The 57671-nt window shown below is 33.5% G+C and carries 46 protein-coding genes and 1 pseudogene (2 of these 47 cut by a window edge); 29 read left to right on the top strand and 18 right to left on the bottom strand.

Annotation, left to right across the window (positions count from 1 at the left end):
- The 9 genes from aspT to GQR94_RS22070 form a co-directional block, all read left to right on the top strand.
- A protein-coding gene (gene aspT, locus GQR94_RS22110) for an aspartate-alanine antiporter (RefSeq protein WP_158979311.1) crosses the window boundary here: on the top strand, positions 1–1644 show its 3' portion. 54 nt of this gene lie to the left of the window's left edge; 1644 of the gene's 1698 nt are visible here — the last part of the coding sequence; its start codon lies off the left edge, out of view; the stop codon is at positions 1642–1644.
- Between the two features lie 19 nt (positions 1645–1663).
- Positions 1664–3259, top strand: coding sequence for a bifunctional aspartate transaminase/aspartate 4-decarboxylase (locus tag GQR94_RS22105; RefSeq protein WP_158979309.1), 1596 nt, complete (start codon positions 1664–1666; stop codon positions 3257–3259).
- A gap of 518 nt (positions 3260–3777) precedes the next feature.
- Positions 3778–7827 (top strand): hybrid sensor histidine kinase/response regulator transcription factor, encoded by a 4050-nt coding sequence (locus GQR94_RS22100; protein WP_158979307.1) that lies wholly within the window; start codon positions 3778–3780, stop codon positions 7825–7827.
- A 165-nt stretch (positions 7828–7992) separates the two neighbouring features.
- Entirely contained in the window at positions 7993–8610 is a 618-nt protein-coding gene (locus GQR94_RS22095; protein ID WP_158979305.1) for a hypothetical protein, read from the top strand.
- A gap of 224 nt (positions 8611–8834) precedes the next feature.
- On the top strand, positions 8835–9878 hold the full coding sequence (locus GQR94_RS22090; RefSeq protein WP_233268552.1) for a c-type cytochrome: 1044 nt from the start codon (positions 8835–8837) through the stop codon (positions 9876–9878).
- A gap of 53 nt (positions 9879–9931) precedes the next feature.
- On the top strand, positions 9932–10576 hold the full coding sequence (locus GQR94_RS22085) for a Tat (twin-arginine translocation) pathway signal sequence containing protein (RefSeq protein ID WP_158979303.1): 645 nt from the start codon (positions 9932–9934) through the stop codon (positions 10574–10576).
- 19 nt (positions 10577–10595) lie between these two features.
- Positions 10596–11009 (top strand): DsrE family protein, encoded by a 414-nt coding sequence (locus GQR94_RS22080; RefSeq protein ID WP_158979301.1) that lies wholly within the window; start codon positions 10596–10598, stop codon positions 11007–11009.
- Positions 11010–11036: 27 nt separating this feature from the next.
- On the top strand, positions 11037–11840 hold the full coding sequence (locus tag GQR94_RS22075) for a sulfite exporter TauE/SafE family protein (RefSeq protein WP_158979299.1): 804 nt from the start codon (positions 11037–11039) through the stop codon (positions 11838–11840).
- Between the two features lie 414 nt (positions 11841–12254).
- Positions 12255–12407 (top strand): hypothetical protein, encoded by a 153-nt coding sequence (locus tag GQR94_RS22070; protein ID WP_158979297.1) that lies wholly within the window; start codon positions 12255–12257, stop codon positions 12405–12407.
- 352 nt (positions 12408–12759) lie between these two features.
- On the opposite strand, the gene cydB is transcribed toward GQR94_RS22070, so the two are convergent.
- Complete coding sequence (gene cydB, locus GQR94_RS22065; RefSeq protein ID WP_158979295.1) at positions 12760–13836, bottom strand: cytochrome d ubiquinol oxidase subunit II; 1077 nt, start codon at positions 13834–13836, stop codon at positions 12760–12762.
- A gap of 2 nt (positions 13837–13838) precedes the next feature.
- Complete coding sequence (locus tag GQR94_RS22060; RefSeq protein WP_158979293.1) at positions 13839–15170, bottom strand: cytochrome ubiquinol oxidase subunit I; 1332 nt, start codon at positions 15168–15170, stop codon at positions 13839–13841.
- Between the two features lie 189 nt (positions 15171–15359).
- Between GQR94_RS22060 and GQR94_RS22055 the strand changes: the two genes are divergently transcribed.
- From GQR94_RS22055 to GQR94_RS22045, 3 genes are read left to right on the top strand one after another with little or no spacing between them, the layout of a single operon-like run.
- Entirely contained in the window at positions 15360–16580 is a 1221-nt protein-coding gene (locus GQR94_RS22055) for a sulfite oxidase (protein WP_158979291.1), read from the top strand.
- The gene (locus tag GQR94_RS22050) at positions 16581–17063 is read left to right on the top strand and encodes a monoheme cytochrome C (RefSeq protein ID WP_158979289.1); all 483 of its coding nucleotides are present in this window, start codon (positions 16581–16583) and stop codon (positions 17061–17063) included.
- 10 nt (positions 17064–17073) lie between these two features.
- Positions 17074–17952 (top strand): sterol desaturase family protein, encoded by an 879-nt coding sequence (locus tag GQR94_RS22045; RefSeq protein ID WP_158979287.1) that lies wholly within the window; start codon positions 17074–17076, stop codon positions 17950–17952.
- Between the two features lie 55 nt (positions 17953–18007).
- Here the strand turns inward: GQR94_RS22045 and GQR94_RS22040 are convergent, their stop codons facing one another.
- The 4 genes from GQR94_RS22040 to GQR94_RS22025 all read right to left on the bottom strand — a co-directional run bounded on the left by GQR94_RS22040 (position 18008) and on the right by GQR94_RS22025 (position 20031).
- Positions 18008–18625 (bottom strand): DUF3365 domain-containing protein, encoded by a 618-nt coding sequence (locus GQR94_RS22040; protein ID WP_158979285.1) that lies wholly within the window; start codon positions 18623–18625, stop codon positions 18008–18010.
- Complete coding sequence (locus GQR94_RS22035) at positions 18625–18894, bottom strand: heavy metal-associated domain-containing protein (RefSeq protein ID WP_158979283.1); 270 nt, start codon at positions 18892–18894, stop codon at positions 18625–18627. Before GQR94_RS22035 ends, GQR94_RS22040 begins: the two co-directional genes overlap by 1 nt.
- Before the next feature lie 6 nt (positions 18895–18900).
- Positions 18901–19239 (bottom strand): rhodanese-like domain-containing protein, encoded by a 339-nt coding sequence (locus tag GQR94_RS22030; RefSeq protein ID WP_158979281.1) that lies wholly within the window; start codon positions 19237–19239, stop codon positions 18901–18903.
- Positions 19240–19398: 159 nt separating this feature from the next.
- A complete protein-coding gene (locus GQR94_RS22025) occupies positions 19399–20031 on the bottom strand; it encodes a Crp/Fnr family transcriptional regulator (RefSeq protein ID WP_158979279.1) in 633 nt (210 codons plus the stop codon).
- Between the two features lie 244 nt (positions 20032–20275).
- Between GQR94_RS22025 and GQR94_RS22020 the strand changes: the two genes are divergently transcribed.
- Genes GQR94_RS22020 through GQR94_RS22010 form a run of 3 tightly spaced genes read left to right on the top strand, consistent with a single transcriptional unit; the run spans position 20276 to position 25290 of the window.
- Positions 20276–22609, top strand: coding sequence for a chondroitinase-B domain-containing protein (locus GQR94_RS22020; RefSeq protein ID WP_158979276.1), 2334 nt, complete (start codon positions 20276–20278; stop codon positions 22607–22609).
- A 2-nt stretch (positions 22610–22611) separates the two neighbouring features.
- Entirely contained in the window at positions 22612–24894 is a 2283-nt protein-coding gene (locus GQR94_RS22015; RefSeq protein WP_158979274.1) for an alginate lyase family protein, read from the top strand.
- Positions 24895–24915: 21 nt separating this feature from the next.
- A complete protein-coding gene (locus GQR94_RS22010; RefSeq protein WP_024481290.1) occupies positions 24916–25290 on the top strand; it encodes a cupin domain-containing protein in 375 nt (124 codons plus the stop codon).
- A gap of 227 nt (positions 25291–25517) precedes the next feature.
- Here the strand turns inward: GQR94_RS22010 and GQR94_RS22865 are convergent, their stop codons facing one another.
- Positions 25518–25844, bottom strand: coding sequence for a transposase (locus GQR94_RS22865; protein WP_158979272.1), 327 nt, complete (start codon positions 25842–25844; stop codon positions 25518–25520).
- 26 nt (positions 25845–25870) lie between these two features.
- A pseudogene (locus GQR94_RS23015) lies at positions 25871–26194 on the bottom strand (transposase).
- Positions 26195–26916: 722 nt separating this feature from the next.
- On the opposite strand from GQR94_RS23015, the gene GQR94_RS22795 reads away from it, so the two are divergent.
- From GQR94_RS22795 to GQR94_RS21945, 11 genes are all read left to right on the top strand, one after another.
- Positions 26917–27114, top strand: a complete 198-nt coding sequence (locus GQR94_RS22795; protein WP_233268550.1) for a carboxypeptidase-like regulatory domain-containing protein — start codon at positions 26917–26919, stop codon at positions 27112–27114.
- The gene (locus GQR94_RS21990) at positions 27111–30011 is read left to right on the top strand and encodes a SusC/RagA family TonB-linked outer membrane protein (RefSeq protein WP_370458302.1); all 2901 of its coding nucleotides are present in this window, start codon (positions 27111–27113) and stop codon (positions 30009–30011) included. The genes GQR94_RS22795 and GQR94_RS21990 overlap by 4 nt, the downstream gene beginning before the upstream one ends.
- Positions 30012–30027: 16 nt before the next feature.
- Positions 30028–31572, top strand: a complete 1545-nt coding sequence (locus GQR94_RS21985) for a RagB/SusD family nutrient uptake outer membrane protein (RefSeq protein ID WP_158979266.1) — start codon at positions 30028–30030, stop codon at positions 31570–31572.
- Positions 31573–31591: 19 nt separating this feature from the next.
- On the top strand, positions 31592–32566 hold the full coding sequence (locus GQR94_RS21980; RefSeq protein WP_158979264.1) for a hypothetical protein: 975 nt from the start codon (positions 31592–31594) through the stop codon (positions 32564–32566).
- A 28-nt stretch (positions 32567–32594) separates the two neighbouring features.
- Entirely contained in the window at positions 32595–34346 is a 1752-nt protein-coding gene (locus GQR94_RS21975; protein WP_158979262.1) for a PKD domain-containing protein, read from the top strand.
- A gap of 13 nt (positions 34347–34359) precedes the next feature.
- Positions 34360–35277, top strand: coding sequence for a polysaccharide lyase family 7 protein (locus GQR94_RS21970; protein ID WP_158979260.1), 918 nt, complete (start codon positions 34360–34362; stop codon positions 35275–35277).
- A gap of 729 nt (positions 35278–36006) precedes the next feature.
- Complete coding sequence (locus tag GQR94_RS21965; RefSeq protein WP_158979258.1) at positions 36007–39189, top strand: TonB-dependent receptor; 3183 nt, start codon at positions 36007–36009, stop codon at positions 39187–39189.
- 10 nt (positions 39190–39199) lie between these two features.
- Entirely contained in the window at positions 39200–40546 is a 1347-nt protein-coding gene (locus tag GQR94_RS21960; protein ID WP_199271509.1) for a RagB/SusD family nutrient uptake outer membrane protein, read from the top strand.
- Positions 40547–41014: 468 nt separating this feature from the next.
- Positions 41015–41734: a FadR/GntR family transcriptional regulator gene (locus tag GQR94_RS21955; protein ID WP_158979256.1), complete on the top strand. Its 720-nt coding sequence runs from the start codon at positions 41015–41017 to the stop codon at positions 41732–41734.
- Between the two features lie 193 nt (positions 41735–41927).
- Positions 41928–43235, top strand: coding sequence for an MFS transporter (locus tag GQR94_RS21950; protein ID WP_158979254.1), 1308 nt, complete (start codon positions 41928–41930; stop codon positions 43233–43235).
- Positions 43236–43284: 49 nt separating this feature from the next.
- On the top strand, positions 43285–44049 hold the full coding sequence (locus GQR94_RS21945) for an SDR family NAD(P)-dependent oxidoreductase (protein WP_013552902.1): 765 nt from the start codon (positions 43285–43287) through the stop codon (positions 44047–44049).
- Between the two features lie 92 nt (positions 44050–44141).
- Here the strand turns inward: GQR94_RS21945 and GQR94_RS21940 are convergent, their stop codons facing one another.
- Positions 44142–45164 carry a LacI family DNA-binding transcriptional regulator gene (locus GQR94_RS21940; RefSeq protein WP_158979252.1) on the bottom strand — a complete coding sequence of 341 codons (1023 nt, stop codon included), beginning with the start codon at positions 45162–45164 and terminating at the stop codon, positions 44142–44144.
- Between the two features lie 155 nt (positions 45165–45319).
- Between GQR94_RS21940 and GQR94_RS21935 the strand changes: the two genes are divergently transcribed.
- Positions 45320–46366: a sugar kinase gene (locus GQR94_RS21935; protein WP_158979250.1), complete on the top strand. Its 1047-nt coding sequence runs from the start codon at positions 45320–45322 to the stop codon at positions 46364–46366.
- A gap of 17 nt (positions 46367–46383) precedes the next feature.
- Positions 46384–47604 (top strand): 6-phosphofructokinase, encoded by a 1221-nt coding sequence (locus GQR94_RS21930; protein WP_158979248.1) that lies wholly within the window; start codon positions 46384–46386, stop codon positions 47602–47604.
- 164 nt (positions 47605–47768) lie between these two features.
- Here the strand turns inward: GQR94_RS21930 and GQR94_RS21925 are convergent, their stop codons facing one another.
- The 8 genes from GQR94_RS21925 to GQR94_RS21890 form a co-directional block, all read right to left on the bottom strand.
- Positions 47769–49988 carry a TonB-dependent receptor gene (locus tag GQR94_RS21925; RefSeq protein ID WP_158979246.1) on the bottom strand — a complete coding sequence of 740 codons (2220 nt, stop codon included), beginning with the start codon at positions 49986–49988 and terminating at the stop codon, positions 47769–47771.
- A gap of 44 nt (positions 49989–50032) precedes the next feature.
- Positions 50033–50365, bottom strand: a complete 333-nt coding sequence (locus tag GQR94_RS21920) for a hypothetical protein (protein ID WP_158979244.1) — start codon at positions 50363–50365, stop codon at positions 50033–50035.
- Positions 50366–50418: 53 nt separating this feature from the next.
- A complete protein-coding gene (locus GQR94_RS21915; RefSeq protein WP_158979242.1) occupies positions 50419–50736 on the bottom strand; it encodes a DUF6787 family protein in 318 nt (105 codons plus the stop codon).
- A 30-nt stretch (positions 50737–50766) separates the two neighbouring features.
- Complete coding sequence (locus tag GQR94_RS21910) at positions 50767–51225, bottom strand: DUF6146 family protein (protein ID WP_158979240.1); 459 nt, start codon at positions 51223–51225, stop codon at positions 50767–50769.
- Positions 51226–51293: 68 nt separating this feature from the next.
- Positions 51294–51929: a DUF937 domain-containing protein gene (locus GQR94_RS21905; protein ID WP_158979237.1), complete on the bottom strand. Its 636-nt coding sequence runs from the start codon at positions 51927–51929 to the stop codon at positions 51294–51296.
- Positions 51930–52008: 79 nt separating this feature from the next.
- Complete coding sequence (locus GQR94_RS21900; protein WP_158979235.1) at positions 52009–52959, bottom strand: D-2-hydroxyacid dehydrogenase; 951 nt, start codon at positions 52957–52959, stop codon at positions 52009–52011.
- Between the two features lie 63 nt (positions 52960–53022).
- Complete coding sequence (gene serC, locus GQR94_RS21895; protein ID WP_158979233.1) at positions 53023–54087, bottom strand: 3-phosphoserine/phosphohydroxythreonine transaminase; 1065 nt, start codon at positions 54085–54087, stop codon at positions 53023–53025.
- A 134-nt stretch (positions 54088–54221) separates the two neighbouring features.
- Positions 54222–55289 carry an acyl-CoA reductase gene (locus GQR94_RS21890; RefSeq protein WP_158979232.1) on the bottom strand — a complete coding sequence of 356 codons (1068 nt, stop codon included), beginning with the start codon at positions 55287–55289 and terminating at the stop codon, positions 54222–54224.
- Between the two features lie 106 nt (positions 55290–55395).
- Between GQR94_RS21890 and GQR94_RS21885 the strand changes: the two genes are divergently transcribed.
- Positions 55396–55749 carry a 4Fe-4S dicluster domain-containing protein gene (locus tag GQR94_RS21885; protein WP_158979230.1) on the top strand — a complete coding sequence of 118 codons (354 nt, stop codon included), beginning with the start codon at positions 55396–55398 and terminating at the stop codon, positions 55747–55749.
- A gap of 135 nt (positions 55750–55884) precedes the next feature.
- Here the strand turns inward: GQR94_RS21885 and GQR94_RS21880 are convergent, their stop codons facing one another.
- Positions 55885–57671, bottom strand: the 3' portion of a protein-coding gene (locus GQR94_RS21880; RefSeq protein ID WP_158979228.1) for a TonB-dependent receptor. Its footprint extends 1114 nt past the window's final position; 1787 of the gene's 2901 nt are visible here — the last part of the coding sequence; its start codon lies beyond the right edge, outside the window; it ends in the stop codon at positions 55885–55887.

The raw sequence follows: 57671 nt of genomic DNA, 5'->3' as shown, positions 1-57671 counted from the left end.
GCGATTGCAATAGGCTTTTTTGTAGGAAAATTCAAAATTGGAAAATTCTCACTTGGTGGTGTTGGAGGTACGTTAATTGCCGCAGTAATTCTCGGCCAAGTCGGTGGAATTGAAATTAGCGATGAAGTAAAAAGTCTTTTTTTCGCTTTATTTATTTTTATGGTAGGGTATTTAGGTGGTCCGCAATTCTTCGCTTCCTTAAAAATATCATCCCTTAAATATTTATTAGCAGCATTCTTAATGACCGCTATGGGACTTCTTGCCGTTCTAGGACTGGCTATTTGGTTTGGCTTAGATAAAGGCATGGCCGCCGGTTTAGCTGCTGGAGGTTTAACACAATCTGCAATAATTGGTACGGCAGGAGAAGCCATAGATAAATTAGGGTTAGCAGTAGATGTATCCAAAAATTTAAAAATGAATGTTGCCGTTGGTTACTCCATCACTTATATTTTTGGTTCTATTGGGCCCATATTAATGGTTTCCATTATTCCAATCGTCATGAAATGGGATATTAGGGCTGAAGCAAAAAAATTAGCTATAAAGTTAGGTGGTAGTAAAGAATTGGAAGAAGGTGAATTTGATCCTATTAAAAGAATTGATACTCGGGTATATAAAATTTTAAAAACGTCTAAATTTTTAAACAAAAGTGTTCTTGAATTTGAAACAGAATTCAATTCTAACTTAACGGTTGAACTTATTATAAATAATAAAAAGAATACGGAACCTAGTGCCAGTACAATAATTAATGAAGACGACATTTTATTCGTTACGGGTTTAATTACCGCATTTTCAAAAGTAGGATTCAACATCGGAGAAGAAATCTCAGAATTTGGGCCAAATATTGACTTAACAGAAGAAGTAAGACACGTAATCGCAACCAATAAAAAACTAACAGGTTTAACGCTAGAACAGGTCTTGAAGAAATTGGATATAGATAAAAGACATGGAGTTTATATTAAATCCATTACTAGAATGTCTCACCAATTGCCAGTTTTAGATAAAACGGAAATCCATAAAGGGGATGAAATTGAATTGGTTGGTAAGAAAAAGGACTTGGATAGAATTGAGAAAGAAATTGGATACAAGCCACCATCAATTAAAACCACAGATTTTGTTGTCCTTGGATTGGGAATGGTAGTGGGGTATTTAATTGGCCAAATTGGTTTCGAAATAAATGGGACATCACTTGCATTGGGTGCGGGTCTGGGCTGTTTGGTTTCAGGTTTGCTAATTGGGTTTTTAAAAACCAAATATCCAAAACTAGGTGGAATAAATGTGGGAGCGGCCAATTTTATTCAAACAATTGGTTTGGCCGTATTTGTGGGTATTGTAGGTTTAAATGCAGGAGCACCTGCATTTCAAGCCATCTTGAAAAGTGGCGTAACCTTGTTTCTTTTAGGGATTTTGGTAACTATGCTACCTATGATCGTGCAATTCGTAATTAATTATTATGTACTTAAAATCAAAAACCCTGTCGAAGCATTGGGAGTACTTACGGGTAGTAGAAGTTCTAATCCAGGATTTTCTGCTCTATTGGACAAAACCAAAAATGCAACACCTGTGCCCACATTTACCATGACCTATGCTGTTGCAAATATATTTTTAACATTATGGGGTCCAGTTATTATAGCGTTAATTCCGTAGAACATTCAAAAATAAGAATATGAAAAAACAAGAAGAAGTAGAATTAAACACGTTGAGTCCTTTTGAAGTAAAAGATACATTAATAAAATTAGCAAAATCAAATCACCAGCATTCAATGATTAATGCAGGTAGAGGTAACCCTAACTGGATCGCTACAAAACCTAGAGATGCCTTTTTTCAACTAGGTCTCTTTGGCTTAGAAGAAAGTAAAAGACAATTTCAGAATTTAGATGGTTTTGGAGGTATTACAGATAAAGACGGTATTACCAAAAGGTTTCAAGCCTATTTAGCCTTAAACAAGAATGTAATAGGGTTGCGTTATCTGAACGATTTATTTCAGTTTGCAGTAGAAAATTATAGTGAGGATTCAGACGATTTAATGTTTGAATGGGTCAATGGTATTATAGGAAACAATTATCCTGAACCAGGAAGAATGTTAAAGAATGCTGAAACGATCACTCATGCTTATTTAATGAAGGAAATGAGTGCTGGAAATACAACTCCAGAATCAAAATACGATATTTTTGCAACAGAAGGAGGCACAGCTGCCATGGTATACATTTTCAATTCATTGAAAGAAAACAAGTTCTTAAAAGCTGGAGATACCATTGCAATTGGTACACCAATATTTACGCCGTATTTCGAAATGCCCGTATTAAATGATTATAAATTAAATCTGGTTCTTATCAATGCTGACGAGAACAATAATTGGCAGATTCCAGACGCTGAAATCGATAAACTAAAAGATCCCAATATAAAGGCATTCTTTTTAGTTAACCCGAGTAATCCTCCTTCAGTTAAATTGAGTGATGAAACCTTGGATAAAATTGCAAAAATTGCAAAAGATAGAAAAGACTTAATCTTGCTAACAGATGATGTTTACGGCTCTTTTACAGAGAACTTTACATCATTAGCAATCAAAGCACCAGAGAACACGATTTTGGTGTATTCCTTTTCAAAATATTTTGGTGCTACAGGTTGGAGACTTGGAGTAATAGCGCTTAATGAAAATAATATTTTTGATAAAATGCTTGCCAAGCTACCAGAGGAAGATAAAATAGAATTGCGAGCGCGTTATGAAACAATTTCTTTAAATCCTGATGGTATAAAAATGATAGATCGTTTTATTGCAGACAGTCGTAGTGTTGCTTTAAATCACACAGCTGGTTTATCTACGCCTCAACAAATTCAAATGACGCTATTTTCTTTAGCGACTTTGATAGATACAGAAGGCAAGTATAAAACAGCTGTAAAAAAATTGGTTAGAAATAGATATGACAAGTTATATAAAGATTTACCTGGCACCCCATTAATTTCTGCTGATAATAAAAACGCTGCATATTATTACTCTTTAGTTGATTTCTTAAATTTAGCAAAAGATAAATACAGTGAAGAATTTAGTACATGGGTTGGTGAAAATTACAATGCTTTAGATCCAGTAATACGTTTGGCTGAAGAAGAATCTATTGTAGCCATGCCAGGAGGTGGTTTTGATGGGCCTGATTGGACTATAAGATTCTCACTTGCCAATTCTTATGCTGAAGACTTTGAGAAAATTAGCATCCTCATAAATGATATCCTTGATGAATATTATTACGCTTATCAAGGAAAATAGGCGTATTTTAATTGTAATGGCATAAAACATTATGGGAAAGTACTATTTTATAAATTATTTAAAAACTAGAGTTTAGGGCGGTTTAATGGATTATTGTATGTAATTTTTTTAAAGCTGTGCATTGGTTGGTTGTCCCAAAAGAACCAAGCGAATATCCGTTCAAAGCATTGGATTTATAATAGAAAAGTATAGTTTGTTTGTTAACCTGCATGTTGTGGTTGGTGTAAAAATCAATTGCAACATGCAGGTTTTTTATTTTTAATTAGTTTTCAAACCAAAGTGAATTTTGGTTAAGTATTATTTATTTGACGTTTGATACTTGATTTTGTGCATTCTACACAAAATGAGGACAAGTCTAAAATGAATTATAGTATCTTTTAAAGATGTTTTCAACCAAAAAAACACGATATAAAGATTTTACCCATTTAAAGTTCTTTCTTGTTTTTATTTTAAATTTAATAGTTTATTTAAACTCTCTAAACACAAATTTTTCCTTAATAAAATCACCTAAAAAGTTTTTGTCTCAAATAGTGAACTTGCTATTGTTTGTGATTCCTTTTAATACTATTTTTTCACAAGAAAGAGATCCTATCATTAAATATTACACTTTAGAAGATGGTCTTTCACAAGTTTCATCGAATGATCTTCTGTTAGACAACTCAGGTTTTATTTGGATAGCCACTCAAGATGGGTTAAACAAATTTGATGGAAATAAATTTGAACATTACAAATACAGCGAACAAGATTCATTAACGCTTTCTGGCAACCTTATTAATAAACTACTTGAAGATGTATCAGGCAAAATTTGGGTAGGAACAATTGGTAATGGATTAAATTATTATGACCCTGTTTTAGAAGTTTTTCATCGCATTAAATTAAAGGAATCTTCTGAAGAAAATGAGATCATTTCCGGTATTGCAGAGGACAAAGAAAATGCTATTTGGATAGCTTCACGATTAACGGGACTTTACAAATTAAGTTCAACTCATAACAAGGATTTTTTGCAAGAGCGATACTTAGAAGGGAAATCGGTGTCAGGTATCTTTATTGATACTACAAATATGTTATGGGTAGGAGAAAATAATGGAAACGTTTATTGTCTAGATCCAACGGAAGCAAAAATAGCTGATCCTATACCTATTTTTGAAATTCAAGGAAATGTTCAAGCATTTTATAAAACTAAAAATCAGGTATTAGTTGGTGGCGACTTTGGTTTTTATAGTTATGATATTGAAAATAAAAAGCTCAAATTAATAGCACTTAACAAAGCTGATGAATTACCTACGAAACATGTTTTGTCTTTTTTAAAAAATGACGAAAGTAGTGTGTGGATAGGGAGCGGTAATGGAATTTATCTTTTTGATTGGGTGCATCATAAAATTCTCAAAAGAATTTTATATTCTGAAGATAAAAAAAATGGTCTCAGTAATGGGACTGTTCAAACCTTATTGAAAATATCAGAAAATCAAATGTTAGTGGGTACAGCCAATTATCCAAATCTAATTGATTTAGGAGAACCTTATTTTAAAAATATTTCAAAAAACCTTAAAGGAGACCATTTACTAAATGACAATGTTATTTTTTCCATATTTAAGGATCAGGAAGATTTATGGATAGGTACCTCTGATGGTGGTTTAAATTTAATAAGAAAAGGAAAAACATATTACTTTAAGTATACTCAAAATAAACCCAATGGGTTTTCCGGTACCGTTGTCAGGGCTATTGTAAAAGATAGTATTCATCAGCGGTTATGGTTGGCAACCACACGAGGACTAAATATGATTAACCTTAAAAATTTTGATCCAGACAATCCAAAATTTTCAGTTTTTCATCATGATCCTTTAGATGATAATTCCATCAATGGAGATTTTCTAAAAGATATAGCTCTTGACAAGAATAATAATCTTTGGGGAGCAACCTATGGACATGGTGTTTTTCGTTTGGAATTTAATAATGAAAACGAGTATAAAATCATCAGATATAAAAATACTCCTTCAACTAAAAATTCTCTAAATAATGACTTTGCGGATTGTATTCAAGTAGATAAAAAGAATACGGTTTGGATTGGCACGCAATCTGGGTTATCTGAGCTTAGTTTTAGCAGCCCAGCCTACGAAAAACCAGTATTTAATAATTTTTCTAAAATAGAGAATGACGAAAATTCTTTGGTACACAATTCAGTCTACGACATTCTAATTGATAAAAAGGAGCGTATTTGGTTGGGTACAAGAAATGGATTTAGTCAATACTTGGGAAATCGAAAGTTCAAATCATGGACGCAACAAAAACAATTTAGTAATGGCGTTGTATACAGCATTCAAGACGATGGTTATGGAAGACTATGGATGGGAACTAATGATGGGTTGGTGCGCTATGATCCTGAAAAAAATAATTTTAAACAGTTTGGAATAGAAGATGGAATTCAGAGTAAAGAATTTGATATACATGCAAGATTCGCTGATTCGGAGGGCTTAATTTACCTAGGAGGAATTGGAGGAGTAACTTATTTTCATCCTGATGACCTAGAACAAATTGATACCCCTCAATACTTGTATTTCTCGGAGTTACAGGTAAAAGGGAGTAAGGTGAAGGTGAGTAAAGATGATAAATCAATTTTAAAGCAATCATTGCAGAAAACCAAAAACCTAGAATTCAAACACAACCAATTTCCTTTTTTTCTTCGATTCTCGTCTATTGATTACCGGCTTAATAAAAATGTGGAATATGGATATAAATTATTACCAACGGATACGGAATGGATCTTTTTAAAAGAACCCGAAATTCAGTTTTTAAATCTTCCAACGGGTAGTTATACTATAGAAATAACTGGTTTTTCTCGGGGGGAAGAATGGGACCAGGAGCCACTAAAAATGAACTTAACTATTTTACCTCCTTGGTGGGCAACATGGTGGTCCTATATGGTATACATAATCACAGCGGCAACATTGGGTTATTATTTTTATCGTTTTAAGCTTTCAAGAAAATTAGCTGTAGCAGAAAGTATTAGATTAAAAGAAGTTAGCAGTTTAAAAAGTAGTCTGTATACGAGTATTACGCATGAATTTAGAACACCACTTACCGTAATTTTAGGAATGACCCAAAATTTAAAAAAGAATACCAAAAATAAGATTTCAGTCTCTGATGAATATTCATTGTCAATGATAGAAAGAAATGGAGAAAGTTTATTAAAAATGGTGAATGAAATGTTAGACTTGGCAAAACTAGAAAATGGTGCAATGGAGCTTAATTTAGTACAGATTGATAGTATTCCGTTTATTAAATACCTCTGTGAAAGCTTTCATTCACTTGCAGCCTCAAAAGAAATAAGTTTAATAGTGTATGCTGAGATTGATGCCCTAGAAATGGATATTGATGTGAATAAAGTAGCTTCAATTGTTTCCAATCTTCTTTCAAATGCTATAAAGTTTACAAATACTACGGGTAAAGTTATTGTTCATCTTAACAGAATAATTCAAAAAGAGACTGCCTATCTAGTTCTGAAAATACAAGATAATGGACTTGGTTTGGCAGAAGCCGATATCGTTCATTTGTTTGATCGATTCTACCAAGTAGGAGGTTCTTCTGTTGGTCAACAAAAAGGAACAGGAATAGGACTTTCTTTGTGTAAAGAATTTATTATACTCATGAAAGGTACTATCCGAGTAGAAAGTAGTTTAGGAAAAGGAAGCACATTTATCGTACATATTCCTGTGACCAATAACGCAGTAAAAACAGAAGAAACGGTACTATCTTCAAACCTTACTTTAAAAACAACACCTCCTGAAGTTAAAAAAGAACTTACATATAAAGCTGCCCCTTCTAAATTACCTCTTGTGCTCATTATTGAAGATAATGTGGATGTAGCCCATTACCTAAAAACTTGTCTTGTTGAAAAATATCAAACGATACATGCATTGGATGGTGTTGAGGGTATTAAAATGGCTTTTGAGAATATTCCAGACATTATAATATCAGATGTGATGATGCCTAGCAAAGATGGTTATGAAGTTTGTACTACATTAAAAGCTGACGAGCGTACAGATCATATCCCCATTATACTGCTAACAGCTAAAGTAACTACCGAGGATCGATTAGCGGGTCTTTCGTATGGCGCAGATGCCTATTTGGCGAAACCCTTTAGCGAGAAAGAATTATTCATCCGATTAGATCAATTGGTTTTAGTACGCAAGAAATTAATTGATAAAATTCAAAAAGACGGACTTATCAATGTTTTAGGACGTCGTGAAAGCCCAGAAACAAAATTTCTTCAGAAGGTCATACAATTTATACAGGACGATATTAGTAACTCTGCTTTCGGTTCGGCAGAACTTGCCCATAAATTACATTTAAGCGAGTCACAGATTTACAGAAAATTAAAAGCTATTACCGATAAATCTACAGCGGTATTTATCCGTTCCGTTCGTTTGCAAAGAGCCAAAGAACTAATTAAAACTACAGATAAAACTATTTCAGAGATTGCATATGATACTGGTTTTAACGATCCTTCTTGGTTTAGCAGGGCTTTTAAGGAGGAATTTGGATTTGCACCTAGTGATTTTTGTAAGTAACTGTTATTTAGTTATTTGATTAAATGTAAAGCAATTCTTTGCAAGAATAGTGAACGTTTTTTATTTTCAATTCATAATTACTTCTAGGAATGGAGAAAATGGTGAAAATCGTTTTTAGGTAAACGTAATATCATTGTATCATAATCATTATAAAACAATATAATTATGAAAACTACAATGAAATTTTTTACTTATGGCTTCTTATTTTTCGCACTAATAGCAAGCTCTTGCTCCAAAGATGGAGATACAGGTCTCACGGGTCCACAAGGTACTTCTGGAACGGATGGTATAGACGGGTTAAATGGAACCGATGGTATAGATGGTTCGGATGGAGTGGATGGAGTGGATGGGAATGCCAATGTTCAGTTACTTGAATTTGAGGCAAGAACCTTCACAGGAACAACATCATTTCTTATGCCAGGCATTACCGGAAATGATTTAGATAACAATTTGTTCTTAGGTTATTATGCTAGAATATTTTTTCAGACGAGTGAAAGCGGTGGACTTCTTGAAGTTACACAGTGGATTCCTGTTCCGGGATTAAGTCATAACGGAGATTTTGAAACAAATGTGGTTATCGAAGGCGCTTCAACTTCATTTGATTCTAATTATATGGTAAGTGTTTACGATCTTGATGGTAATCTTCGTACGACAACTACTACGTTTACTAAGTTCAAAATTTTCATAGTACCACCCTCTTCTATATCAGGAAAAAACAGTAGATCTCAGCTTTCTGGAATGTCATATAAAGCGTTAATGGATCATCTCGGGTTATTAGATTAGTAGTCTTATCTGGTAATTACAACATTACTTTAGAACTAAAATAATATTCTGGAAGGCATATATTTTTCCAGAATACTATTTATTTAAATACCATTTTTTACCCATTCACAAATACTGCTAATAATTGCACATATAGTGAAAGTGCTTAGAACGAAAAGTACCTAAAATTGTAGTATTCCTCCCTAACAAAATATAAAACAATAATTAGAAACAATCCTTTGCGTATGAATGATGTAACCTCATACCTATTTAAAAAATTAAAGCTTCAAGTTACATTTTGCTGTAGTTTGATGGCTATTGTACTGATAATTGCTCTTGTATTTTATTTTGATACAGAGGTGCATGCAAAAGCTCCAAAAGAGAGATTGGAAATAAAACTTCATCCTATTGAAACAATATATGATGTATCACAATTAGCAAATACAGTTGAGAATGATGCTGTAAAATACGGGTATGAACTTTTTATAAATACACCCAAATTTATAGGGCCAAACAATGGAAACCAAAATAATGTATATGCGGGTAATCGCTTAGCCTGTAATAATTGTCATTTACAAGCGGGCACGAAATTATATGCAGCGCCTTTAATTGGTATACTAAATAGATTTCCCCAGTATAGAGGAAGAGAAGATAAGATCGGTACTATTGAAGAACGGATTAATGGCTGTATGGAGCGCAGCATGAATGGCAAAGTGTTGCCGATTAAAGGGAATGAAATGAAGGCTTTTGTTTCCTATTTAGAATGGCTAAGTAGATTAGCTCCTGAAGATGGAAATATTAAAGGACAAGGATTTGTATCTATTCATATACCTAACCGAAAAGTTGATTTACAAAACGGAAAGCAAATTTTTAAGTCTACCTGCGTTACATGTCACGGTATAAATGGAGAAGGAGAAATGAAGTCAGATCTTCTTACCTATAAATACCCGCCATTATGGGGAGCAGATTCTTATAATAATGGAGCAGGCATGAATCGAGTGATTACTGCTGCTCAATTCATAAAAGCAAACATGCCTTTTGGGACAACCTATGAAGCTCCTGTACTTACAGACGAGGAGGCATATGATGTAGCAGGCTTTATCAATCAACAAAAAAGGCCTTTTAAACTTAATAGTGAGAAAGATTTTCCCGATCTAATAAGAAAACCGGTATCTACCCCTTATCCACCCTATGCAGATTCCTTTCCAATTCATCAACATCAACTGGGACCATTTCTACCTATACTGGAATTTTATAAACGAGAATACAACATAATTAAATCTAAATAAATAATGTAATATGGAAACACAAAACACAAAACACAAAATCAAGAAGAAGTTTTATGGGTGCAATGATGCTTGGTGCTACGGCAAGCACGCTATCATTATTTACCAATACGATGTATGCCAAACTACCTTCTTTTGATGAAGAAAAAATGGAAGAAGCAGACGAGTGGTTTAAAAAAATTAAAGGAACACACCGTATTGTCTATGATGGCTCTAAACCACATGCAGGATTCCCTGTTATTTGGAACTGGGCTTTTTATTTATCTAACAATGAGACAGGCTCTACCGACGATGACATTACGGCGATGACCGTATTGAGACATGATGCGATCCCATTTGCGCTAAATTCTGCATTATGGAAAAAGTATAAGCTAGGGGAGGTATTTAATATAACGGATAATTCCACTAAAAAACCGGCATTACGAAATCTATATTATGAACCTCAAGAAGGCGATTTTCCAATGCCGGTAATACAAGGTATAAAAGATTTGCAGGGACGTGGTGCATTATTTTGCGTATGTAATCTTGCCATATCTGTATATAGCGGAGTTTTGGCTCAAAAAATGAGTTTAGATGCTTCTGAAGTTTATAAGGAATGGATTGCTGCTGTTCAGCCAGGAATACAAATAGTACCTTCTGGTGTATGGGCATTAGGCAGAGCACAAGAAAATGGCTGCGGATATATTTTTGCAGGAGAATAATAATTTAGATACAATACTTATGAAAACAATTATAATATTTTTAATGGCGTGCCTATTTTGCACCCTAACTTTTGCTCAAGAACAACCTGTGAAAATTGTTTTTGATATTACAAGTAGCGATGCCAATGTTCAAGAAGCAGCAGTTAAACATGTTAAGATGATGGCAACTGCTTATCCAGACTCCATGTTTGAGCTGGTTATGTATAGTGGTGCCTATGATATGGTAGTTGCCAATACCTCTTTAGTTTTTGAACAAATGACAGCGTTAGCAACAATTAAGAATGTAGATTTAGTCGTATGCCAGGCATCTTTAAACCGGCATAAAATAATTGCTGCCGATATAATTTCAGGAGTTAGGGCAGTCCCAGATGGAATCCTGGAAATTATTGAGAAGCAAAATAGTGGATGGGGTTACATCAAAGAAGCTAACTAATTACTATTTTAAGCTATAGCACACGAAATGGATATCACTCATTTTTTCGGTTATTTAGGCGCTTTATTGGTTGGTTTAATATTAGGGGCAATGGGGGGTGGTGGTTCTATTTTCACGATCCCTATTTTAACCTATTTGTTTCATATAAGTCCTACTATAACAACTGCGTATTCTTTATTTGTGGTAGGTATTTCTGCTTCTGTCGGTGTCTTAAAAAATTTAAAAAGAGGACTTGTGGCGTATAAAACAGCGGTTGTATTTGCTATCCCAGCTATTGTAGCGGTATATTTTGCTCGTAAATATATTTTAGCAATAATTCCGGTAGAGGTAGTTACGCTTCATGAGATTGTTGTGACCAAAGATATGGCCCTTATGCTATTTTTTGCTGTGGTTATGCTTTTATCGTCTGTTTTAATGTTACAAAGAAATACGGTAATACTTCACGATAAAAAACCTCGAGACAATAATTATATAAAAATAGTAGTAACGGGTTTTTCTATTGGTTTGGTCACAGGTATCATTGGTATAGGAGGTGGCTTTTTAATCATTCCCGTATTGGTTTTTTTATTAAAAATACCAATGAAAAAAGCCGTAGCAACTTCTTTATTTATCATAGCCATAAAATCATTGATTGGATTTTTAGGAGATGTAAGTAATTTAAACATAAACTGGACTTTTCTTATACCATTTACAACGGTATCAATTTTAGGAATATTCTTAGGGATTTATCTATCCAGTTTTGTGAAAGGTGAAAAACTTAAAAGATATTTTGGATGGATGGTATTAGTAATGTCTGTTGGTGTACTATGGAAAGAGTTTTATCGTTCATAAATCTAATTTAGTAACCATGGCTAATTTTACAGAATTTTTGGCAGTGAGAACAACCAAAAGCCCTGCAAAGATTAAAGAAAAGGGACTTACCAGTCAATCAAAGTTGAAGACTTATTGTTTTAAATCAACGCATACATGAGTCAAAAAAGCCGCCATACTTTTTGCTCATGGTTCCAAATCTGAAGGATGTATCCCTACTGATTCCAATAATAAAATGAATATTGAAATTTTTAAACCAAATCATTCTTGATGAGCTAAAACAAATCGCCATAGCACAAACGCATGATCTTTGGTTTCATAGTGATGGTGCCTATGGTACTTCTGTCGCGATAGTACCTAAATTGAAAAATCTTTTAGGGGGGACTCGAAGAAGCAGATTCCATTGTAGTAGGTGCTCTTGCAGGTTATGGTACGATGTCTGCCTGTGCGGCAGGAGAACTTTGTGCGCAATACATCACGAAACAAGATGCGTTGCCAAGCTATGCTTCGTACTTTCATCCACTACGATATGAAAGCACTAAAATGTTAGCAAAAATTGAAGAATTACAAGTAGACGGACAATTATAATTATCAGCCAAAATTAAGGATGATTATACATTAAGGATTCGAAGAAATTTAAAAAAGCATAATACACGTTGAGGTATGGTTTAAAACGGATTGTATTCAAGATTACGTTTAATTCAGGAAGTACGCCGATTGGTATGATTTTTTAATGAAATCAAAAAAAGATAGCTTTTATAGTTGCTGAAAAATCTAAAAAAGTAGCCTACGAATAATTAAACTTATGGCTATTCTGAAGACTAGAAACCCGCTTCAAAAGGTTTTATTTATAATTATTAGGACCTACGAACGAAACCCCCGATAATGAATTTAGATCGGGGCGTTTAAATAACAATTTTAAGACATTTTTTTTAGCTCCTTAATGCTCCCCGTAACCCACATCATCCATTTTACCTTTAAAAACTTTGTATTGGATCACCATATAGATGGCTACAAGCACGATTGCAATAACAAACCAATAAACACCTACCGAAAGACCATATTCGTGCGCAGCGACGTTGTAAATGGTTAAACTAGGGTTTATATCATTCGTTGATGGCAATACTTTTGGGAAAATTGAAGCTACCGTTGTGGTTAATCCTCCAAATAAGAATATGGTAGAAAATAAAAATCCTAATCCATCTTTTTTAAATTTTTTGACATTAAATAGCCCAAACAATCCAACAAAAGTGAGCAGAGGGAAAATCCATAGCCAAGGAATTTTTAAGAAATTTTGAAAAGGTTTTGGTTCTATAACATGCCAAACAGATAAGGAGATAATGACCAAAGCAAGCAATACAAAATTCAGCCTAAAAATAACCGTTTTTAATTTTTCATTAAGATCAGAATTCGTTTTGAAAACGATCCAATTTGCCCCGTGAATGGTTAAGGAAACTACACCGATTATACCTAATAAGACTGTAAACCAATCAAGGATTCCTAAATGCTCTGCTTGTGGGCTAAATGTAGGATTCCATAGCGGCAGAAAAAAGTAATGTGCTTCTTGTGTTGAAACACCTTCCGTAACAATACCCAAGTTAACACCACGAACAATATTTCCTAGAGCAACCCCAAAAAATAAAGCTAAAAGTAGACTAGCTATTCCAAAGGCTTTATCCCAAATAGCTTCCCACATGGCATTATGTACCTGTCCTCTGAGTTCTAATCCTATTGCTCTAAAAATTAATAACCATAAAATCATAATTAGCGGCAAGTAAAATCCGCTAAAAGAAGAGGCGTATAGCGTAGGGAAGGCAAAGAATAAAACACCTCCAGTGGCAATTAGCCACACTTCATTAGCATCCCAAAAAGGACCAATAGAATTTGTAATTGCTTTTTTGTCTTTCTCTGTTTTAGCAAAGAACAAATGGACAATACCAGCTCCAAAATCATATCCATCTAGGATAACATAAACAGCAAGCATGGTCATTAAAACGATATACCAAAATAATTCCATAATTAGTGTTTTATAAGTTGAGGTCCTTTATTAATTATTTTACCAGCCAAAATTAAAAATAGTAGTCCAAGTAATAGATATAGGCCTACAAATCCTAAAAGTGTAAAGAGTGTGTTTCCTGCAGAGACGGTTGGAGAAGCTCCAGCGCTTGTTCTAAGTAAGTTAAACACCAACCACGGTTGTCTCCCTAATTCTGCGGTATACCAACCCATAGTATTGGCAATATAGGGGAACGGTAGAAGAAAGACCAAGGACCAGAGAATCCATTTTGTTTTGTATAATCTCTTTCTAATTAATTGAACAATAGCAAAAAACAATAATCCAATAAAAATTGTACCTAAACCTACCATGATATGATAGGCATAATAAAGACCCGGTATGTTGGTTGGGTGTACAGATTCATCAAATTCATTTAACCCTTTTATTTGCGCATCCCACTTTTGGTAGGTAAGAAAACTCAAGATGTTAGGTACTGCAATTTTGTTGTCTAATTTTTTCTCCACAATATTAGGTTGACCAATTAAAACAATTTCAGAGCCTCCTTCTTCGGTTTCAAAAATACCTTCCATTGCAGCGAAAGTTGCAGGTTGATATTTCACCACATTTTTTGCAGCTAAATCTCCTGTAGGTACAGCAACTAAAACACTAGAAATAAAACCGAAAATTACTCCAGTTTTGACAAATAGCTTACCAAAAGCATGATGTTTATCATTTAATAAATAAAAGGCACCAATAGCCGCAACTACAAATGAAGCGGTAACTAGAGAAGCTAATTGATTGTGAAAATAGGAAGGGAGCAACCACGGGTTGGAAAATAATGCACCAAAATTAGTCAACACAAATTTTCCGTTTTCTAAAATTTCAAAACCAACGGGGTGTTGCATCCATGAATGTGTAGCGATAATTAGATATCCACTGGCCCAAGAGCCCAAGAACACTAGAAATCCTGTTACAAAATGTAGTTTGTGACCTAATAATTTTTCTCCAAAAATAAATAAGCCTAAGAATGAAGATTCTAAAAAGAAAGAGAACATTCCTTCCATGGCAAGTGTTTGCCCAATAATACCTCCGGTAAGTTCAGAGAATTTAGCCCAATTGGTTCCAAATTGAAACTCCATAGGTATTCCGGTAACCACTCCCATTGCAAAATTTAAGGCAAAGATCTTCATCCAAAATTTAGCAGCATCATTATACATTTCTATCTTGTTATATAGAAATTTTCCTTTGTAATACACAATAAGGAGTGATAATCCCATGGTTAATTGTGGGAATAAATAATGAAAAGTAATTGTAAAGGCAAATTGAATTCTATCGTAGAAAAGCATGTCTTCCATAAACTATAATTTTAAAGATGGCGTATGATGCTACAAAAATAACCATGAAAGTGTTTTTATAAGGTAACATTAGTTACATAATTATTTTATTTAACGTATTTATAGATTCTATTATCTTCTGTAACTTTTGTTACCAAATTCTTCCTTAGAATTCAGTATTTTTAGAAGCTTAAAGTTTGATGTGTTACCATGGAAAGAAGAAAGTTTATTAGTAGGTCATCTTTAGCAACCTTGACAGGGATTTTAGGAATGGATATTGTCTTTGGAAATTTGCTTCCAGATAATTACACCCCTTTAGAAATACAAGAAACAGATCCTTTTAAGTTGTTTAAATTAAATAAGGATATGCTTGTGCTAAATGATAAACCATGGAACATAGAAGCACAGGCGCATGTATTAGATGATAAGGTTACACCGAACACTGCGATGTTTATTCGGAATAATGGAAAAATTCCGGAAGCCATAGATGTAAATACATGGACATTAACTTTTGATGGAGAATCCATCAACCAAAAGAAAACATATACCTTAAGTGAGCTCAAAACTAAATTTAAGCACTATACCTATCAGCTTACCTTAGAGTGTGGAGGAAATGGGAGAAGCGAGTTTAACCCGCCAGCGAAAGGCAATCAGTGGACTATCGGAGCAGTTTCTTCTGCGAAATGGACGGGAATTCGTTTAAAAGATATTTTGGCTGAGGTAGGTGTAAAATCTGACGCAGTATATATTGGATACCATGCCGCAGATACCCATTTGAGTGGTGACCCTAGTAAAGAACCTATTTCACGTGGAGTGCCCATCGCAAAAGCTTTACAAGAGGAAACTATCTTGGCTTTTCAAATGAATGGTGAAGATATTCCGGTAGCTCATGGATATCCTTTGCGACTTATAGCTGGTGGATATCCTGCTTCTGCTTCGGGAAAATGGTTGAATAGAATTAGTGTTCGGAATATAATACATGACGGAGAGAAAATGACAGGAATGTCATATAAAGTGCCAAAAAATCCTGTGGCACCAGGAGTGGAGGTAAAAGAAGAAGATATGCGTATTATAGAATCTATGCCCGTAAAATCTTTGGTAACTTATCCTAAATCTGGAGCTACTTTTGGCATAGCTAAAAGTTTAGAAATTAGAGGTCATGCTTGGGCGGGTGAATTAAATGTTTCTAAAGTTGAATATTCTATCGATTTTGGAAGTACATGGAACACGTCTTCCTTAGAAAAGGAAGTAAACCGATTTGCATGGCAGCATTTTTCCGCTAAAATAAAATTTCCGAAAAAAGGATATTATGAAGTTTGGGCAAAAGCAACCGATAGTAATGGTCACTCACAACCCATGCTTGTTCCAGGGTGGAATCCGAAAGGCTATTTAAATAATGCATGTCATAGAATTGCCGTAAAAGTTGTTTAAATGGGAGTAGAGGAAAAATTTAAACAAAGTGTTAAGGGTATTCATAAAGTATTAGCAATTCTACTGATAGGTTTTATAGGCGTACTTGTAATTCTGTTTTTTACAATTAAGGATGCGGCTACAACTACGACCAATGCTCCAGTTATATCTCCTGATTATGTTGAGATACCCGTCAATGAAGAAGATTTAGACAAGATAGAAAATGGCATTCATGTGCGAACAGGTTTTGTAGAAGGTGAAGGTTTGATGTTGGTAGTGCAAAATTGTACCAGTTGTCATTCGGCTAAATTAGTGACACAAAATAGAATGTCGAAAGAAAAATGGTTGGCAACAATTCGATGGATGCAAGAAACTCAGAATTTATGGGATTTAGGAGTAAATGAAGAACCTATTTTAAATTATTTAAGTACCAACTATGCGCCTAATCAAATAGGACGTAGAGCTAATTTAACAAATATAGATTGGTATAAACTAGAAGAATAGAGCGATTAGAATGAAAGAATATGTTGATGTTTTTATAAATGCGTTTATGGGCGCCGTGAATTGGACTTGGAAATCCATCATTTTTGAAGTGCCTTGGTATACTAATTATTTTTGGGGGTTAATTTTGATTTCCTTAATAGTATGGGGTTTAGAAATTGCATTTCCTTGGCGAAAAAATCAGTCTATTTTCAGAAAAGATTTTTGGTTAGATGGTTTCTATATGTTTTTCAATTTCTTTCTTTTTGTTATTGCAATAAGTGGTTTTTATAAATTATTAGAAAAGTTTTTTTCCCAATTAGGAATTAGTGAATCTAGTCTTACACTAATCGATTTTTCTTCTTGGCCTTCTTGGGCGCAATTGGTAATTTTCTTTATCATCTTAGACTTTGTCCAGTGGTTTACGCATACATTGCTTCATAAATATGAATTTTTATGGAATTTTCATAAAGTTCACCATAGTGTAAAAGAGATGGGTTTTGCTGCGCATTTAAGATATCATTGGATGGAAAATATAGTATACAAACCTTTAAAAACGTTTGGAGTGATGATCTTGGGTGGCTTTGAGCCAGAACAAGCTTATATTGTGCATTTTATAGCAATAACAATAGGGCACTTTAATCATTCTAATATAAAAATAACTTGGGGTCCTTTGAAGTATATTTTAAACAATCCAGTAATGCATTTATATCATCATGCATATGATTTACCCAAAGGTACCTATGGCGTAAACTTTGGTATAAGCTTAAGCATTTGGGATTATATCTTTAGAACAAATTATATCCCAGAAGATAGTGGTACAATTGAATTAGGATTTCATGGAGATGATAAGTTTCCAAAGGATTTTATACATCAGAATATGGAAGGTTTTAGAGGTTCTAAAAAACAATAAAAAATCCTTTGGTTTTAAAACCAAAGGATTTTTTATTAGAGCTACTATTATTGTATTATTGTTCCTTAAAGTTGATACTCCAAATACCGCGTACTTCATTTGTTCCATAGCCTAAAGCCATATCTTTTGGATAAAGGCTTCTAATTACCGCAAGTGTTTCTGGATTTACTTCTTTTTCTGTTCCGTGACATTGCAGACACATTGCATTGGTTATAATTGGATAATAAAATTCAACCGTATCGTCCCTATTTTCTTTAACAAGAGGAATAGGGGTAATGCCATTGACGATATCTTGTTTAAAAGATTTAATATATTCCAATTCGGCCGCATTTGCTTTATTCGCTTGGTTTCTAGGTTTATCAGAGACTCTTTTGATGATTGCGTTATGTTTCAACGCCATACTATCAGTAATTGGATATGCTTGAATATTACAGAATTTTAAAGCTGCCAAAGTTCCTTTTTTCTGTATAGTGCCTACCAATTGTTTTCCTAAAGCTTGTTGTGTTGTATGGGCATACTCTAAGCCTATAGCTTCCAGATTTTTTTGGTTTTGAGTAGTCTTTTGCGTCGCGTTTTCAACCGCAGGAATCTGCCTAGTGGTGTTGGTTTTAGTTTCTGAATCTTTACAACCAACTAAAACCAACAAAAGTAAAGAGGGGATTATAAATTTCATTATGATGAGATTTTACCTGTAGCACAACTTACGAACGATTTTGCTTTTGAAGCAAATGAATTATCTTCATCTATAGATGGGTATCCAATGGCTTTGAGCTTATCTTTAACTCTTAAAACGTCTTCGTTATTTTTAGTAGAGAATGATATAATAGAATTTTCTATATCGATCTCAATACTTGAAATATTTTCTATTTCCGAAATTTTGTTCTTAATTGTATTGGCGCAACCACCACATTTTAAATTCTGAACGGTAATTGAATTTTGCATAGTTCTTTATTTATAGGCCATATAGCCACCTTTTAAATCAATAATATCTGTAAAGCCCATTTTTGCAAGCTTATTAGCGGCTTTTCTGCTTCGCATACCAGATTGACAGTAAATATACATTGGAGCTTCTTTATTGAACTTGTTAAAAGCATTTTCAAAAACAGTAGTATTGAAAAAATCAATATTAACAGCTTTCTTTATAGCACCTCTAGAAAATTCATTAGGAGTTCTAACGTCTACTAATTGAATGTTTTTAGTTGCAATAGCAACCTTATAATCTGTAGAATTAATAGTTTTAATACAGTCGGAATTAGTACTTCCGAATAGAAAATTTAAGAATGACATAATTTATATATTTTTTAAAAAAATGGAAGTAGTCACAACCACATCACTACTTCCATTAAAACAACCAACCAATAAACTTTGAGCTACTAAATAGCTCAAATTTATTACTGTAAAATTAAGGGTTGTTTTGCTAAATGGGAGTAACATAGGTTACACAAGCTATAAATTAATTGCTTTGATAAAATTACGGTGTAATTCTATTTTCCCTAGTTCTTCCAATTTTTTTAATAGCCTTGAAATTACAACTCTAGAGCTATGTAAATCGTAAGCTATTTGTTGGTGTGTATTATGTATGGTACTGTCGTTTGTAATTCTGACTTTTTCTTTTAAATATCCCAATAAGCGTTCATCCATATTCTGAAAAGCTATAGAATCAATAGTAGTTAAAAGTTCGGTTAGCCTATTGTGATAACTTTCAAAAACAAAATTTCGCCATGATTTATATTTCGCAGTCCATTCTTCCATTTTTTGTACGGGTACCATAATCAATTTGGTATCTGTTTCAGCAATGGCTCTAATTTCACTAATGGATTGCGATAAACAGCAGCTCAGTGTCATAGAACAGGTTTCTCCTTTTTCTAAATAATAGAGAAGAAGTTCATCTCCGTCTTTATCTTCTCTTAGAATTTTTATGGCTCCAGAAATTAATAAAGGCATACTTTTTATGTATTCTCCAATTTCAATTAATTTAAAGCCTTCTGGTACTTCTTTAAAAGTGCCTACTTGAACAATTTCATCAATTAATTCTCTTTCAAAAATAGTTCCGTAGTTATCAATTAAATCTTTTATCATGTGTATTAGAATTCAGTAAAAAGAATGAATCTCAAATTTAAGAATAATAATGGAGTAGTGTTTAGAATAAAAGTCTCAAAAACAACTTTATGCGCTATTCATTAATTTAAGAATCTTTTTGTCTTTTAGGACTATTAATTTCAATATTTTATTAAATCAATACAATCGGGCCATATTTTTTGCTTAATAGGTAAATATGCATATATTTGGTAAACCAATTTGGTGAACCAATTAAATTAACGATATGAAACATAGTCTGTTATCAATACTATTGCTTGTGGTGGTATTCACTTCTTGTAATCCAAAATCTCAAGAAATTGAGATGGCGAACAATGTGGAAGAATTTAATGAAATGGTTAAAAATTTACAACCAGGAGATTCTATTGTATTGGCAAATGGGGTATGGAAAGATGCAGAACTTGTTTTTGAAGGAAAAGGAACTGAGGAAAAACCAATAACCTTAACGGTAGAAGATAAAGGGAAGGTTATTTTAGAAGGAGCTTCAAATCTTCAGTTAGCGGGGGAGCATTTAATTGTTAGTGGCCTTGTTTTTAAAAACGGTTATACACCTACGAATGCGATTATTTCATTTAGAAAAAATAGAGAAGAAATAGCTAATAATTCTAGATTAACAGAATGTGTTATTGATAATTTTAATAATCCAGAGCGTCAAGTACAGGATTATTGGGTTACTATATATGGAAAAAATAATCGTATAGATCACAATCATATTGTAGGTAAAAAGAATTTAGGGGTTACTATGATTGTTGGATTGGATACAAAAGAAAGTGTACAGAATAATCATAAAATTGATCACAACTATTTTGGTCCTCGTCCAACTTATGGAAACAACGGAGGAGAAACATTACGTATTGGTACCAGTCATACTGCATTAGAAAATTCGAACACGTTGGTAGCATCTAATTATTTTGATAGAACTAATGGTGAACATGAAATTATTTCAAACAAATCTTGTCAAAATACATTTAAATACAATACATTTTTTGAGTGCACAGGAACCTTAACCATGCGTCATGGAAATGAAACATTGGTTGATGGAAATGTATTTATTGGAAACGGGAAACCAAGCACTGGAGGTGTTCGTATTATTAACGAAACACAAACCGTAATTAACAACTACCATATTGGTTTAACGGGTTACCGTTTTAGAGGAGCTTTTGTAATGATGAATGGTGTTCCAAATTCATCACCAAATCGTTATGTGCCTGTAATTAATTCCAAAGCAAACAACAATACATTTATAGATTGTGATCATATCCTATTTGGAGCCGGAAATGATTCTGAAAGAAGTCAAGCCCCAAGAACTTCTGAGTTTTCAGGAAATATCATTTATAATAATAAGAAAAAAGACATCTTTACTATTGATGCTGATATAAGTGGTATTACATTTAAAGATAATCTTTTAGGTGAAAATGGAGAAACGAGTATTTCTAGTGGATTTGAGAATGCAGCTATTACATTAGTAAAAAACGAACAAGGTTTTTTAATTCCTACGTCAGATAAAATTAAGAATAAGGTGACTATCAGTCCAAATGTAGCAACTAAAGAAAATACAGGAACAACTTGGTATTCTAAAGCAGATACAGGTGTTGCTCTAAACTCAGGAAAAACAATAAAAGTAAACGCTGGGATTAATACCTTATACGAGATTGTAAAAGAATCTGAAGCAGGAGATATTATAACATTAGAAGAAGGTGGAACATATTTAATCACGAAAGCGGTTCAAATTAATCACCCATTGACATTTAAAACCTCAGGAACAAAAAAAGCAACCATATTATTTGAACGCATGATGGCTTTTGAAATTCAAAATGGGGGAAGTCTATCTTTGGAAAATATAATTTTTGATGGTACAAAATCTCCAGATTATGCCGGTAATTCAGTAATCAGTACCAGTAAGAATTCCATGCTAGACAATTATAAACTTTTTATTGATAACTGCGAATTTAAAGATATGGTGGTCAATCATTCTTTTGATGTTTTAAGAGTGTCTAAAGGAACCTTTGCAGATACCATTAGTATTCAAAATTCAACATTCAAAAATATTTCTGGACACATTGCTGCGTTAGATAAGGAAACTGATGATATTGGAGCGTATAATGTTGAATATATGCTAATGAAAAACAACACAGTTACAGATTTGGAAGGTGCTGCTCTAAGGCTATACAGAGGTGGAAAAGATGAAAGTACTTTCGGTCCATTTTTAGAAGTAGACCACAATGTGTTTAATAATGTAGGTTTTGGTAAGAAAAATAAATATAATGCCGCGATGTCTCTGTATGGTGTTCAAGTGAATGACATTCAGAATAATAATTTTAATAATACCAATGGTTTAAAAATGCATTTAGTTGTTGGAGAGCCAATTGTAAATGTAGTAAACAATAATTATTATAAGTCAGGTGAAATAGAAGTCACGGGAGACCAAAAATATAATGTAGCAAACCTTTATAATATTGACTCTAAGTTTAAAGAAGGAACTTTTCAATTACCAGAAAACTCCTCCTTACTAGGGAAAGGAACAGACCAAAAAGAAATAGGAATTATTGCCAATAACTAATTATGAAGTTCATACAAAGTATCACAATAAAACTCGTACCCGCGGTATTTCTTATAATGATGTTTTCTTGTAAAGAAGAAGTAACAGTGGTTTCAAAAGAAGAGGACAAGACAACGTCTACACTAGAAGCACATCCTAATTTAATTTTAACAGCGCAAGGGGTTAAAGATATTAGGGCACAATTAGGGAATATTCCAATTTTTGATGCTACTTTAAAAGCTGTTCAGGAGGAGGTAGATGCTGAAATTGTTTTAGGGATAGATACGCCAATTCCTGAAGATTATTCAGGGGGTTATACACATGTTAGGCACAAGAGTAATATGATAATATTGCAAAAAGCCGGTGTTTTATATCAAATTTTGGATGATGAAAAATATGCGAAATACGTAAAAGACATGCTCATGCAATATGAAGCAATGTATAAAACATTACCCTTGCATCCAAAAACTAGATCTTATGCACGAGGAAAACTATTTTGGCAATGTTTAAATGATGCTAATTGGTTGGTTTATGTGAGTCAAGCGTATGATTGTGTCTACAATTATTTATCTGAAGAAGAACGTAATAAACTTGAAACTAATTTATTTAAACCATTTGCAGATCATATTTCTGTAGATAGTCCGCAATTTTACCAAAGAGTTCACAACCATAGTACTTGGGGAAATGCAGCTGTTGGGATGATTGGTTTGGTAATGAACGACCAAGAATTAATTGATCGTGCTTTATACGGAATTAAAGATCTAAAATTAGATACGAAAGAAAAAGATGACGATGGGGGCTTTTTAAATAAAGACGGTAAAGCTGGTTTTTTAGCGAATATAGAAGAGCCTTTCTCTCCAGATGGTTATTATAATGAAGGACCATATTATCAACGCTATGCGATGTATCCTTTTTTAATTTTTGCGGAAGGATTACATAACGTTAGGCCAGAATTAAAAATATTTGAGTATAAAGAAGGAGTGTTATTGAAGTCAATTAATGCACTTCTAAATTTATCGGATGCAGATGGTGATTTTTTTCCGTTAAATGATGGTCAAAAAGGAATGTCTTACTATAATGATGCTTTAGTTACGGCGACAGATATTTCGTATTATTTTGGAACACAAGATCCGGGATTGTTGAGTATCGCTGAAAAACAAAATAAAGTATTATTAGATGATTCGGGCTTGGCAGTTGCACTTGGTATAAAAAATGGATTAGCAAAACCATTCGATAAAAAATCAATTAACTTATCAGATGGACCAGAGGGCACACAAGGTGGAGTTGGTATTTTAAGAAATGAAGATATAGAACTTGTTTTTAAATATGCAGCACAAGGCTCTAGTCACGGTCATTATGATAAGTTATCTTATTCATTATATGAAAATGGGGAAGAAGTGATTCAAGATTATGGTTTAGCACGTTTTGTAAATATCGAACAAAAAGGGGGAGGGAATTACCTAAAGGAAAATAAAACTTGGGCCAAACAAACGATTGCACACAATACTGTGACACAAAATGAAATGTCTCATTTTAATGGAAAATATGAAATAGGAAGTCAAAACCATTCTGTATTGCATTATTTTTCATCAGAAAATGATAATGTTCAAGTAGCTAGCGCAAAAGAAGTAAATGCATATCCGGGAACTGAAATGCTTCGTACGATGGCAATTATTAAAGATCCAGATTTTGAAAAACCATATGTATTAGATATTATGAAGGTAGTTTCTAATAAAGCAAATCAGTATGATTTTCCGTATTACTTTTTAGGACAAGTATTGAATACAAATTTCGAATATAAGGTGCCGGAAACCTTAAAAGCTTTGGGAAGCAAAAATGGGTATCAACATTTATATGTAGAAGGTACAGCGAAATCTGAAAAGGAGAACACTAAATTTTCTTGGTTAAATAAAGGTAAGTTTTATAGTTTAACAACGGTATCAAATGTTAATGACGAAATACTTTTTACAAGAATTGGTGCAAACGATCCAGAATTTAATTTGCGACGCGAAGCTGCTTTAATGTTAAGGCGAAAAAACACTAAAAACACACTTTTTGTTTCTGCCATTGAAGCACACGGAAGTTATAGTCCAGTTACAGAATCTGCAGTTAATTCTAACAGTGCTATTACAGCATTAAAAGTAGTTTTAGATACAGAAAGTTATACTGCAATACAGATAACAGACATCAACGGAAATACAAAATTGTTTATAACAGCAAACACAAACGCTGCGAAAGAAGCAAAGCATAACTTAAAAATTAGCGATCAGGATTATGAGTGGTCAGGTCCTTATTATTTCAAATAAATTAATCATAAAAAATAAAAAATGAGTAGATCTAGTGAAAAATACGTCATTACAAAAGACATGGAATGGGAAGTTCTTGGAGGAGGAGTTTCAAGAAAATTCTTAGGGTATGATAATCAAATCATGATGGTAAGAGTAAAATTTGAAACAGGAGCATTAGGAGCTCCACATCAACATTTTCATACGCAAGCTACCTATTGTGTTTCAGGTAAATTTGAATTTGAAATAGATGGCGTAAAGCAAATTGTAGAAGGCGGAGATGGCGTGTATATTGAGCCTAATTTATTACATAGTGCAGTTTGCTTGGAAGAAGGTGAGTTGATTGACACTTTTAGCCCTGTAAGAGAAGATTTTTTAAGTGGAGACGCCGTATCTTATTTTAGTGATAAGGCATAAGAAAAAATTTCCTAACCAGTACGAGAGAGGATAAAAAAAGTTTTATTTTTTAAAGGCATTTGGTAGTACGTCCTACAGATGGTAATTTGCATTAATAAGGAACCTGAAATGACTTATTTAGTTTAATTCAGACTGTATCCATAATTTTGTTTAAATAAATTTTCAGCGGGTTTAACTTTTTTAAAGTTGGACCCGTTTTTCAAATATAGTTAAGAACAGATTCAGTATCAACCCCCAATTTTTAATTGGAAATATCCACTTTTTAGTAATCTGCATGAATGCCAGCCATACTGATTTTTTAATGGTACCATCAGTTGGGAATGCCATTTTATTTTTGGTGTCTTTCTAATTTTACCATTTATATTTTCAATAAGATTAGTGGTACAAATAATCTTTCTAATATCTAAGGGGAAGTCAAAATATACCCTAAGTTCTCCCGAATTTCTTTGCCAAGATTGAACGGCGTATGGATAATTATTATTCCGTTTTTCAGCAAATCGGTCTAGTTCTGTTTTGGTCATTGCTTTATTGGATGCGTTCTTAATATGTTTCATATTCTCAGTAATTTTTTTTTATTCTTTCAGACCACATAGCGTGTACTATTACGTATTTGATGAACTATACAGATTTGAGTTTCTATTGTTGGAAATACGTTTTTGATTGCTTGATCAAAGCCATTAAGGTTGTCTATGACAGTCCCTGGAATATCTTCTACACCACGAGTTTTCATACCAGTAAGTGCTCCTTGCTAAAATGTAGCAGATTCATTATACTCAATCCACATTCCCTTAAGTTCTTTGTGATCTTTGCGATTAAGATCTACAGCTAGATAAATAGTCTTGTTTACTACTTTTCCAGCTTGTCGTACCTTAATATAATTCCATGCATACCACGCAATACACATTCCTCAGAGGCCTATTCTGCCCATCTACAACGAATTGGTTTATGCAGTCTATATTAATTGAAATAGCCGAAGTAGAGTGTTTAAAAGAATATATATTGTAACTCATCTTCAATATGAGAAACACTCATTCCTTTAGTGTAAAGAGAGATCCCTATGTTTTAAACTGATAAAGAGTTGCTCTTGTGCTTAGAGACTACTACGGGTTTAAGCCCTGCCTATTTTTTTGTTTACACAGTATATTGGACACTAACACAATTCGTGAGGACTTTATGGAGTAATAGACTCGCAAATTATCAATTCACATAATTTTTAAACTAAATAATAATAAATCAGTATTATAGTAAGTTGAATTTTGCGATTATATTTCTTTTTAACAAAGTAATAACATATATTTGGTTATTCAGATTGGTCAACCAATTTGGGTAACCAAATATTTCTTAACTCAAAACTCAATTTATGAACCAAATAAAAAAAAGATGCTATTAGAAAAAAGAATATAAAAAAAGGACAAGCATAGGGCTCGTCCTCTTATTAGAATCACTTCTTGTCGTAGGGAAGTAACTAAAAAACAAATTATTGCTTTACAATAAAATTGCTACTGCAAAAATAGCATTTTTAATATAACTTCTTTATTGAAATTATTGTGATAACGTAAAGCAAATACTATAGGAGATTCTATCCTATTGAAGTAACTCAATAGTACTAACGTAACAAAATCACAAATGAATTTAAAAACTAAACTATTATTAATTGCAATAACATTGCTTAATATTTCGCTCTATGCGCAAGACAGCTACCAGTTGAAGGGAGTTGTTTCTGATGCAAACAATGTTCCTATTCCAGGAGTTAGTGTTGTTATTGATAAGACAACAAGAGGAACTGCCACAGATTTTGACGGTAATTATGAAATAATGAAATAACGGTAAAAAAAGGAGATATAATAAGCTTTTCTTCCATAGGTTATGGGAATAAGAAAGTTACAATATCTAACCAGCGAACTGTAAATATATCTCTGACTGAAGACGCAAGCTTGTTAGACGAAGTTGTTGTGGTGGGGTATGGTACTCAAAAAAAATCTCACCTTACTGGAGCTATTTCTAAAGTGACAAACGAGAATTTAGATCAAATAGCAGTAGCGAGGGTAGATGATGCTCTTGTTGGTCAAGTATCAGGTGTTAATATCCAATCCAGTAATGCTGAAGCAGGAGCAGCTCCTACTATTACTATTAGAGGTGTTGGGTCTATAACTGGAGCTTCAGGCCCAGCCATTGTAGTTGATGGTATAATAGTAGATTCTGGCTTTCTTGGAACTCTAGATATGAATGATGTAGAGTCTTTTGAGGTTTTAAAGGATGCAGCATCTGCTGCGATTTATGGTAGTGAAGCATCCAATGGGGTTCTTCTAATTACTACTAAGTCAGGAAAAGAAGGAAAAACAAAATTTAATTATGACACATTTACAGGGTATAAATCAGCTTTCGGGAGTGATGATTATAGAAGAAGTGCTACCGATTGGGCAGCATTAGAAGAGGCTGAGACTGGTTCCATTTCTAATGGTAATGCTTACGCATTAAAGCTGATAGAGGTAACAGGTATAGATAGAGATTGGCAAGATGTTTTCTTTAATGGAGGCTTCATTACAAGTCAATCTCTTTCTGCAAGAGGTGGTACTAGAGATACCAAGTTTAGTATGGCTTTAAGATATCTTCACGATGAAGGTGTTGTGATAACAGATGATTACAAGGTGTACTCGGCAAAGTTGAAAGTAGATTCTAAATTAACTGATAAACTTAAATTTGGAATTAGTGCTACACCTTCTTATTCAAAACAAAGAAGCTTACCAACCTCTATACATAATCCAATAAGACAATCACCATGGTTACCTATTTATCATACAGCTGAAACACTTCAGTTTATTGATAGAGACGCCTATCCAAATGTTACTGTTGGAGATTATTTTAGAGAAGATCATTTAGATGAATTAGATGTAAATGGTGATGGTTCTAGTACAACACCTCGTACTTCAGGAGATCAAAACCCTTATGCGCAATATGTTGAAAGAGAGCATTATGAGTTTAAAACTAAAATATTAGGTTCTACGTATTTAACTTATGAAATTTTAGATGGGTTAACAGCAAAAACAAGTCTTGGTGTTACTTTAGAAGATGAGAAAAGAACAAGATGGAATGGTACAGAGTATCATCATTCAAATCCAGCAGATTATGAGTTAAGAAATAGATATAAAACTAGATTGATTTCAGATAATACTTTATCTTATAATAAAGAAATTGGTAATCATGAAATTGGTGTATTAGCAGGTGCAACATTTCAAAAGAGAAATGATGAAATTAGCACTGTTAATGGATCAGGATATTCTAATGATTTGCTTAAAAATTTACAAGGAGCAACAACTATTACTAAGCCAGCAGATGGCGAAATTAATCTTAACATTAGAAAGATCGGTTATTTTGCTAGAGTTACTTATGCTTATGCAAATAAGTACTTATTTAATGCCTCTATTAGACGAGATGGTAGTTCGGTTTTTGGTATAGATTCTAAGTGGGGTAATTTCCCTGCAGTATCTGTTGGTTGGAATGCCTCTAGAGAAAGTTTTTTACAAAACAGCGACTTTTTAAGTAATCTAAAGTTTAGAGCTAGTTATGGTCTTACAGGTTCAGAAAACTTTAACGTAGGAGACGGTTTAACTAATACCTGGCCTTACTTAGCACTATTACAGAGTGCCAATGCAATTACTGATGATGGAGAGGTTACTGCAGGATTTTCTCCAAGAAATATTGCCAATGCATTATTACAATGGGAAGCTTCAGAGCAATTTAATCCTGGTGTAGATTTTGGATTTTTTGGTAACAGAATAACAGGTTCATTAGACTACTATGTAAAAACTAGTGAAGACTTATTATTAAACCAAGATGTTTCTTATGTTACTGGATTTAATGCAGGAATTGTAAATAAAGGAAAAGTACAAAATAGTGGTTGGGAGCTTGAATTGAGAAGCAAAAACGTGTCTACAGAGAAGTTTTCTTGGAACTCAACCATTATAGCATCGACCAACAAAAACGAATTACTTGATTTTGGTAACGATAATGGAAACCTAGGAGTTGATGGTTTTGATAGAAATACCCAATGGATAAACTTAGTAGGCAATCCAATATCTTCTTTTTATGGTTACGTTGCAGATACAGAAATAACAACAGAATACTGGGATACGCCATATAATAGAATTAATGGACAAGCTGAGGATATTATTGTTAAAGATTTAAATGGAGATGGTATAATTACAGATGATGATAAGACCATTTTAGGAGATCCTTATCCAGATATCGTTTGGAGTTTTACCAACGAATTTAAATTTGGGAATCTAGATTTTTCTTTCATGTTACAAGGAAGCCAAGGAGGGCAAATAAGAAACGTAGGTGATCAATATTTCTACCACTTTAGCGGAGCCACTTTAGATGGTGCTCCAGAAACATTAGTAGCTAATGGAACTATTCCAGATGTATCATTCCTTCAAGCAAAGATTTTTACAGACGATATTGTTCAAAGCTCAGGATATTTTTCATTACGTAATGTAAATATTGGTTATAACTTACCAGATGATTTTACATCAGAATTAGGTATATCATCCTTACGATTATACGTGTCAGGACAGAATTTAATATATATTACTTCTGATGATTACCATGGCTTCAATCCAGAATATATAGATTCTAACAATACAGCTATAACTTATGGTTCTCAAAGAGCAGGTACGCCTTTGTATAGTACTTACTCAGTTGGTTTAAACCTTAATTTTTAATAAAAAAGAAGTAATCATGAAATATTTAAAAAATATAAAATATTCAATTGTTGCATTAACAGGAGTGATGCTTATTTCTTGTGATGCAGATGAGTTTTTAAATCCATTGCCTGATACAGCTATTGCTGCCGATGGATTTTTTCAATCAGACGATGATGTGTTGGCTGGAATTATTGGTGTCTATGATGCCATACAGGGGGTAAATGAAAATACAGAATCGAATAACTCAGATTTTAATAGAGGAGTTCAGTTTGAGTATCTTTTAACCGAGCATCGCTCAGATAATACAAGAAGTGCTACATTAGAAGGCTCAAGAGCTGATTTTCACAGATATGTAACAGATGCAAATAACATACAATCAGAAGATTATTATCAATCTATGTATGAAATTGTTTTCAGAGCTAATAGTATCTTAAGTTATGTAGATGCTGCTGATGCAGCAAACATTGCCAAATATACAGCTGAAGCTAAATTTTTAAGAGCGTATGCTTATTTTAATTTAATTAGATTGTATGGGAGCGATAATGATGCTATAGGTGGTGTACCATTGGTAACTGCTGTAGCAGAATCAGATGAAGACGAACTGCTTTTTACAAGAGCTACTAAATCAGTGGTTTACGAGCAAATTGTTGCAGATTTACAGGAGGCTGTCGCTAAATTAGATAATAGTTATAAAGCTAGAGCTTCAAAAGCAGCAGCACAAGGGTTGTTGGCAAAAGTGTATTTATCGCAACCAACACCTAACTATAGTGGAGCAAAAGATTTATGTGAAGATATTATAGCAGGCGGGTCTTTTAGTTTACAAGATAATTTTAGTGATATATTTTATAATGAAATGAATAGCGAAGTTATGTTTGTTATTCGATATGAGTTTGCAAATCCAAATGAAAGTCAAGGTTTTTCTTCTGAGTTTACGTCTTTTAATAATCAAGGGAGACAAGATGGATTAAATATTGTTAATCCTAATTTGGTAGCTGCTTTTAATGCAAATGGAGGAACTAGAACATCGGCTTCGTATGTTGCACTTGGTGATGACGCAGACTTAATTGATCCTATAACAGCGCTACCTATACCACAGATTGCAGAAGTAGCAAAATTTTTACCAGATGGAACGGATTTATCCAATACTGACGCACCAACTTATGGCACAAATGCTCGTCTTGCAGGTAATGATTGGATTGTATTACGTTATGCTGATGTATTATTGATGCATGTAGAAGCAATTATGGCAGGTACTGGTTTTGCTAATACTTCAGCTGCATTAAGTTCATTCAATGCTGTTAGAAATCGCGCAGGTTTAGCTAATGATGTTGATGGAGTAATAACTCAAGATGAATTGTTATTAGAACGAAGAGTAGAATTAGCTTTTGAAAATCAACGTTTTTTCGATTTGTTAAGATTTGGAGTTGCTGATGCTGTATTAGAAGCTCATTCTGCGGATACTGATGTTGATGATATATCAGTGTATCCTAGCTATAATGCTAGAGCATTACTTTTACCAATTCCATCAAGAGAAATTAATTTAAGTAAAGGGCTTTTAAATCAAAATCCTGGTTATTAAAAATATAAAAATATAAAACATGAAACATAAATTAAATACTTTAAAAAATGCTATAAGCTTAGTTTTAGGTGTATTAGCGATGATTTTCGTGGTAAGCTGTGAAGAAGCTTTTGAGTTTGATTTGCCAGATACTGGTTCTATAGCAGATCTTACCCTGCCAGAGGCAAACTTTAGTTACATTCCAAACCCAGAGAATTTTAGAATAGTGAGCTTCACTAATGAATCCAGTGAATCTACAAATTATGTATGGGATTTTGGCGAAGGCGTAATATGTGATGGTGTAGATGGTGTTTGTAGTACTGAATCTACTACAACCGATAAGGATGTCGCGTTTGTGAGATTTAATGCTGGTGAAGGTGATTATGAAGTGACACTAACAGCGCTTGATGCAAATGAAGCATCTGGCGTTTTAACGCAAATAGTAGAAGTAAGAGATGTGTTTGTAGCAATTAATCCAACGGTTGAAAATGGAGATTTTGAAAACAAAACTTTTGATACGGATTGGGGGCAGATTGGTACTACTGGTTTTAGTTCTACCACGCCTAATACGTCTTCTGATGGATCTTGGTTAGATTCTGATGGGGTTGATACTGGTGCTAAAACTGGTGGTATGAAATTTTCAGCTTCTGCTTCAAACCTTGATAACCCAGGAAGTAGAAGATTTGCATACCAACCAATAAAAGTATCTGAAACAACAGCTGATCGTACAGTTAAGTATATCGTTGAGTTTGAGTATTCATTTAAATCTGCTGCTACACCAGGGAGTAGTATTACTTTACAAATATTAGATGGTTATTTTGATGAGGTTTCTGATGCTTTAGCTAGCACGCCTTTAACGGAAGAAATAAATGATGAGATCTTAGGTAACACTGTTTTTACTACGGTTAAAAAGGAATTCACATCTAATGCTAGTGGAGAGGTTGCTATATTGTTTTTTGCTTCTACAGATCAGGACGCATATATAGACAACGTTAAAGTATATCCAAAACCATAAAAAAAACATTAATAAATATACAAAGATTATGAATTTATTAAAAAAAGGAATATTCGCTTTACTAATAACAGGTGCTATAGTCTCATGTGAAGATGATGATACTATCGTTGATCCTATAGAAAGTACATCAGGTACAGGTCTTACTGAAATTACATTTCCAGAAATCCCTACATCTTCGGTTAGTGCTAGTGGAGACGGAACGATAATTACTATAAGACCCCAAGGTCTAGGAATTGATTCTTATGTAGTAGATTTTGGAGATCTAAATAGTACATCCGATATAGTAACGATTATTGAAGATGCAGGTACAGCTTCTTACGATTATCCTAATGATATTGCAGAAGGAACGTATACAATTACGGTAACGGCAAAATCTGATGAAGGTTTTCCGGATGTTGTTCAAACAATTAATGTAACAATCGTACCCGGAATTACTGCGGTATTATCAGCGCCAGATTCGCCAATCATCCTTGATGAAAATGTATATGCTATTTTTAGTGATGGTATTGAAAGTGATGGTGCTTTTATTCCTTATACAAACACCATATCAGGTTCTGATTTTGAAGATGGTGATGCAGAGTATAATGAAGTAGAGGTTGGAGATATTAAAAATAAAGTAACTCAGTATTCTAAGCTTCATGGTACTGTTGCCGCATCTATTAGTTTTAATCCTGCTATTGTTATTGCAGATGTTTTTGGAACAGGTGCTTCTGCGGATTATATTCACTTAGATCTTCATTCTGTTCATGATATAGGTGTTGATAAAGTAAAAATAACATTGGGAGGTAAAACTTTTGAACAAACTTTAATAAATGACGTTTGGACAGGTTTAGATATTGATTTTGCTTCTGAAGGAATTACTCAAGTAGACGAGATAACATTGGAATTAGGGACAAGCGGTACTGCCAGTAATGAGGCAACTCTTAACGTAGATAATATTTATCTTTATAGAGAACCACTTTCAGTTCCTGAGTTTACTTTTGATGAAGTGGCTAGCGATTATGATGTTACTTTTGCAAATGCTTCTGAACTTGCAACTAGTTATAGTTGGGATTTTGGAGATGGTATAGGTAGTTCAACTGAAGAAAACCCTACATACAGTTATAACGATGATGGTTTGGAAATGGCATATATGGTTACATTAACAACTACAAATTTTCTTAATAAAACAACTTTTATTACAAAAGAAGTTACAGTTGGTGGAGCAAGTGGCCCTATTAATCCAGAAATTATTCATGGCGATTTTAATTTAGATGATTCTGCTATGTCTGATGCTTGGAAAATAGCTAATACAACGGGAAATTCAAATCCTTTTGGACGTAGTTCTGACGGATCTTGTGCAGAATATGATGGTACAGATGATGGAAGTAAAACAAGAGGAGCAAAGTGGTCATCTAGCCAAAGTGCTAATACTGATGGTACAGCTGTGGCTGGTGATACTAGATACGCATACCAAGCAATTACATTAAGTCCAAATACAGATTACATTTTTGAGTACGAATATGCTATAGTAACGGGAGGAGCTGAAACTAACAGTGTAGTGGCATCAATCTTAAATGGTCATTATAGTGATAGTGCTGAAGCTGTTGCTAGTAATGCTTTGGTAGCGCATGTTGGGACTGAGTCTAAAGGAAAGTTTGCTGACAATTCTTGTACAGGTGGCACAACAATGAAACTTCAGTTTAGATCTAATTCTGTAGGTGAAGTAGCTATATTTATTTATGCAGTAACAGATAAAGATGCTTATGTAGATAATGTTAAGGTTTACCCAGCACCCTAACTAATATAATTCAATGATAAACTTCCGAAAAAACATATTATTCTTTTTAACAATAGTAATTTTTACTTCTGTTAGCGCTATTTGTCAGGAAAAGACAAATAGCGTAGCAGAATCGGATTCTAAAATTGAAAAGAAAAAGAAGAAAAAGAAGAAAAAAGTTAAACTTCCTAATATAGATTTAAGCCATTGGAAAGTAACACTGCCTTCTTTAAATGATGAAGGAAAGCCTTACGAGATAAGCCCGCCAGAGATTAATAATTTTGCAGGTATAGAGGAGGCAAAGCCTTATATGTATATAGATTCTGTTAAAGGAGCGATAGTTTTTCACGCTATGCCAACGGACTCTAAAACAGCAAACACTAAGTATACTAGATCCGAACTTAGAGAACAAATGGTGCCAGGTGATAATAATACCAACTGGACCTTTGAGCAAGGTGGGAGAATGAAAGGTAAACTTGCTATAGAAGAGGTTACGAAAGATGCTGATGGAAAATATCATAGAGTTATTATAATGCAAATTCATGGTAGATTAACTAATGAACAGAAAGAATTAATAGGAGCAAAAGATAACAATGCTCCTCCTATATTAAAAATATATTGGGATAAAGGGAAGATTAGAGTAAAGACGAAAGTTTTAAAAAATAAAGCAGTCAATAATACGGCTATTTTATATGATGAAGCTTGGGATGATGACGAAGGATACAATTTCCCAACAGAAGTAGGTTTTAGAAAATTTACACTTGAAGTGAAAGTTGAAAAAGGTAAAATGGTAATTATTTTAAATAATTCAGAATATGCCGTTTATGAAGGTGTTGATATAAATAGGTGGAATGTTTTTGAAAACTATTTCAAAGCTGGGAACTATTTTCAAAGTAAAGATGAAGATTCTTTCGCTAAGGTGAAGTATTATGAATTAGAAGTTTCCCATTAAACATCTTCTAGTAATGTTAGTTCTGAAAAATCACTTGTTTTTTACTTAAACAAGTGATTTTTTTTGTTTGTATCCTCCAAAAAAGGATTTAATATAATGCGTTTACAAACTATTAATATTTTTTTTGAAAGAATTCAATTATTCTAATTTTTAAATAAGTAAAAAAAAATAAAGATTTTAAAATAAATAATATTTTAAAGCAGCTTGTATAACCATTTTTTTATTGCTTTTATTTTCTTCAGTTATAATTAGTATAATAGCTCTTATATTATAAGGGATCATAACTCAATTAGGGGTGTTTCAATATTCCAAATTAGGAAAATACATAACTTAAAATTATGACATATTTATTTTTGTGTCATAAAATCTAGAGAATTATTTTTTTTTAACATAGCAATAACATATATTTGGTTATCTAGATTGGTAAACCAATTTGGGTAACCAATAATTTAACTCAATAACTTAATTTAATATTCAACTTAAAAAAATATGAACATAGAGGAAATTTGCTAAAAAAGGACAAATATGTGTCCATCATTTTATTAATAACTTCTTTTTTTTAGGGAAGTAGCTAAGAACACTTTGATTGCTTTTCATTACAATACTAAATTATTATCAATGCATAAATTTCATTGTTATGTGAAATTTTGGCAATTATGTAAAGCAAGTACCATAGGAGATTTTATCCTATTGAATTAACTCAATAGTACTAACGTAACAAAATCACAAATGAATTTAAAAACTAAAATTTTATTAATAGCAATAGCATTGCTTAATATTTCGCTTTATGCGCAAGACAGCTACCAATTAAAGGGTGTTGTTTCTGACGCAAACAATGTGCCTATACCGGGTGCAAACGTAGTCGTTGCTAACACCACTAGGGGGACAGCAACTGATTTTGATGGAAATTTTGAAATATCAGTAAGTAAAGGTGATGTTATCAATTTTTCTTCAATAGGGTACGCAAATAAGAACGTGACGATCACAAATCAACAAACACTAAATGTGTCTTTAAGTGAAGATGCTAGTTTGCTAGAAGAAGTTGTTGTTGTTGGTTACGGAACAATTAAAAAATCTCACTTAACGGGCGCTGTTTCCAAAATTGGAGGAGAAGATGTTGCGGCTGTACAGGTGGCTCGTGTAGATGATGCCTTAGCAGGTAAATTACCAGGTGTTAGAATTCAAAATCAAAGTGGTGAGCCAGGTGCAGCGCCAAAAATTCAAATTAGAGCAGCATCATCTGTTTCTGGAACATCAAATCCACTTATTGTTGTGGATGGATTTCAAATTTCAGGAGATTTATCTTCTGTTAATCCAAATGATATAGAGAGTATGGAGGTTTTAAAAGATGCTGCTTCTGCGGCTATTTATGGTTCCTTGGGTGCAAATGGTGTTATTTTGGTGACAACAAAAAAAGGGAAAGCAGGAAAAGTTAATTTTAGCTATAATTCTTACACTAGTACTTCAAGTAAGTATGTAAAAGATATTGATATGCTTAAAACTGCAGGTGAATGGGCTAAAGAATTACAGACAGACGCTTATGACCTTTCTCAAACTGATCCAGGCTTATTGGAATATAGACTTTATGCATATGAAAATGCTCCAGATGTGGTTAGTATGGAGGATTATCTTTTTAAAAATGGAAGTACTGTTAGTCATGACTTTAGTGTTAGTGGTGGATCTGAGAACCTGAAAGCTTTTGCTTCACTTGGTTATTTGAGCACTGATGGTATTGTAAAAGGGCAAGGTTATGAAAGGTACAATGCTCGTATGAATGTTGATGCTAATATTGGAGAAAAATTGAAGGCAGGAGTGAGTATGAATGGGTATTATGGAAATCAAGATATTGTTCCTTGGGACATGAGAGATCTTTTGCGCGCATATAGTATTAGTCCTATTTATCATACAGCTGAATCTATTGCTTTTGTTCAAGATTTGGATAGTAGAAGACAAGCATTATTTGATTCGGGTTTTACAAGTAACAATATTGGTAGTTCATTTGATGATGATTATAGAGGTACTGGTTTAGATCCTATGAGTATTTATGATTTGCAACCAGGTGATGTTGTTCATGACTGGCAATACGGAAGAAATGAAAATGGAATTGGTGGTACTGGTGATGCTGGTGTGGCTGCAAAGTTTGATAATTCTCGAAGATATAAAAAAACGTATTTTGGTAATGTAAGTTCTTATTTGCAATATGACATTATAGATGGATTAAATATTAAAACGCTTTTTGGGGCAGATATGCAAGATGTTAAAGATTATGAATATCATGGGATATTGTCAGATGGTCTACAACGTTCAAACCAAACTCAGTTGTCTATTTCAAATATCAAAAAATCTACAATATTAAGTACAACTACTTTAAACTATGTTAAAACATTTGCTGAGAAGCATGACTTGTCTGCTGTAGCAGGTATGGAATTTCAAAATACATATTTTAAAGGATTTGCTTCAGACGGTACAAATGTGCCATTTGGTCTTCCTTTAAATTATTCTTTCTTTAGTCCTGAAGATGTTTCGACAGAAGAGATAGATGAGACGCAATCAAGAAGAAGTATATTTGGTAGAGTTGCTTATGCATATGATAATCGTTATTTGGTTTCAGGGTCTATTAGAAGAGATGGTGATTCTCGTTTTGGATCAAATGAACAATTTGCAGTATTTCCAGCAATTTCATTAGGTTGGAATGTGAGTAATGAATCGTTCTTAAGTAATAGCGAAAAATTGAGTTTATTGAAGTTAAGGTTTAGTAAAGGTTCATTAGGTACTGCCTCTTTTTTAAATTCATATCAATCTTTAAGCATTTATGGAGCTACTAATACGGCATTTGGTACCGGATATTTGACTCCAAGTGATGTTGCGAATCCTGATTTAACTTGGCAGACAAACGTTGAGACAAATTATGGTATTGATACAGGATTTTTGAATAACCGTTTGAGATTGAGCGTAGATTATTATACTTCTGATGTTGATAACATGTTAATTAATCAGAGTGTTTCTGAAGTATTAGGAACATCGTCAATTGCACTTAATCGCGGTAATGTAACGAGTTCTGGTTTAGAATTTGAATTGAACGCTAAGATAATCTCAAATGAAGATTTCTCTTGGAATGTGAGTGCAAACTTATCTACAGTTGAAACTGAAATCACAAGTTTGGGTACTCTTGATGAGTTACCAAGGCAAATTTATGGTGGACCAAGTGATAGAGGTGCTGAGTTTAGAAATTACGTAGGTGGTGAAATTGGAGAAATGTGGGGGTATGAAAGTGCAGGCCAGGTTGAATCTATTTATATAGAGGATCCAACTAGAACTATTGGTTATACTAGTGGAGTTCAATATGTTGTTGACCAAAATGGAGATGGAGAAATTACTTATGAAGGGGATTATGTAAAATTAGGATCTGCAACACCTGATTTTTATTGGGGTCTTTCTAGTACAATGAATTATAAAGATTTTGACTTTGCATTTCAGTTGCAAGGATCTCAAGGAGCAGAAGTTTATAACATTGATCCTATTTACTGGCAATCTCAATTTCGCGATGCAACAGGGCCAAGTTTTGATGCAACAAGTGATGGTATTGCAGATAACAATGGTTTAAATTATTTGCAAACTAGAGATGTACATGGTGCATTGGTTCAAGATGCCTCTTATATTGCTTTAAGAAACTTAACATTTGGATATTCACTTAATTCAGATTTGACAAGTAAAGTAGGACTTAGCTCTATGAGGGTATATGTTGCAGCTACAAATTTATTATATATAATGGCTGATAATTACACTTCATTTAATCCAGAAGGTGTAGAGACTGAAAATTCTAATTATGCAGGTCCAACTACTTACGGATACCAAGAAGGAGCAAGTCCGATTGTAAAAAGTTTTACTTTAGGTGTGAATGTTAATTTTTAATACATAAATTATGAAAAAAATAAAAACAATATATATAATAGGATTATCTGTTTTACTCTTAGCAGCGTGTGATAATGATTTGGATCAAACACCTCCTTTAGATATTGAAACTAGTACTTTAACGGATTTTTCAGGTGTATTGAATGCAGCGTACTATTATCAAACAGGTGTAGTCACTCCTCAAGCTATGATGGGAGAATTCAGGTCAGACAATGTGGCAGCGGATGAAGATCCTTATTTATCTTGGAAAACATTTAACTCTGATTTAGCTGGTTTAGATATGAAAGGCCCTGTTTTTGGCCCATTTTACACCAATTTATACAAATCGATTTTGAGTGCAAATAATGTAATTACAAATTCATCTGATGCTACAGAAATTGCGGAGGCTAAATTTTTAAGAGGATTATCTTATTTTAAGTTAGTTATGGTTTTTGGTGATGTTTCTGTTATACTGACCCCTCAGTTAACTGTTTTAGAGATTCCTGAGTTTGATTTAACAAGAGTTTCTGCTAATAGTGTTTATGACGATGTAATCATTCCAGATTTAGAAGATGCTATTTCTGATTTAGACAATTCTGGCATATCTAGTGGACGTGCTTCTCAAATTGCGGCTCAGGCAGTGCTTGGTAAAGTGTATTTGTATAGAGGTAACTACGTTAATGCTGCAGTGGAATTTGCAGAAGTAATAAGTGCAGCTGCTTCAGCTGGAGTTAGCTTAGAAGGCGATTTTGCTAACGTTGTAACAGATGAAAGTACAGAGATTCTATTTGCAACTCAATTATCTTCATCTATTTCAATTGCATCTGGTTCTTCATCTTCAACAACCTTCGTTGGTTGGTTTCATGGAGACGATACAAAAGCTAATGATTCACCTGTAACAACAAGTTTGGTTGCTGCGTTTGATGCAAGTACAGCTGCTGCTGGTGCAACTGATTTAAGAAAAGCATTGAGTGTCGATGATGTAAAAAGAATTGGAATTAAATATACTGGAGGTTTAGATCAAGATTTCATAGAGATAAGATTGACTGACGTTATATTAATGTATGCAGAGGCTTTAAATGAAAGTGGTGCAGCTGCTACAACCGTTCTTCCTTTATTGGATCCTATAAGAACAAGAGCAGGTTTAAACAGCTTAACGGGGACAATAAGTTCTCAATCAGATGTAAGAACAGCAATAGCTAATGAAAGAAGAGTAGAATTGGCTTTTGAAGGACATAGATGGTTTGACTTGGTGAGAACGGGTACAGTTGATGCTGCAATAGGTCAGGTGATTAGTAGCGATTATTACATTTTCCCAATTCCTAGTACCGAAATTACAGCGAGTGCAGGGGTTATTACTCAGAATCCAGGGTACTAATTAATAGTTTAAAACCATTATTTTAAAGGTTGAATGATAGAATTTAATTTTAAGGTAATGGTTTTTTTATTAATGTGATGTTAGAGCAAATTTTATTTTTATTGAAAATTGTCATACTAAATGGTAGAAAATTTCTTTATAGTAAATAAAGATCAAATATCTCAATAAAGAATTACTTCAAAGTAGACAACTATTTTTAAAGTAAAGATGAAGGTTCATGTTCCAAAGTGAAGTATTATGAACTAGAAGTATCACATTAAAAACTATTAGGAAATAAAAATATATAAGACAGAGTTAGAGTTAGTTGATTATAAAGTTTTGCTACCTTGATTTTCAAGGTGGTAAACTTTTTTTTGAGTCGTGAAACAAGTTTATTTTTAATCTAATTATTGTTTTTCTACTCGAAATAAATTTTATAGTTTTAGCAAACCAATCTGGTTAACCAATTTTAGAAGCCATTTTATTATTATGAAGTTAGAAATTATTTCCAAAAATGAAAATCAGGATATTCAAAAAGAAATTATATCTAATATTAGAGAGCTTATAAGTTTTAAGAATCTCGAACCAGGCGATAAGCTACCTTCAGAAAGAATGCTTTCAGAAAAATTTGGGGTAAGTCGTAGTAATTTACGAGGAGCTATTCAGAAATTAGAGTTTTATGGCTTATTAAATTCAAAGCCACAAAGTGGAACCTTTATCGCTAATATTGGTACCATAGCGATGGACGGAATGCTAGAGGATATTCTACGGTTAGAGGATCCTGATTTTAAATCTTTAGTAGAAACTAGAATTTTATTGGAATTAAAAACGGTAAGATTAGCGGCATTACGAAGAACCGATGAAGATTTAAAACAGCTTAGAGATGCCCTAGATGCTTATGAAATAAAAGTAAAAGAAGGGAAGGATGCTGTACAAGAAGATTTACTGTTTCATTTAGCCATTGCAAGGGCTAGTGGTAATAGTTCTATGAATACTTTTATGTTAATTATTACTCCTGAAATTATAACCAATTTTGAGAAGTATCATGTGTGTAATAGCAACCAATCATTTTTAGGAATAGAGGAACATACAGAAATATTTGAAGCCATTAAGGCTCAAAACCCTCAATTGGCAAAAGAAAAAATGAAAATACATTTTAAAACACTGTATCAATATTGTTATAATACGGACGATATAAAAATAGATTAAATACCAAACGCAACTAATTTTTTTACCAATAATTAGAATGCGTTAATAGCTGAATGATTTTTATGGTAATAAGTAACTTTTAAAAAATAATATTTTTATTAGTGGAAATTTATTTTCTAAATTTAAAATTTAATTATTATAAATAATTGATATTCAGATTATTATATAAATAGGATTAATTCAAGGAAAGATTATGAAATTAAAAGGATTAAGATGGTGGGTTGTTGGTTTAATAGCATTGGCAACGGTCATTAATTATATAGACAGACAGTCTTTAACCGTATTGTGGCCTCAAATTTCTGAAGATTTATTTCCGGATAAATCGGATTTTGAACGTAAACAAATTTATTCAACAATATCAGTAATATTTGTTTTCTCTTATGCTTTCGGTCAAGCAATTTTTGGGAAAATATTTGATTGGATAGGTACTAGATTTGGTTTTGTATTGTCAATTGGAGTATGGTCTATAGCTACAGCTCTTCATGCTATTGCTAGTTCATTAACAAGTTTTGCAATCTTTAGATCAATTTTAGGTGTGGCAGAAGCTGGTAACTGGCCTGGAGCTGCTAAAGGTAATGCTGAGTGGTTTCCAACAAAAGAACGGGCATTAGCACAAGGGATATTTAATTCTGGCGCTGCAATTGGTGGTATTATAGCTATTCCGATCATAGCCACCTTGACTATATATTTTGATTGGAAAATGATATTTATAATTATAGGATTAGCGGGTTTATTATGGTTAATTCCTTGGTTGTTTCTAGTTAAAAATCCACCAAAAAAACACCCTTGGATTTCAGATGAAGAACGTAATTATATTTTAAGCGGACAAAGAAATCAAGATATTGATGAAGATGGAAATCCAGATGAAGGATATACTCCAAATACTGGTGAGCTACTTTCTAAAAAACAAAGTTGGGGCGTAATCATTGCCTCGGCAGCAATAGATCCAATATGGTGGTTGTTTGTTTTCTGGATTCCAATTTACTTGTCCGAGGTTTATGGTATGGATGTAAAAAGTATCGGTATATACGGTTGGGTACCTTATGTAGGAGCGATGATTGGAGCCTGGTTTGGTGGGTTGTTTGCTCAAAATCGTTTAAAAGCAGGTTGGTCGGTAGACAAAACACGTAAAACGGTAATTACTTTAGGGTGTCTTATTATGTTGCCTTCGTTGTTGGCAATGGCTAATCCAGGAGAACCAATTACGGCTGTTTTAATTATGGCAGTTATCTTATTTGGTTTTCAAACGGCAATTGGTAACGTTCAAACATTACCGAGTGATTTCTTTGGTGGAAAATCTGTTGGTACGCTTTCAGGATTTTCTGGTATGGCGGCAAAATTAGCTGTTGCAGGTCTTACATCATTAGTACCATGGTTAACAACAGGGGGAAACTATACACCAGTTTTTGTTATTGGTGCAGCTTTAGCTTTATTGGCTTTGGCAAGTATTTGGGGATTATGTGGTAAAATAGAACCGTTAAAACCAACTTTAAAAGTATAAAATAGAATAGTTTAAGTGAATTAGTTTTTTAAATATAAAAATGAATAAAATGAGTGAAAATAAAGGAATGGTAGCTGTAGTTACAGGTGCAACTGGTGGTATTGGTTTTGAAGTAGCAAAAAGATTAGGTAAAGATGGGTATACTGTTGTTTTAAACGGTATCGAAGATGAAGCAGGAGCTAAAAGGGTTGAAGAACTTAAAGCTGAAGGAATTGAAGCTGAATATTTTGGTTTTGACGTTACAAAAGACGAAGCTGTAACTGAAAATATTACTGCTATCGGAAATAAATACGGTAGAATCGATGTATTGGTAAACAATGCTGGTGGTTTAGGTGGTAGATCTAGATTTGAAGAAATGACAACTGAATTTTACAGATTTGTTATGGCATTAAATCTTGATTCTGTATTTTTTGCTTCAAGAGCAGCAATCCCTTTTCTTAAAAAAGGAAATCACCCTTCTATAATTAACTATACGTCTAACGCAGGTTGGACTGCAGGTGGACCAGGAGCTGGTATTTATGGTACTTCTAAAGCAGGTGTTCATGCTATAACAAGAGCATTGGCTAAAGATTTAGCAGAATACGGAATTAGAGTAAATGCAGTATCTCCAGGTACTATTGATACGCCATTCCATGCACAGATTAAAGCAACGAAACCAGAAGTTTTTGCTTCATGGGCAAATAATATTATGTTAGGAAGATTAGGGCAGCCAGAAGATGTTGCTGGTGTTGTTTCTTTCTTAGCGAGTAAAGACGCTTCTTTTATTACAGCAGAAACCATCCAAATTGGTGGTGGTCAAGCATTAGGAATCTAATATAGCAGATTAACATTTCGTTAATCAGTGTATTTTAAATAATAGAGCTACAAGATTTAGAAATTTAATTTCTTTCTTGTAGCTTTTTTATTTTATTGAATTTTGGAAGAATCTCTAATAATTAATTCAGCCTTTAAGATTTGTTTGTGAAGCGTTTGTTTCAAATCTGTCGCATCCACATGTTTTAAAAATGTTTCGGCAGCTAATTTACCTATTTCTTCACTGTGTTGATTAATACTGGAAAGGGTAGGGGTCACCATCGAGGTAAATGGCTCATCTCCAAAACCAACTAAAGCAATATCATTTGGTACTTTAACTTTGTTTTCTTGTAGTACTTGTAAAGCTCCTAGTGCTGCATAATCACTTGCAACATAGACCGCATCAGGGCGTTCTTTTAAATCTAAAAGCTGTTGCATTTTCTCACGTCCGTCTTCCGTGGTAAGACTGCTTTCAATCAATAATTCATCATCAGTAGGCAAATTATGCTTTTTAATGGCATCAATATAGCCTCTAATTCGGTTGTTAAAAATGCGTGTGTGTCGGTACCCTCCAATATGGGCAATCCTCTTGCACCCTTGTTGTGTTAAATGTTCTATAATCATATGACTGCTATCATAATCATTGATTCCGATATAATCAACATTCAAATCGTTTTCACCACGGTCAAATAAAATAAGTGGAATACCTTTAGATTTAATTTTCTCGTAATATTCCAAATGGGTAGTCTCGTTCGCCATAGAAGCAATAATACCATCTACTTGTGTGAATAGTAAGGTGTCAATATTCCGACACTCTTTTTGGTAGGATTCATTAGATTGTGTAATGATGATATTATACCCCTTTTTCGTAAGAACTTCCTCAATATTTTGGATAACAGACGAAAAAAAGTTACTATTCGTTCTAGGGACAATCACTCCTACCAGATTACTTTTTCCACGACGTAGAGCACTAGCCAAATGATTGGGTTGATAGTTTAATTCTTTTGCTACTTTTCTAACGGCTTCTTTAGTTTTAGTACTAATTCTAGAATCATCGTGTAATGCTTTTGAAACAGCTGCTGTAGAAATGCTTAATGCATTTGCAATATCTTTTATTGTAGTTTTTTTATTTGCCAACTTTTTCTATATTTGCTTAATCGATTAAACAAATATATTGCAATTAAGTTAGGGAATCAAAACGGCTTAGGAAATTAGGAGGTTTTGATTTTTATTTGACGAGTTGCTTAATCGATTAACCTATTTGATATTTAATTTAAAACAATACTTAAAAAATGAAAAAAGTTGTAACGTTCGGAGAAATTATGCTTCGTTTAGCTCCAGAAGGATTTTTAAGATTTTCACAAGCAAGTAGCTTTGATGTTGTGTACGGTGGAGGAGAATCTAACGTAGCGGTATCATTAGCAAACTACGGTGTGCCTGTAGATTTTGTTACACGTTTACCTAAGAATGATATTGGTGAATGTGCTATGATGGAAATGCGCAAGCGTGGTGTTGGCGTGGATAAAATTGTATGGGGTGGAGATCGTTTAGGGATTTATTTCTTAGAAACAGGAGCTGTATCTCGTGGTAGTAAAGTAGTTTATGACCGTGCACATTCTGCAATTTCTGAAATTACACCAGGGATGGTAGATTGGAAAGCAGCTTTTAAAGATGTTGCTTGGTTTCATTGGACAGGAATTACACCTGCTATATCTCAAGGTGCTGCAGATGCTTGTTTAGAAGCGGTAAAAATTGCTAGCGAAATGGGAGTTACAATTTCAACAGATTTAAATTATAGAGCAAAATTATGGACCTACTGTGATGATGCTCACAGAGAAAAAGTGATGACTGAACTAACATCTTATTGTGATGTTGTTCTAGGAAATGAAGAGGATGCTGAAAAGCATTTCGGAATTCACCCAGAAGGTTTAGATGTACATAAGAATGGTCATGATGTAAAAGCAGAAGCTTTTTTATCTGTATGTAAGCAAATGATGGAGAAATTTCCAAGAGCGAAGAAAGTTATTACAACTTTAAGAGGTTCTATTTCTGCATCTCATAATACATGGGCTGGAGTTTTATATGATGGTACAAAAATGTTAGAAACACGTCAATACCAAATTACAGATATCGTAGATAGAGTAGGTGGTGGAGATTCGTTCATGGGAGGATTAATTTATGGTTTATTAAAATACCCTGAAGATGATCAAAATGCATTGGACTTTGCTGTTGCAGCTTCTTGTTTAAAACATACGATTAAAGGGGATGCTAACTTAGCAACTGTTTCAGAGGTTGAAAAACTAATGGGTGGCGATGCTTCTGGTAGAGTAGCTAGATAATTAATAAACATATAAAAATGGCTTCTAAATCTATATTAATTATTTGTGGCGGAGGCCCAGCACCTGGTATAAATGCTGTCATTAGTACGGTTGCTAAAATCTTTTTAAAAGATGGGTATCGAGTTCTTGGTTTGCATGAAGGTTTTAAAGGAATCTTTTCAGAAAATCCAGAAATAAAGGAATTCGATTTTGCGCATGCAGATCGTATCTTCAGTCGTGGTGGATCAACACTAATAATGAGTAGATTTAAGCCAAGTGATGAGAAAATCAACACGGAGCTTTTTGCTCAAAATAATGTAAAACTATTAGTCAGTATAGGCGGTGATGACACCGCTTCTACTGCTAATAGAATTACCACATACCTTTCTAAAGAAAATATAGCTATTGCTAATATCCATGTGCCTAAAACCATAGATAATGATCTTCCGTTACCTGATAGGAATCCTACGTTTGGTTTTCATTCAGCTAAAGATGAAGGTGTTAGAATTGGTAATACAACATATGAAGATGCTCGTACCAGTCAAAATTGGTTCGTAATGTCAACAATGGGTAGATCGGCAGGGCATTTAGCCTTTGGTATTGCTGCCAGTTGCCATTTTCCTATGATGGTTATTCCTGAAATGTTTGATAATACGGATGTTACTTTTGATAAAGTTGTTCGTCTAATAATTTCATCCATTATCAAACGAAAAATAGAGAACATTAATTATGGCGTAGCTTTAATTAGTGAAGGGATTTTTCATATTATGCCTGATTCGGAACTTGAAAATTGTGGCATTAATTTCACCTATGATGACCATGGACATCCTGAGCTTGGTAATGTAAGTAAATCACATATTTTTAATATGTTGGTACAACTTAAACTAAAAGAGCTAGGCATCAATATTAAAAGTAGACCTGTAGAATTAGGATATGAACTTCGTTGCTGTAGACCTATTGGGTTTGATTTAACCTTGTGTACTTTATTGGGTCTTGGTGTTAAAAAGTTGTATGATGAGGGAATTAGTGGTTGTATTGTTACCGCAAACTCTAAAGGAGAAATAAGTCCTTTATATTTAAAAGATCTACAGGATAAGGATGGAAAAATAGCACCTCGTTTGGTAGATATTAATTCGGAATTCGCAAAATTGTGTTTCCAGAATTTACACTATTTATCAGAAGATGACTTTGAGAAGGCAAAACAATATCTTGACAATCCTAAAGAATATTATTTTAATGATATCTTACATGAGGCATAGCATTATATCTAATGTATTGCTTTAAAGGTATTCAATTAGAAAGTGAATCACTTTTTAAATGTAAATAATTCTAGTAAATACACTAGATGATTTTTTGAGAATTTAACTAAAAAGAGCGCTTAAACCTTGGTTTAAGCGCTCTTTGCTTTGTAACTGTTTCGAGCTTATAGAGGCACGCTAATACCTAAACTAATATTGCGACCAATATTAGTAATACCGTCATATTTTAAACGAGATAAGTGCGATACATAATTTTTATCAAGTAAATTGTTTCCGCTTATTCTAATATCTATTGGGCTATTGAAAATAGTGACACTGCCTCCCAAGCCAATACTTAATAGGCTGTATCCATCCGTTGTTGTTTCAAATAAACTTATTTCATCTTGTTCAAAAACAGATTTTAAGGTAATAAAGGAATACCCGTTATTTACCCATCCAGAACGCTTGTTAAATTCTCCTCTTAGTGTATTCGTGATACTATTAGCAGGGATTAAAGGAAGATTATCGCTATCCTTTAATTTTCCTCGCACTGTTTGAAAACTACTCTCAAAATGCAGCCAATCTAAAGGATGTGGGTGTAAATGAATTCCTGCTTCTCCACCATACAAATTGGCATCTTGCTGATTATACTCAAATACTTGGTTCCCATCTATTTCATCTCCATTTGGGGCAATGAATACATAGTCGTTAATCGAATTATAAAATCCGTTTATATAAATTTCAAAATGTTCGTTCTTATATTCAAGAGCAACATCGGTTTGAAAATTCTGTTCATTATTTAAACTAGCATTTCCAATTTCATACCTATTTGTACCTTCATGAACTCCATTAGATGTTAATTCAGCTAAGTTAGGTGCTCTAAATCCCGTAGCTAGGTTGAGCCTAGCTACAAAATTGGTAGCAAAGTTTGCTTTATATCCTAAAGCGGCATTAAAACTGCTGAAATTTCTATCTAAAGAGGCTATATAGCCTTCTTCTCCAAGTATTCCGTTTGTATCCCCTGAAATTTTTCTATGGTCATATCGTAAACCAATTTGAATGTCATTAAATTCATTTAAATGAAGATGTGATGTGCCAAAAAAGCCAATATCATTCGTGGTAGCATCCGGTATTAAAAGTTCCTCACCAAAATTAGTATTGGATTGATGTAAGCCTTGAGCACCAAAAATAGTTTCTAGAATACCATATTTCGGGGCATGGTATTGAATATTATAGTTAAAAGTATTTAAATTCATATGTAACGCAGCGCCCTCTTCATCCTCTTCAAATTCTTTTCTAATATTTGAAGTATAGCCCAGTGTAATATCAAGACTAGAAGCATTAAACAATAAACTACTCTTAGAACTTAGAATATGGTTGTCAATAGTTTGATTTGGTTTCATAGGCGATCGGTCTGTGCTTTGCTCACCAATTTCTTCTGGTATTCCTAAATTAGAATTATTATAATTGTAGCGTACTTCTGTTTTAAAATTTGTGGTTTGGTATCCAATTCCTGATTTTATATCGTATTCTTTAAACCTAGAATTTGTAACACGTTCATCATTTCCTGTCTTATAATCGGTATGTGAGGTAACAGCTCCACGTAGTAAAAAACGAAAGTTATCTGTAGATGTTTTAACACCTGCATTTGCACTAATGCCTTGCGTATTGGTGAAAAAGTTAAGATTTACATCGCCTTCAGTGGAATTAGGAAGCGCAAATTTTTCAGGATTTAAATACAATACACCTCCCATAGCATCTGAGCCATAGAGTAGGGAGGCAGGCCCTTTTATCACTTCAACACTTTCAATACCGGCATCGTTAACTCCTAACCCATGTTCATCTCCAAATTGTTGATTTTCTAAACGAATACCTTGGGTGTACACTAATACTCTATTGGCATTTAAACCCCTAATTACAGGTTTGCCAATACCAATACCCGTAGAAACACTTGCTACTCCGGCTATAGTAGAAATTCCGTCAGCTAAGGTAATAGAGCCTTTGTTTTTTAGATCTTTTATATTTGCATACTCCACTTTCATTACATTCTCACTCTGTAATTTGTGGAAAGGAGTAGAAACAATCACTTCCTCCATTTCAATAGCACTTTCTTTTAATGAGAAGTCATAAATGGTTTGTTGCTCATTAATTATAACCGATTTTGATATTGTTTGATAGCCAATATAAGAAACTATAATTTTGTAGGTTCCTAAGGGTAAGTTAGAAATTTTGTAAACTCCATTTGCAGCTGTAACTGCTCCCTTTTCTAATTGTGGAAAATAGATGGAAACTTGTTCTAAAGGCAAATTAGTGCCTGTTTCTGTAATTGTACCAGTAAGTGAGTTTTGTGCATACGCAAAACTGTTTAGCATTGCTAAAAGCAATGCGAGATAAATTTTATTCATAACTAAAAACTAGTTTAAATTATTTTAATTCTTTAAATGCGGAGTTATGAATATACAGGTGGACCTCTAAGTGTGGACTGAAGTTGTTGAAATTCGCTTAAGAGAAAATAGAAGTTTTCACTTAGCAAAGCGTGAAGTACAGGTTCAAGAAACGTACAACTATAAAGTTCTGGAGTAAAATATGTTGTAATGTGGTATTTGTGAAAGTCGCAATCAAATTCAGTTTCATGAAAATGGACTTTAGTTTTTTCATGGCAGGTTTCTTCTTTATGCTCTAAAATGTCATGGGATATCTTCGCGATATCAGGAATACCTAAAGCTCCCAAAAGAGAAATTGCAATACAGGAAAGTAGAAATTTGGTTAAATTATTCCCCATTTCTCAAAGGTACTAAAACAGCACCCTATAAAATTGTTAAGAAAAGCATAAGGTTATTTAAACAAGAAGCCTAGACCAAGGCGACATAGCATCTTCTTTTCAAAATTCCAGAAAAATTTAAATTGCCCAAATAGCCACCCAAAGGCAACCAATAGAATTTGATAGATGGGAAAAATAATTAGAATACGCACGGTCCAATAGAGCACAGAAAAATACCAATCATCTGCGAAAGTCTCTCGTGTAAATCCAATATAGTCCAAGAGAGGTCTCGCAATTTTTAATGCTGATGATCCTGTAACTGAAAAAACGAGTAGAATCATGATGATCCCAAAGTTAGATTCTATTCCCCAGCGTTCTTTTAATTTTTTCATAGCATTTTTAAATCGCTTGCAAATATAAAATTATATACGGGGATAAAAAGAACCTAAGCGTTGATTATATTTTCTTTGGAAATAAATGAAGTAATTGTAAAGCTTATAGTTTACTTCATAACCGTAATCTGTAAATGAATCATAGTTGATTGTCATTTCATATAAACTAGGATCAAAGCGTTGTGGTTGTTGCACTCTTTGGTTCCATTCTTGTACCCATATGGCATTCCTAGCCTCTAAATAGTTTTGCGAATAATACCCTTCTGATTTAGCTATGCTTTGTAACCAAAAATTAAATCCGGGTTCAATAATGATAATTTCATAGTCACTTTCTTCATCTGCAATAGTAATGGTATCGCCTTGGGTTTGATGAAAAGCTTCTTGTTCTTTTTCAGAAACAGGGTTAATAGTTTTAGTACTCGTGCAACTAAACGTAATTAAAGCGACGACTGTTAGGAGAATACTCAAGTGTACTACTTTCTTTTTCATCGTATTAAGGTACAAAAAAAGCCGAATATGTAACTATCCGGCTTTTTTATGATCTTATTTAAGAAGGTTTATTTTCCGAAAAGGCCTCCTAAAAGTCCTCCGATGCCACCTTTCTTACTGCTAGAACCCATGACCATTCCTGCAACATCATCTAGGATACTACCGTCACCATCAGCATCTAATAAAGACGTGATTAAGCTTTGGTTTTCTTGTGGCTGACCACCAAGCATACCCCCTAATAAAGCATTCATTCCACCAGCATCACTAACATTGTTTTGAGAAGTTTGTTTTGACAAGAATCCCATTAAAATAGGAGCTGCAATTTTTAAAATATTACCTACAGATCCAGCGTCAACACCAGCTTTTTGGCTTATTGCACTCTCAACACTTTCTTGTTTAGAACCTAAAAGGTGACCTAAAATTCCGGCGCCATCATTGGTTACCGCATCATCAACTCCACCACCAAATAAACCACCTAGGTTATCTAGTATACTTCCATCATGTTTTCCTCCTTGTAAGGCACTCATTAATCCTTGCGCACCTTCTGGCGTAGAAACATTCTTTTTCATAGCGCCTAATAGCAATGGCATAGCCATACTAAGTACACTTGCGGTTTTTCCTTCTGATTCTCCAGTCTGACCTGCAACACCGCTAATTAATTGTTGACCCATTGGGCCACTTAATAAATCTAATAATCCTGACATTTTATAGTTTTGGTTTTTTTATTTTCTCTAATTTACAAAAAAGAAGTAAATTCTTTATAATTTGATAAGAAAAAGATTGTTATTTTAACAATGAGCTAATTTTAGTTGCTAGTTCGACACCAATTCTGTCTTGAGCTTCCTTAGTAGCTGCACCAATATGTGGTGTTAACGAAATATCAGGGTGCATTAGTATTTTTATTTCCGGTTTTGGTTCAGATTCGTACACATCTAAGCCTGCAAAAGCAACTTTACGTGATTCCATAGCGTCAATCAAAGCTACTTCATCTAAAGCACCACCACGAGCAGTGTTGATGATACCAACACCGTCTTTCATTAAACCGAATTCACTTTTTCCAATTACGTATGCTTTTTGCTTAGGCACATGTAATGTTATAAAGTCGGCCGATTTTAAGACAGCTTCTTTACTATTGTTTTTTAAATTGAAATTTATCGTCTGGCCATCGTAAAAATTTAATGAAATAGAAGTTTCTTCAATTTCAGAATCATGATAAAGAACGTTCATACCAACACCTAACGCAATTTTGGCAGTGGCTTGACCAATTTTCCCAAATCCTATAATTCCTAATGTTTTTCCTTTCAGCTCAGAACCGCTAGAATAATCCTTTTTAAGGTCCTTAAAACGACTATCGCCATCTAAAGGCATATTCCTGTTTGAATCATATAAAAAGCGAACGGCACCGTATAAATGAGCAAAAACTAGCTCAGCAACAGATTCAGAAGAAGCTTCGGGTGTATTTATAACATGAACTCCTTTTTCTTCGGCATATGCAACATCTATATTATCCATACCAACACCACCACGACCAATTAATTTTAGTCCTGGGCATTGGTCTATAATATCTTTTCTAACTTCTGTGGCACTACGTACTAAAAGTGCTGAAATAGTATGCTTATTGATGTAATCAATAAGTTGATTTTGCGCAACATTTACGGTTAAAACTTCAAAGCCATTTGATTTTAATGCATCAATCCCAGCTTGAGAAATTCCATCGTTTGCTAATATTCTCATTTTTAAATTTTATAATTTTAAAAGATCAAATAATTCTATTCAGAAGTATTTGATCCTCTTAATCTATGCTTTTCTTTCCATTTCGCTCATAACATCTACTAATACACCAACACTCTCTAGTGTTAAAGCATTATACATAGACGCTCTATAACCCCCGATAGATCTATGACCGTTAATTCCGCTAACACCAGCTTCTTTCCAAGCAGCATCAAAAGCAGGTTTTAATTTATCATCGGTAATGCTAAAAGTTGCATTCATTGTAGATCTATCTTCTATGTTTGCATAGCCTTTAAATAAAGGATTCAAATCTATTTCAGAATATAATAATTGTGCTTTTTTGTTGTTTATTTCTTCTATTACAGAAATACCACCGATACCTTTTAACCATTCTAAAGTTAGCATAGAGACATAGATAGGAAATACTGCAGGCGTGTTAAACATACTTTCTTTTGCAATACTTACCTGATAGTCTAAAATAGAAGGAATTTTACGGGATACTTTTCCTAAGATATCTTCTTTTATAACAACTAACTCTGTTCCTGCAGGACCCATATTTTTTTGAGCACCGGCATAAATTAAATCAAACTGAGAGAAATCTATTTGTTTAGAAAAAATATCAGAACTCATGTCGCAAACCAAAGGAACATTCACTTTTGGAAACGTTTTCATTTGAGTTCCATAAATAGTATTATTTGAGGTTACATGTAAGTAATCTAAATCATTAGGAACGCCATATATTTTTGGAATATGGTTATAGTTTTCATTTTTTGAAGAAGCAACTTCCACCACTTCACCAAAAAATTTCGCTTCTTTAATAGCATTATTTGCCCAAGTACCAGTATTTAAATAACCCGCTTTTGTTTCTAATAAGTTGTAAGCAACACGAACAAACTCCATACTAGCTCCTCCTTGTAAAAATAAAGCTTTATAGCCTTTACCTTCTAGTCCTAACAGTTCTAAAGCAAGTGATCTAGCATTTTCCATGATAGCTACAAACTCTGTACTTCTATGAGACATTTCTATAAGAGACAATCCTGAACCGTTGTAATCTTGTACCGCCTCAGAGGCTTTTAATAACACTTCTTGTGGTAATATACACGGGCCTGCGCTAAAATTATGCTTTTTCATTTGTGATTTTGTTTATTTTGAATTTTTGGTCTTGTAAGACCTTGACTAATTATTAAAAATTTATTCTTAAAAAAAAATTTAAGTTGACAAAGGTTGTGAAAATTATGTGATTTTAAGCTAATTATCTAAAAATTCTAAGAGTTTCTTAACAGGAATGCGATTGTATCAACATTATCTGCATAGTCTGTTAATTTTGGACTTTGTGTTTGTCCAAATGTGATTTCAGAGTCAAAAAGCCCTTGAGAGACAATACATTGTACTTTTTCTTGATCTACGCGTAATTTTTGTTTTAGAAGGTCTATAGTTTCATATTCTTCATAAAAAAGAGAGGCAATAGGAGAGGAGTAGCTCTCGTCATTTTTTAAGATTAAAAATCCGTTTTCTAAAAGCTTAAAATTACTCATGAGGTATACGGCCTTATTGTAATCATAATTATTAGCATATTTTGCTTGTTCTATTATAGGATGGTATTCATAAAGTGATTCAAAAAATAAATCAAAATTATATCCTTTAGGAATAAAGAGTTTTGCAACGCTGCGACATCCCAAACCATAATAAAGAAAAATATCTTCTCCCAAGGCTTTTAGCTGTTCAGCAGTTTCATTTCCAGTTAATATGGCTACAGAATTTCTATTTTTACGAATAATATGGGGCTTATTTTTAAAATAATGTTCAAAATAACGAGCCGTATTATTACTTCCTGTCGCAATTACAGTATCGAAACTAGATAGTTTATCACTTTCAAATTTGATATAACCCTCAAATTCAGGAGCAATATCAATTAGTATATTTGCGACTTCAGGTAATAAAATGTTGTCATTTGAGGAAAGTTTTATTAGCGCTTTGTTTCCGGTTACTAAAACACAAAGAACATCGTGAAAGCCCACAAGTGGGATGTTTCCAGCTAAGATAAGTGCAACTGTTTTAGGGGTATTATTTTCTTGAAATTGGTACTTGGTCAACCAAGCATTTAAGTTTATATCTGTAAGAGCATTAGCCCAGCTATTGAAACTAAAAAGTATATTTTCACGTGTAAACCATCCATTTTTATGTTTGGCTAATGCTATTTTGTCTTCTAAAATGTTAAATGATTGGGAAGAATGCTCAAGCTTACCTTGCAGATTGTTAGTAGAATCGCAAAATTCTCTAAAAAAAGTACCAAGTTTAACAAAAGCTTTAATTCGTTGTGTATGGTCTGTCATTATATTTGTATAGGATTGTATTAGGTTTTACCTTTGTGCAAAAGTATAGATACTGAAATAAATTCAATATAAATACTGGAATTAATTCAGAAAAGAAAAAGAAAATATGGCAATTATAATAACTGATGAGTGTATAAATTGCGGAGCATGCGAACCAGAATGCCCAAATACTGCAATATATGAAGGTGCTGATGAATGGCGTTATAGTGATGGAACCTCTTTAAAAGGCGAGGTTGTTTTACCTAATGGTAAGGAAGTAGATGCGGACATTGTACAAGAGCCAATAAGTGATGAAGTATACTATATCTCTCCTGATAAATGTACAGAATGCGTAGGATTTCATGAAGAGCCTCAATGTGCTGCTGTTTGTCCGGTAGATTGTTGTGTGCCAGATGATGATCATGTGGAGACGGAAGAAGTTTTATTAACGAAACAAAAATTTATGCACCCAGAGGGATAGTATATGTTTAAAATAAAATAAAGCCCGAATTACTTAATGTAGTTCGGGCTTTTTTATGCGTGTATTATTAATAACATAGTTCAAATAAAAAAAAGCTACCGGTTAAGGTAGCTTTTCAGGTTGACTAATTACTAATTAAAACCTATAGTTAATGGATAAGTTTAGCATAGTTCCTAATTGACTAAAATGGTAACCATCATAAGTCATTTGTGAGTATCGTTGATTGAATGTAATTAAATTAGAGGGAGAGTTAGAAACTGCAGCACCATCTAACACAGCTTGACCAGTTGAAGTTGGATCTGTAAATTTCCATTCTGGTAAAACATCAAATAAATTATTGATATTTAAGGCTAATGTTAATTTTTCTGTAGCATTAAAACTAATTCCTAAATCAGTGACAATTTTAGGAATAAATTCAGTTCTCAAATCCCATCCGCCATCTTGACTTGCATCAGCAGGAAGATCAGCGGCATCTATAAATCTTTTCTCCAAATCTTGAAGACCATCATTTGCGAATGATGTTTTTCCGAAATACGTATTATTTAGAGAAAAACCGAATTTACCAATTTCATAATTAGCACCCAAAATCCACTTAGTTTCTGGTCTAGAAGTAAAGAATAAAGCTTCTTGCGTATCGTTCACTACAGATTGACCTGAATCAGCAACTAAATCAATATCTTTCACAGCCCCATCTCTCTCGTTCTGAATCGTGTAATTTCCAGATAAATTTAAATCTAGACTTCCGTTACCAATTTCAATATTCTTTTTGCTAATTACCACATCAATACCAGAAGTTTTAGTATCTATTGCATTAGAAAAGAAACTTACATCTGATAAATTATTATCTCTTAAGATATCATCTAAAGCAGTAGTACCTATATTATTTCCATCGGTATCAAAAGCTGTTCCTCCTATTTCAGAACCTAAAACAATACGGTCTTTTACGGCAATGTTATAATAATCAACAGTGAAACTAAAATTATTAGCAAGTTTTCCACCAAAACCAACAGTGAAGTTGTTAGAAGTTTCAGCATCTAGTTGAGGAATGCCTAAAAGCTTAGCCTGTGTAGATACATTATTAATTAACCCCCCCACTTGAATCCCTTGTCCAGGTACAAAACTATATTGTGCTTTTTGTGTATAGATTTGGTGTAATGTAGGTGCTCTAAATCCAGAAGAAATAGAAGCTCTGGCGGTAAGTTGATCCGTTAATTTTAAACGAGAACTAAACTTATACACAAACGTATTTCCAAAATCAGAATAATTTTCTGTTCTAATGGTACCACTTAATAAAAATGCATCAGTTACATCATAATCTAAAGATAAGTAACCCCCAAAATTGTAACGGTTAAATTTCCCTGAATTCTCAGGACTATTTCCTGCAAAAGAATCTGCACCACCACCATCATAAGAAGCTAATTCTCCCTCAATAACTTCAAAAGTTTCAGCTCTAAATTCGGCTCCAACACCAATACTTACTTTATCTGATAATAATCTAGAAATATCAATATTTCCTACATTATGTGAAAATTTTGTACCTCCCGGATCAAAAGATTGTTGACTGTTCTCTCTGTATAATTCAGACCCTTCTGTAATTTCACCATCATCTAATGTACCATTACCATTTGCATCAATCCATGTTGATGGAGAATACACAACGTTTCTATTGTGTGTATCACTTACGGTATACGTTTGAGAATTACCACCTGTCGTAAAACTTACATCGATATTCCAATCGTTCTTAACTGTTTTAAAGCCGATAGTTCCATTATAGTCACTTAATAAACCTTCAAAAGTAGGTACATAACCATCATAACCATTCTCTGTTGTTGGATTATCTCCAGGAAAGAAATCTGCTAAATAAGGAAACCCAGTATTTTCATCAAGAGTTCTCCAATAAGGTGTTCTGTAATTCGCAAAAC

The organism is Cellulophaga sp. L1A9, from assembly GCF_009797025.1.
Taxonomy (GTDB): domain Bacteria; phylum Bacteroidota; class Bacteroidia; order Flavobacteriales; family Flavobacteriaceae; genus Cellulophaga.
The sequence above is the reverse complement of the archived record's forward strand: the minus strand, read 5'-3'. Positions and strand labels throughout refer to the sequence as shown.

Excerpts from the sequence above, each read along its gene's own strand:
- GQR94_RS22105 (WP_158979309.1), top strand. The coding sequence starts at position 1,664 with ATGAAAAAACAAGAAGAAGTAGAATTAAACACGTTGAGTCCTTTTGAA.
- GQR94_RS22095 (WP_158979305.1), top strand. The coding sequence starts at position 7,993 with ATGAAAACTACAATGAAATTTTTTACTTATGGCTTCTTATTTTTCGCA.
- GQR94_RS22090 (WP_233268552.1), top strand. The coding sequence starts at position 8,835 with ATGAATGATGTAACCTCATACCTATTTAAAAAATTAAAGCTTCAAGTT.
- GQR94_RS22085 (WP_158979303.1), top strand. The coding sequence starts at position 9,932 with ATGGGTGCAATGATGCTTGGTGCTACGGCAAGCACGCTATCATTATTT.
- GQR94_RS22080 (WP_158979301.1), top strand. The coding sequence starts at position 10,596 with ATGAAAACAATTATAATATTTTTAATGGCGTGCCTATTTTGCACCCTA.
- GQR94_RS22075 (WP_158979299.1), top strand. The coding sequence starts at position 11,037 with ATGGATATCACTCATTTTTTCGGTTATTTAGGCGCTTTATTGGTTGGT.
- GQR94_RS22070 (WP_158979297.1), top strand. The coding sequence starts at position 12,255 with ATGTCTGCCTGTGCGGCAGGAGAACTTTGTGCGCAATACATCACGAAA.
- cydB (WP_158979295.1), bottom strand. The coding sequence starts at position 13,836 with ATGGAATTATTTTGGTATATCGTTTTAATGACCATGCTTGCTGTTTAT.
- GQR94_RS22060 (WP_158979293.1), bottom strand. The coding sequence starts at position 15,170 with ATGGAAGACATGCTTTTCTACGATAGAATTCAATTTGCCTTTACAATT.
- GQR94_RS22055 (WP_158979291.1), top strand. The coding sequence starts at position 15,360 with ATGGAAAGAAGAAAGTTTATTAGTAGGTCATCTTTAGCAACCTTGACA.
- GQR94_RS22050 (WP_158979289.1), top strand. The coding sequence starts at position 16,581 with ATGGGAGTAGAGGAAAAATTTAAACAAAGTGTTAAGGGTATTCATAAA.
- GQR94_RS22045 (WP_158979287.1), top strand. The coding sequence starts at position 17,074 with ATGAAAGAATATGTTGATGTTTTTATAAATGCGTTTATGGGCGCCGTG.
- GQR94_RS22040 (WP_158979285.1), bottom strand. The coding sequence starts at position 18,625 with ATGAAATTTATAATCCCCTCTTTACTTTTGTTGGTTTTAGTTGGTTGT.
- GQR94_RS22035 (WP_158979283.1), bottom strand. The coding sequence starts at position 18,894 with ATGCAAAATTCAATTACCGTTCAGAATTTAAAATGTGGTGGTTGCGCC.
- GQR94_RS22030 (WP_158979281.1), bottom strand. The coding sequence starts at position 19,239 with ATGTCATTCTTAAATTTTCTATTCGGAAGTACTAATTCCGACTGTATT.
- GQR94_RS22025 (WP_158979279.1), bottom strand. The coding sequence starts at position 20,031 with ATGATAAAAGATTTAATTGATAACTACGGAACTATTTTTGAAAGAGAA.
- GQR94_RS22020 (WP_158979276.1), top strand. The coding sequence starts at position 20,276 with ATGAAACATAGTCTGTTATCAATACTATTGCTTGTGGTGGTATTCACT.
- GQR94_RS22015 (WP_158979274.1), top strand. The coding sequence starts at position 22,612 with ATGAAGTTCATACAAAGTATCACAATAAAACTCGTACCCGCGGTATTT.
- GQR94_RS22010 (WP_024481290.1), top strand. The coding sequence starts at position 24,916 with ATGAGTAGATCTAGTGAAAAATACGTCATTACAAAAGACATGGAATGG.
- GQR94_RS22865 (WP_158979272.1), bottom strand. The coding sequence starts at position 25,844 with ATGAAACATATTAAGAACGCATCCAATAAAGCAATGACCAAAACAGAA.
- GQR94_RS22795 (WP_233268550.1), top strand. The coding sequence starts at position 26,917 with ATGAATTTAAAAACTAAACTATTATTAATTGCAATAACATTGCTTAAT.
- GQR94_RS21985 (WP_158979266.1), top strand. The coding sequence starts at position 30,028 with ATGAAATATTTAAAAAATATAAAATATTCAATTGTTGCATTAACAGGA.
- GQR94_RS21980 (WP_158979264.1), top strand. The coding sequence starts at position 31,592 with ATGAAACATAAATTAAATACTTTAAAAAATGCTATAAGCTTAGTTTTA.
- GQR94_RS21975 (WP_158979262.1), top strand. The coding sequence starts at position 32,595 with ATGAATTTATTAAAAAAAGGAATATTCGCTTTACTAATAACAGGTGCT.
- GQR94_RS21970 (WP_158979260.1), top strand. The coding sequence starts at position 34,360 with ATGATAAACTTCCGAAAAAACATATTATTCTTTTTAACAATAGTAATT.
- GQR94_RS21965 (WP_158979258.1), top strand. The coding sequence starts at position 36,007 with ATGAATTTAAAAACTAAAATTTTATTAATAGCAATAGCATTGCTTAAT.
- GQR94_RS21960 (WP_199271509.1), top strand. The coding sequence starts at position 39,200 with ATGAAAAAAATAAAAACAATATATATAATAGGATTATCTGTTTTACTC.
- GQR94_RS21955 (WP_158979256.1), top strand. The coding sequence starts at position 41,015 with ATGAAGTTAGAAATTATTTCCAAAAATGAAAATCAGGATATTCAAAAA.
- GQR94_RS21950 (WP_158979254.1), top strand. The coding sequence starts at position 41,928 with ATGAAATTAAAAGGATTAAGATGGTGGGTTGTTGGTTTAATAGCATTG.
- GQR94_RS21945 (WP_013552902.1), top strand. The coding sequence starts at position 43,285 with ATGAGTGAAAATAAAGGAATGGTAGCTGTAGTTACAGGTGCAACTGGT.
- GQR94_RS21935 (WP_158979250.1), top strand. The coding sequence starts at position 45,320 with ATGAAAAAAGTTGTAACGTTCGGAGAAATTATGCTTCGTTTAGCTCCA.
- GQR94_RS21930 (WP_158979248.1), top strand. The coding sequence starts at position 46,384 with ATGGCTTCTAAATCTATATTAATTATTTGTGGCGGAGGCCCAGCACCT.
- GQR94_RS21925 (WP_158979246.1), bottom strand. The coding sequence starts at position 49,988 with ATGAATAAAATTTATCTCGCATTGCTTTTAGCAATGCTAAACAGTTTT.
- GQR94_RS21920 (WP_158979244.1), bottom strand. The coding sequence starts at position 50,365 with ATGGGGAATAATTTAACCAAATTTCTACTTTCCTGTATTGCAATTTCT.
- GQR94_RS21915 (WP_158979242.1), bottom strand. The coding sequence starts at position 50,736 with ATGAAAAAATTAAAAGAACGCTGGGGAATAGAATCTAACTTTGGGATC.
- GQR94_RS21910 (WP_158979240.1), bottom strand. The coding sequence starts at position 51,225 with ATGAAAAAGAAAGTAGTACACTTGAGTATTCTCCTAACAGTCGTCGCT.
- GQR94_RS21905 (WP_158979237.1), bottom strand. The coding sequence starts at position 51,929 with ATGTCAGGATTATTAGATTTATTAAGTGGCCCAATGGGTCAACAATTA.
- GQR94_RS21900 (WP_158979235.1), bottom strand. The coding sequence starts at position 52,959 with ATGAGAATATTAGCAAACGATGGAATTTCTCAAGCTGGGATTGATGCA.
- serC (WP_158979233.1), bottom strand. The coding sequence starts at position 54,087 with ATGAAAAAGCATAATTTTAGCGCAGGCCCGTGTATATTACCACAAGAA.
- GQR94_RS21890 (WP_158979232.1), bottom strand. The coding sequence starts at position 55,289 with ATGACAGACCATACACAACGAATTAAAGCTTTTGTTAAACTTGGTACT.
- GQR94_RS21885 (WP_158979230.1), top strand. The coding sequence starts at position 55,396 with ATGGCAATTATAATAACTGATGAGTGTATAAATTGCGGAGCATGCGAA.